The organism is Amycolatopsis sp. NPDC045836, assembly GCF_056431745.1.
The window spans coordinates 56,873-110,567 of sequence record NZ_JBWKKF010000018.1; the positions used below are offsets into that span (position 1 = coordinate 56,873).

General features: G+C 72.2%; 59 protein-coding genes and 1 pseudogene (2 of these 60 cut by a window edge). 26 read left to right on the plus strand and 34 right to left on the minus strand.

The annotated features are described in order from the left end of the window. Positions 1-1,331, minus strand: the 5' portion of a protein-coding gene (locus tag AC07EG_RS30120; protein ID WP_478256597.1) for a SulP family inorganic anion transporter. Its footprint begins 154 nt before the window's first position; the window shows 1,331 of its 1,485 coding nt (coding positions 1-1,331); it begins with the start codon at positions 1,329-1,331; the stop codon falls past the left edge of the window. A gap of 262 nt (positions 1,332-1,593) precedes the next feature. Here AC07EG_RS30120 and AC07EG_RS30125 point away from each other — a divergent pair, with 262 nt between their 5' ends. Together AC07EG_RS30125 and AC07EG_RS30130 are read left to right on the plus strand one after the other, a co-directional pair. Continuing rightward, positions 1,594-4,212 carry an arabinosyltransferase domain-containing protein gene (locus AC07EG_RS30125; RefSeq protein WP_478256598.1) on the plus strand — a complete coding sequence of 873 codons (2,619 nt, stop codon included), beginning with the start codon at positions 1,594-1,596 and terminating at the stop codon, positions 4,210-4,212. Positions 4,213-4,232: 20 nt separating this feature from the next. Beyond that, positions 4,233-5,828, plus strand: coding sequence for a peptide chain release factor 3 (locus AC07EG_RS30130; protein WP_478256599.1), 1,596 nt, complete (start codon positions 4,233-4,235; stop codon positions 5,826-5,828). Here AC07EG_RS30130 and AC07EG_RS30135 read toward each other — a convergent pair. Then, positions 5,786-6,211, minus strand: a complete 426-nt coding sequence (locus tag AC07EG_RS30135) for a MerR family transcriptional regulator (RefSeq protein ID WP_478256600.1) — start codon at positions 6,209-6,211, stop codon at positions 5,786-5,788. The two genes, AC07EG_RS30130 and AC07EG_RS30135, sit on opposite strands and share 43 nt — an antisense overlap. A 99-nt stretch (positions 6,212-6,310) precedes the next feature. Beyond that, positions 6,311-6,910 (minus strand): TetR/AcrR family transcriptional regulator, encoded by a 600-nt coding sequence (locus AC07EG_RS30140; RefSeq protein ID WP_478256601.1) that lies wholly within the window; start codon positions 6,908-6,910, stop codon positions 6,311-6,313. 78 nt (positions 6,911-6,988) lie between these two features. Here AC07EG_RS30140 and AC07EG_RS30145 point away from each other — a divergent pair, with 78 nt between their 5' ends. Then, a complete protein-coding gene (locus tag AC07EG_RS30145; RefSeq protein ID WP_478256602.1) occupies positions 6,989-8,143 on the plus strand; it encodes an FAD-dependent oxidoreductase in 1,155 nt (384 codons plus the stop codon). Here the strand turns inward: AC07EG_RS30145 and AC07EG_RS30150 are convergent. Continuing rightward, entirely contained in the window at positions 8,140-8,733 is a 594-nt protein-coding gene (locus AC07EG_RS30150) for a hypothetical protein (RefSeq protein ID WP_478256603.1), read from the minus strand. The genes AC07EG_RS30145 and AC07EG_RS30150 overlap by 4 nt on opposite strands. A 134-nt stretch (positions 8,734-8,867) precedes the next feature. Between AC07EG_RS30150 and AC07EG_RS30155 the strand changes: the two genes are divergently transcribed. The 4 genes and pseudogenes from AC07EG_RS30155 (at position 8,868) to AC07EG_RS30170 (ending at position 11,718) form a co-directional block, all read left to right on the plus strand. Beyond that, on the plus strand, positions 8,868-9,782 hold the full coding sequence (locus AC07EG_RS30155; RefSeq protein WP_478256604.1) for a nuclear transport factor 2 family protein: 915 nt from the start codon (positions 8,868-8,870) through the stop codon (positions 9,780-9,782). Positions 9,783-9,893: 111 nt separating this feature from the next. Next, positions 9,894-10,636: pseudogene (locus tag AC07EG_RS30160) on the plus strand (ABC transporter ATP-binding protein). Positions 10,637-10,728: 92 nt separating this feature from the next. Next, positions 10,729-10,995 (plus strand): hypothetical protein, encoded by a 267-nt coding sequence (locus tag AC07EG_RS30165; RefSeq protein WP_478256605.1) that lies wholly within the window; start codon positions 10,729-10,731, stop codon positions 10,993-10,995. Positions 10,996-11,565: 570 nt separating this feature from the next. After that, positions 11,566-11,718 carry a hypothetical protein gene (locus AC07EG_RS30170; protein ID WP_478256606.1) on the plus strand — a complete coding sequence of 51 codons (153 nt, stop codon included), beginning with the start codon at positions 11,566-11,568 and terminating at the stop codon, positions 11,716-11,718. A 182-nt stretch (positions 11,719-11,900) separates the two neighbouring features. Here the strand turns inward: AC07EG_RS30170 and AC07EG_RS30175 are convergent, their stop codons facing one another. Continuing rightward, positions 11,901-13,025, minus strand: a complete 1,125-nt coding sequence (locus tag AC07EG_RS30175) for a M20/M25/M40 family metallo-hydrolase (RefSeq protein WP_478256699.1) — start codon at positions 13,023-13,025, stop codon at positions 11,901-11,903. A gap of 101 nt (positions 13,026-13,126) precedes the next feature. Here AC07EG_RS30175 and AC07EG_RS30180 point away from each other — a divergent pair, with 101 nt between their 5' ends. Together AC07EG_RS30180 and AC07EG_RS30185 are read left to right on the plus strand one after the other, a co-directional pair. After that, positions 13,127-13,696: a helix-turn-helix domain-containing protein gene (locus AC07EG_RS30180; protein WP_478256607.1), complete on the plus strand. Its 570-nt coding sequence runs from the start codon at positions 13,127-13,129 to the stop codon at positions 13,694-13,696. Positions 13,697-13,767: 71 nt separating this feature from the next. Continuing rightward, positions 13,768-14,136 (plus strand): hypothetical protein, encoded by a 369-nt coding sequence (locus AC07EG_RS30185; protein ID WP_478256608.1) that lies wholly within the window; start codon positions 13,768-13,770, stop codon positions 14,134-14,136. A gap of 28 nt (positions 14,137-14,164) precedes the next feature. On the opposite strand, the gene AC07EG_RS30190 is transcribed toward AC07EG_RS30185, so the two are convergent. Together AC07EG_RS30190 and AC07EG_RS30195 are read right to left on the minus strand one after the other, a co-directional pair. Continuing rightward, positions 14,165-14,407 (minus strand): acyl carrier protein, encoded by a 243-nt coding sequence (locus tag AC07EG_RS30190; protein ID WP_478256609.1) that lies wholly within the window; start codon positions 14,405-14,407, stop codon positions 14,165-14,167. An 18-nt stretch (positions 14,408-14,425) separates the two neighbouring features. Further along, on the minus strand, positions 14,426-15,295 hold the full coding sequence (locus tag AC07EG_RS30195) for a manganese catalase (RefSeq protein ID WP_478256610.1): 870 nt from the start codon (positions 15,293-15,295) through the stop codon (positions 14,426-14,428). A gap of 75 nt (positions 15,296-15,370) precedes the next feature. Here AC07EG_RS30195 and AC07EG_RS30200 point away from each other — a divergent pair, with 75 nt between their 5' ends. Both AC07EG_RS30200 and AC07EG_RS30205 read left to right on the plus strand, forming a co-directional pair. Next, on the plus strand, positions 15,371-15,745 hold the full coding sequence (locus AC07EG_RS30200; RefSeq protein WP_478256611.1) for a hypothetical protein: 375 nt from the start codon (positions 15,371-15,373) through the stop codon (positions 15,743-15,745). A gap of 55 nt (positions 15,746-15,800) precedes the next feature. Further along, complete coding sequence (locus AC07EG_RS30205; protein ID WP_478256612.1) at positions 15,801-16,427, plus strand: TIGR03085 family metal-binding protein; 627 nt, start codon at positions 15,801-15,803, stop codon at positions 16,425-16,427. Here AC07EG_RS30205 and AC07EG_RS30210 read toward each other — a convergent pair. Next, complete coding sequence (locus tag AC07EG_RS30210; protein WP_478256613.1) at positions 16,424-16,840, minus strand: MarR family winged helix-turn-helix transcriptional regulator; 417 nt, start codon at positions 16,838-16,840, stop codon at positions 16,424-16,426. The two genes, AC07EG_RS30205 and AC07EG_RS30210, sit on opposite strands and share 4 nt — an antisense overlap. Positions 16,841-16,894: 54 nt before the next feature. On the opposite strand from AC07EG_RS30210, the gene AC07EG_RS30215 reads away from it, so the two are divergent. The 3 genes from AC07EG_RS30215 to AC07EG_RS30225 all read left to right on the plus strand — a co-directional run bounded on the left by AC07EG_RS30215 (position 16,895) and on the right by AC07EG_RS30225 (position 18,423). Then, complete coding sequence (locus AC07EG_RS30215; RefSeq protein ID WP_478256614.1) at positions 16,895-17,488, plus strand: TIGR03086 family metal-binding protein; 594 nt, start codon at positions 16,895-16,897, stop codon at positions 17,486-17,488. Positions 17,489-17,638: 150 nt separating this feature from the next. Then, positions 17,639-17,872, plus strand: coding sequence for a hypothetical protein (locus tag AC07EG_RS30220; protein WP_478256615.1), 234 nt, complete (start codon positions 17,639-17,641; stop codon positions 17,870-17,872). A gap of 62 nt (positions 17,873-17,934) precedes the next feature. After that, positions 17,935-18,423, plus strand: coding sequence for a nuclear transport factor 2 family protein (locus AC07EG_RS30225; protein ID WP_478256700.1), 489 nt, complete (start codon positions 17,935-17,937; stop codon positions 18,421-18,423). A gap of 13 nt (positions 18,424-18,436) precedes the next feature. On the opposite strand, the gene AC07EG_RS30230 is transcribed toward AC07EG_RS30225, so the two are convergent. Continuing rightward, on the minus strand, positions 18,437-19,054 hold the full coding sequence (locus AC07EG_RS30230) for a pyridoxamine 5'-phosphate oxidase family protein (protein WP_478256616.1): 618 nt from the start codon (positions 19,052-19,054) through the stop codon (positions 18,437-18,439). A gap of 105 nt (positions 19,055-19,159) precedes the next feature. Between AC07EG_RS30230 and AC07EG_RS30235 the strand changes: the two genes are divergently transcribed. Continuing rightward, entirely contained in the window at positions 19,160-19,807 is a 648-nt protein-coding gene (locus AC07EG_RS30235; RefSeq protein WP_478256617.1) for a TetR/AcrR family transcriptional regulator, read from the plus strand. Here AC07EG_RS30235 and AC07EG_RS30240 read toward each other — a convergent pair. The 12 genes from AC07EG_RS30240 to AC07EG_RS30295 form a co-directional block, all read right to left on the minus strand. Continuing rightward, positions 19,751-20,872, minus strand: a complete 1,122-nt coding sequence (locus AC07EG_RS30240; RefSeq protein ID WP_478256618.1) for a nucleotide disphospho-sugar-binding domain-containing protein — start codon at positions 20,870-20,872, stop codon at positions 19,751-19,753. The genes AC07EG_RS30235 and AC07EG_RS30240 overlap by 57 nt on opposite strands. Before the next feature lie 83 nt (positions 20,873-20,955). Then, positions 20,956-21,234, minus strand: coding sequence for a hypothetical protein (locus tag AC07EG_RS30245; RefSeq protein ID WP_478256619.1), 279 nt, complete (start codon positions 21,232-21,234; stop codon positions 20,956-20,958). A gap of 194 nt (positions 21,235-21,428) precedes the next feature. Continuing rightward, positions 21,429-22,517, minus strand: a complete 1,089-nt coding sequence (locus AC07EG_RS30250) for a S1 family peptidase (protein ID WP_478256620.1) — start codon at positions 22,515-22,517, stop codon at positions 21,429-21,431. Positions 22,518-23,135: 618 nt separating this feature from the next. After that, positions 23,136-26,249 (minus strand): substrate-binding domain-containing protein, encoded by a 3,114-nt coding sequence (locus tag AC07EG_RS30255; protein WP_478256621.1) that lies wholly within the window; start codon positions 26,247-26,249, stop codon positions 23,136-23,138. A gap of 166 nt (positions 26,250-26,415) precedes the next feature. Continuing rightward, positions 26,416-27,360, minus strand: a complete 945-nt coding sequence (locus AC07EG_RS30260; protein WP_478256622.1) for a pectate lyase family protein — start codon at positions 27,358-27,360, stop codon at positions 26,416-26,418. A 97-nt stretch (positions 27,361-27,457) separates the two neighbouring features. Then, positions 27,458-28,771 carry an ABC transporter substrate-binding protein gene (locus AC07EG_RS30265; protein ID WP_478256623.1) on the minus strand — a complete coding sequence of 438 codons (1,314 nt, stop codon included), beginning with the start codon at positions 28,769-28,771 and terminating at the stop codon, positions 27,458-27,460. Positions 28,772-28,778: 7 nt separating this feature from the next. After that, the gene (locus AC07EG_RS30270; RefSeq protein ID WP_478256624.1) at positions 28,779-30,755 is read right to left on the minus strand and encodes a DUF6807 family protein; all 1,977 of its coding nucleotides are present in this window, start codon (positions 30,753-30,755) and stop codon (positions 28,779-28,781) included. Further along, positions 30,752-31,615, minus strand: a complete 864-nt coding sequence (locus tag AC07EG_RS30275) for a carbohydrate ABC transporter permease (RefSeq protein WP_478256625.1) — start codon at positions 31,613-31,615, stop codon at positions 30,752-30,754. Before AC07EG_RS30275 ends, AC07EG_RS30270 begins: the two co-directional genes overlap by 4 nt. Further along, positions 31,612-32,517, minus strand: a complete 906-nt coding sequence (locus AC07EG_RS30280; RefSeq protein ID WP_478256626.1) for a carbohydrate ABC transporter permease — start codon at positions 32,515-32,517, stop codon at positions 31,612-31,614. Before AC07EG_RS30280 ends, AC07EG_RS30275 begins: the two co-directional genes overlap by 4 nt. 91 nt (positions 32,518-32,608) lie before the next feature. Next, entirely contained in the window at positions 32,609-33,817 is a 1,209-nt protein-coding gene (locus AC07EG_RS30285) for an RNA polymerase sigma factor (protein ID WP_478256627.1), read from the minus strand. Beyond that, the gene (locus AC07EG_RS30290) at positions 33,814-34,149 is read right to left on the minus strand and encodes a YciI family protein (protein WP_478256628.1); all 336 of its coding nucleotides are present in this window, start codon (positions 34,147-34,149) and stop codon (positions 33,814-33,816) included. The genes AC07EG_RS30285 and AC07EG_RS30290 overlap by 4 nt, the downstream gene beginning before the upstream one ends. A gap of 10 nt (positions 34,150-34,159) precedes the next feature. Continuing rightward, entirely contained in the window at positions 34,160-34,786 is a 627-nt protein-coding gene (locus tag AC07EG_RS30295; RefSeq protein WP_478256629.1) for a dihydrofolate reductase family protein, read from the minus strand. Between the two features lie 183 nt (positions 34,787-34,969). On the opposite strand from AC07EG_RS30295, the gene AC07EG_RS30300 reads away from it, so the two are divergent. Next, positions 34,970-35,179, plus strand: a complete 210-nt coding sequence (locus tag AC07EG_RS30300; protein ID WP_478256630.1) for a hypothetical protein — start codon at positions 34,970-34,972, stop codon at positions 35,177-35,179. A 3-nt stretch (positions 35,180-35,182) separates the two neighbouring features. On the opposite strand, the gene AC07EG_RS30305 is transcribed toward AC07EG_RS30300, so the two are convergent. Both AC07EG_RS30305 and AC07EG_RS30310 read right to left on the minus strand, forming a co-directional pair. Next, positions 35,183-36,424 (minus strand): SLC13 family permease, encoded by a 1,242-nt coding sequence (locus tag AC07EG_RS30305; protein ID WP_478256631.1) that lies wholly within the window; start codon positions 36,422-36,424, stop codon positions 35,183-35,185. Further along, on the minus strand, positions 36,421-37,275 hold the full coding sequence (locus AC07EG_RS30310) for a LysR family transcriptional regulator (protein ID WP_478256632.1): 855 nt from the start codon (positions 37,273-37,275) through the stop codon (positions 36,421-36,423). Before AC07EG_RS30310 ends, AC07EG_RS30305 begins: the two co-directional genes overlap by 4 nt. 81 nt (positions 37,276-37,356) lie before the next feature. Between AC07EG_RS30310 and AC07EG_RS30315 the strand changes: the two genes are divergently transcribed. Further along, on the plus strand, positions 37,357-37,818 hold the full coding sequence (locus AC07EG_RS30315; protein ID WP_478256633.1) for a cupin domain-containing protein: 462 nt from the start codon (positions 37,357-37,359) through the stop codon (positions 37,816-37,818). Here AC07EG_RS30315 and AC07EG_RS30320 read toward each other — a convergent pair. After that, the gene (locus AC07EG_RS30320; RefSeq protein WP_478256634.1) at positions 37,806-38,345 is read right to left on the minus strand and encodes a DUF6069 family protein; all 540 of its coding nucleotides are present in this window, start codon (positions 38,343-38,345) and stop codon (positions 37,806-37,808) included. The two genes, AC07EG_RS30315 and AC07EG_RS30320, sit on opposite strands and share 13 nt — an antisense overlap. A 164-nt stretch (positions 38,346-38,509) precedes the next feature. On the opposite strand from AC07EG_RS30320, the gene AC07EG_RS30325 reads away from it, so the two are divergent. The 3 genes from AC07EG_RS30325 (at position 38,510) to AC07EG_RS30335 (ending at position 40,633) form a co-directional block, all read left to right on the plus strand. Next, positions 38,510-39,490, plus strand: coding sequence for a helix-turn-helix domain-containing protein (locus tag AC07EG_RS30325; RefSeq protein ID WP_478256635.1), 981 nt, complete (start codon positions 38,510-38,512; stop codon positions 39,488-39,490). Beyond that, positions 39,487-39,969, plus strand: coding sequence for a GNAT family N-acetyltransferase (locus tag AC07EG_RS30330; RefSeq protein WP_478256636.1), 483 nt, complete (start codon positions 39,487-39,489; stop codon positions 39,967-39,969). Before AC07EG_RS30325 ends, AC07EG_RS30330 begins: the two co-directional genes overlap by 4 nt. Before the next feature lie 76 nt (positions 39,970-40,045). Next, positions 40,046-40,633: a ClpP family protease gene (locus tag AC07EG_RS30335; protein ID WP_478256637.1), complete on the plus strand. Its 588-nt coding sequence runs from the start codon at positions 40,046-40,048 to the stop codon at positions 40,631-40,633. Here AC07EG_RS30335 and AC07EG_RS30340 read toward each other — a convergent pair. Next, a complete protein-coding gene (locus AC07EG_RS30340; RefSeq protein WP_478256638.1) occupies positions 40,597-41,085 on the minus strand; it encodes a DoxX family protein in 489 nt (162 codons plus the stop codon). The two genes, AC07EG_RS30335 and AC07EG_RS30340, sit on opposite strands and share 37 nt — an antisense overlap. A gap of 92 nt (positions 41,086-41,177) precedes the next feature. Here AC07EG_RS30340 and AC07EG_RS30345 point away from each other — a divergent pair, with 92 nt between their 5' ends. After that, a complete protein-coding gene (locus AC07EG_RS30345) occupies positions 41,178-41,726 on the plus strand; it encodes a TetR/AcrR family transcriptional regulator (protein ID WP_478256639.1) in 549 nt (182 codons plus the stop codon). Positions 41,727-41,790: 64 nt separating this feature from the next. On the opposite strand, the gene AC07EG_RS30350 is transcribed toward AC07EG_RS30345, so the two are convergent. The 3 genes from AC07EG_RS30350 to AC07EG_RS30360 form a co-directional block, all read right to left on the minus strand. After that, positions 41,791-43,683, minus strand: coding sequence for a putative bifunctional diguanylate cyclase/phosphodiesterase (locus AC07EG_RS30350; RefSeq protein ID WP_478256640.1), 1,893 nt, complete (start codon positions 43,681-43,683; stop codon positions 41,791-41,793). 263 nt (positions 43,684-43,946) lie between these two features. Next, complete coding sequence (locus AC07EG_RS30355) at positions 43,947-45,014, minus strand: alpha/beta hydrolase (RefSeq protein WP_478256641.1); 1,068 nt, start codon at positions 45,012-45,014, stop codon at positions 43,947-43,949. A gap of 70 nt (positions 45,015-45,084) precedes the next feature. Continuing rightward, the gene (locus tag AC07EG_RS30360) at positions 45,085-46,428 is read right to left on the minus strand and encodes a cytochrome P450 (protein WP_478256642.1); all 1,344 of its coding nucleotides are present in this window, start codon (positions 46,426-46,428) and stop codon (positions 45,085-45,087) included. Between the two features lie 143 nt (positions 46,429-46,571). On the opposite strand from AC07EG_RS30360, the gene AC07EG_RS30365 reads away from it, so the two are divergent. Continuing rightward, a complete protein-coding gene (locus tag AC07EG_RS30365; protein ID WP_478256643.1) occupies positions 46,572-47,384 on the plus strand; it encodes an SAM-dependent methyltransferase in 813 nt (270 codons plus the stop codon). A gap of 5 nt (positions 47,385-47,389) precedes the next feature. On the opposite strand, the gene AC07EG_RS30370 is transcribed toward AC07EG_RS30365, so the two are convergent. Then, positions 47,390-47,578, minus strand: coding sequence for a hypothetical protein (locus AC07EG_RS30370; RefSeq protein WP_478256644.1), 189 nt, complete (start codon positions 47,576-47,578; stop codon positions 47,390-47,392). A gap of 89 nt (positions 47,579-47,667) precedes the next feature. Between AC07EG_RS30370 and AC07EG_RS30375 the strand changes: the two genes are divergently transcribed. Next, on the plus strand, positions 47,668-48,243 hold the full coding sequence (locus AC07EG_RS30375; protein WP_478256645.1) for a helix-turn-helix domain-containing protein: 576 nt from the start codon (positions 47,668-47,670) through the stop codon (positions 48,241-48,243). Continuing rightward, a complete protein-coding gene (locus tag AC07EG_RS30380) occupies positions 48,240-48,911 on the plus strand; it encodes an SRPBCC family protein (protein ID WP_478256646.1) in 672 nt (223 codons plus the stop codon). The genes AC07EG_RS30375 and AC07EG_RS30380 overlap by 4 nt, the downstream gene beginning before the upstream one ends. Here AC07EG_RS30380 and AC07EG_RS30385 read toward each other — a convergent pair. Genes AC07EG_RS30385 through AC07EG_RS30400 form a run of 4 tightly spaced genes read right to left on the minus strand, consistent with a single transcriptional unit; the run spans position 48,902 to position 52,312 of the window. Next, entirely contained in the window at positions 48,902-50,071 is a 1,170-nt protein-coding gene (locus tag AC07EG_RS30385) for a 4-hydroxybenzoate 3-monooxygenase (protein WP_478256701.1), read from the minus strand. The genes AC07EG_RS30380 and AC07EG_RS30385 overlap by 10 nt on opposite strands. A gap of 50 nt (positions 50,072-50,121) precedes the next feature. After that, positions 50,122-50,877 carry an IclR family transcriptional regulator gene (locus AC07EG_RS30390; protein WP_478256647.1) on the minus strand — a complete coding sequence of 252 codons (756 nt, stop codon included), beginning with the start codon at positions 50,875-50,877 and terminating at the stop codon, positions 50,122-50,124. A 6-nt stretch (positions 50,878-50,883) separates the two neighbouring features. Next, positions 50,884-51,741 (minus strand): CU044_5270 family protein, encoded by an 858-nt coding sequence (locus AC07EG_RS30395; protein WP_478256648.1) that lies wholly within the window; start codon positions 51,739-51,741, stop codon positions 50,884-50,886. Next, positions 51,734-52,312, minus strand: a complete 579-nt coding sequence (locus tag AC07EG_RS30400; RefSeq protein WP_478256649.1) for an RNA polymerase sigma factor — start codon at positions 52,310-52,312, stop codon at positions 51,734-51,736. Before AC07EG_RS30400 ends, AC07EG_RS30395 begins: the two co-directional genes overlap by 8 nt. A gap of 88 nt (positions 52,313-52,400) precedes the next feature. On the opposite strand from AC07EG_RS30400, the gene AC07EG_RS30405 reads away from it, so the two are divergent. Next, complete coding sequence (locus tag AC07EG_RS30405; protein ID WP_478256650.1) at positions 52,401-52,634, plus strand: DUF6480 family protein; 234 nt, start codon at positions 52,401-52,403, stop codon at positions 52,632-52,634. 9 nt (positions 52,635-52,643) lie between these two features. Continuing rightward, positions 52,644-53,138 (plus strand): MSMEG_6728 family protein, encoded by a 495-nt coding sequence (locus tag AC07EG_RS30410; protein WP_478256651.1) that lies wholly within the window; start codon positions 52,644-52,646, stop codon positions 53,136-53,138. Here AC07EG_RS30410 and AC07EG_RS30415 read toward each other — a convergent pair whose 3' ends face one another. Then, on the minus strand, positions 53,139-53,695 hold the final stretch of the coding sequence (locus AC07EG_RS30415) for a phytoene desaturase family protein (protein WP_478256652.1). Its footprint extends 1,048 nt past the window's final position; only the last 557 of its 1,605 coding nucleotides appear in the window; the start codon falls outside the window, past its right edge; its stop codon occupies positions 53,139-53,141.

Genomic DNA, 53,695 nt, shown 5'->3' on the forward strand with positions numbered 1-53,695 from the left:
GAGAGGTCGATGACCACCGCGCCCGGATCGTTCGCGTAGTCGAACCGGTGCACCAGGTCGTTGCTGGAGGCGAAGAACAGCTCGCCGGTCACCGCGTAGACGACCCGCTCGCCGCCGGGGCCGGTGGTGGCGGTCACCTCGACCAGGTGCGCCACCCGCCGGGCGAAGATGACCATCGCGGTGATCACGCCGGCCACCACCCCGATGGCCAGGTTGCCGGTGGCCACCACCACCGCGACGGTGACCACCATGACGACGATCTCCCCGGCGGGCATCCGCTTCAGCGTGGCCGGGGCGACGCTGTGCCAGTCGAAGGTGCCCACGGCCACCAGCACCATCACCGCGACCAGCACGGCCATCGGGATGTCGGAGACGACCGGGCCGAAGACCAGGCACAGCACCATCAGGAAGGCACCGGCCAGGAAGGTGGACAGCCGGGTCCGCGCCCCGGCCACCCGGACGTTGATCATGGTCTGGCCGATCATCGCGCAGCCGCCCATGCCGCCGAAGAAGCCGGTGACCACGTTGGCCACACCCTGGCCGATCGCCTCGCGGGTCTGGTTCGAGCGGGTGTCGGTGAGGTCGTCGACCAGTTTGGCGGTCATCAGCGACTCCATCAGCCCGACCAGCGCGAACGCCAGCGCGTACGGTGCGATCAGGGTCAGCGTGGCCGGGGTGAACGGCACGTCCGGCACCCCGGGCACCGGCAACGACGACGGCAGCGCGCCCTTGTCCCCCACCGTCGGCACGGCGATGCCCGCGGCCACGGTCAGCGCGGTGAGCACCACGATGGACACCAGCGGCGCCGGAACCGCCTTGGTGAGCCCGGGGAAGAACACCGTGATCGCCAGCCCCGCGGCGAACAGCGGGTAGACCGGCCACGGCACGTCGACCAGTTCGGGCACCTGCGCCAGGAAGATCAGGATCGCCAGCGCGTTGACGAAGCCCACCATCACGCTGCGCGGCACGAACCGCATCAGCCGCGCCACCCCGAGCGAGCCCAGCACGACCTGGAACACCCCGCCCAGCACGACCGTGGCGACGAGGTGGCCGAAACCGTGCTCGCGGGCCAGCGGCGCGACGACCAGCGCGATCGCCCCGGTGGCCGCGGAGATCATCGCCGGGCGCCCGCCGACGACGGAGATCACCACCGCCATGGTGAACGAGGCGAACAACCCCACGCCGGGATCGACGCCCGCGATGATCGAGAACGAGATCGCCTCCGGGATCAACGCCAGCGCCACCACCAGACCGGCCAGCACTTCGGTGCGGACGACCTTCGGCGACCACCGGGACGGGCGCGCGGAAAACGGGGAAGACGGACTCGGCACGGATGACTACCTGACTCACTCGGGCACCGGTGGCGCGATCAACTCTCACGTTACGTTAGATCAACCCCACCCCGATCGGGTCAGCGGCACCGCGGACCGCGGCCCAGATCACGCACGGATATCCGAGGTGGCCCCAAGAACCCCCGGAAGGGTGAGACGGGGGCGCCACGGACATCACCGGAACGGAAACCGTGTCGAACCCTGCCCTAACGTGAATGTTGGTCAGGATGGGAGGGCAGCCGGAAGCGGGGAGGTACGGTCGGTGGGCAGCCCGTCGGTCGCGGTGCCGGAGGCGGACCACGCGGTGGTGGTGCGGCCGGTCCGGCCGGCGCCCGGGCCGTCGCGGTGGTGGCTCGCGCTCCCCCTGGTCACCCTCGTGCTGGCGCTCGCCATTCCGTTCGCGCCGGTCCGCGCCGAGCAGGTCGAGGTGCGGTGGCCGGAGGCGGGCAGGCCCGCCGGGTCGGCGGTGGCGATGTTCCTGCCGTACCGGCCGTTGTCCCTGGACGTGGCGGTGCCGTGTGCGGCGGTCGCCTCGGCCGCGCCCGGCACCACCACGGCCTTCGCCACCTTCCCCGCTGACGCCGCCGAAGCCCGCCGGCTGGGGCTGGCGCTGGAAATCCGGGAGCGGCAACTGGTCGCCGTCACCGCGGACCGCGAGCACCCGCTCGGACCGGTCCCGGCGGGCGACTGCGTGTACCGGGTGCACGCCGAAGGCGGCGAACTGCGCGTCCTTCTCGATGGACGAGAACTGCTGCGCACGGACGCGCTGGTCCCGCACGTCGTCGCGTTCGTCACCGACCTGCCCCCGGGCGCGGCGGTGTCGGCCCGCGCGCAGGCCGACGCCCGGTTCCAGACCCACCCCACCCCGTTGAAAGCCGGGCTGATGGTGGCGTTCGCGGTCGGTGCGCTCGGCTGCGTCGTCGCCGGGTTCCGGCTCTTCGGGCGGGCGCGGGGGAACCCGGCGCCACGCCTGCCCCGGCGGGCGGACGCCGCGTGGACCGCGCTGGTCGGTGCCGGGATCGCCGCCTGGGGCGTGCTCGCACCGCAGACCGTGGACGACGGCTGGTTCCTCGGCATGCACCGGAACCTGGCCGAAGCCGGGTTCGCCGGTGACTACTACATGGCGCTCAACGCCGCCGAAACCCCGGCGGTCCTGCTGCAGTACCTGTTCGCGCCGCTGTTCCAGCTCGGCTGGGCACCGCTGCTCACCCGGGTGCCCGCCCTGCTGGCCGGCTTCGCGGTGTGGTTGCTGCTGCTCGGCGTCACCCGGCTGCTGCGCCGGTGCACCACCGCGCCCCGGGTGCCCACCGCCCTGCTCGCCGCCGCCTTCTTCGCGGTGTGGACGTCCAGCGGCGTCGGCCTGCGCCCCGAGCCGTTCGTCGTGCTGTGCACCGGGATCAGCGCGTACACCGCGGTCCGGGCCCGGCTGACCGGTCAACCCGGGTGGCTGGTCGCCGGCGGGCTCGCGGCCGGTGCCTGCTTCGCGGTGACCTCGACCGGCATGCTGGCGCTGCTCCCGCTGCTGCTCGGCCTGCTGGTCACCGCGGGCCGGTCGCTCGGGGGGCCGCGCACGCTGCTGTTGCTGGGGCTGGTCGCCGCCGCCGTCGCGGTGGCGTCCCCGCTGGTGTTCCTGAACTCCGGCATCGGCGGTTTCGCCGACTCCGCGGGGGCCCGCTACTGGTACGGCGCCGCGCAGAGCTGGTACGGCGAGTTCAACCGCTACCAGATGCTGCTCGGCGGGGTCGGCAACGACTTCGCCTTCGAGCAGCACCCCGCCCGCCGCCTGCCGGTGCTGCTGGGCATCGCGCTGCTGCTGCTCGTGGTGGTGCTCAGCCCGCGGCACCAGCGGCACACCTTCTCCGGGGTGTTCGGCTGGCCGTTCGCCTGGCTCGGCCTCGGCCTGGCCGCCCTGCTGCTGACCCCGACCAAGATCGCCTCGCACTTCTCCGCGCTGGACTTCTTCTCCGCGCTGGTCATCGCCAACGGCCTGGCCGGGCTGCCCCGCGCCTTCGCCCGCGAACGCGCGGGCTGGGTGATCCGGCTGTCCGCGTTGTTCGGCCTCACCGTGGTGCTCAGCCTGGTCTGGTACGGGCCGAACTCGTGGTGGGGTTACCACCGCTTCGGCATGCCGTGGCTGGACCAGCGGCTGGCCGGTGGGGTGCCGGCGAACCCGCTGGTGCTGCTGCTGGCCGGCGGCGCGGTCGCGGCGGTGCTCCTGCTCCGGTTGCGGCGGCGCGGCACCACGATCCCCGACGAGCAGCCGTGGCCCACCCGGCTGGCGGGCTGGGCGGCGCTGGCCATCGCCGGGGGATCGGTGGCGCTGATGCCGGTGGTGGTGCTCGGCCTGCACGGCAAGGCCGCGCTCAACCAGTACCGGGCCGGTTCGTGGTCCACCGCGCAGGCGAACCTCGAATCGCTGACCGGGGACAGCTGCGGGGCCGCCGACGCGGTGCGGCTGGCCGACGGCAGCACGCTGCGCGAGCGGATCGGCCGCACCGAGGGCCCGGTGCTGGCCGACTGGCCGATCTCGGTCTGGTACCCGTGCGCCCGGCTGCCCGCCCTCGCCGACGGCCTGGTCGAACCACCCGGACTGCTGCTGCGCCCACCCGCCCACCTGGCCCACCACGGCGAGCTGACCCGCAGCCTCCGGCCCCACGGCGGCGGCTTCGCCGGGCTGGGCCCGGTGGCGACCTTCCACGAGGTCCCGGCGGCCCTGCCGGGGCACGCCGATCCGGCGGCCTGGGGCGCGTTGTTCGAGGTCCGGTACCGCTACCCCACCGACGGCTTCGGCACGCGGGTCACCACGGTGACCCGGCCGGGCTGGTGGCGCGGGCCCACCTACGCCAGTGAGGACTACACCGGGCAGCACGCGCCCGCCTGAGCACCGCGTTAGGGTGGGCCGTGCTTTCGATCAGTGACCCGGCGGCCGTGGCCGCCGAGGCGGCCCGCCGCCGCACCTTCGCGGTGATCAGCCACCCCGACGCGGGCAAGTCCACCCTGACCGAGGCGCTGGCCCTGCACGCGCGGGTGATCTCCGAGGCGGGTGCGGTGCACGGCAAGGCCGGGCGGCGCGGGGTGACCTCGGACTGGATGGAGATGGAGCGCGCCCGCGGCATCTCGATCACCTCGGCGGCCCTGCAGTTCGCCTACCGGGACGCGGTGATCAACCTGCTGGACACCCCCGGCCACGCCGACTTCTCCGAGGACACCTACCGCGTGCTGTCCGCGGTGGACTCGGCGGTGATGCTGCTGGACGCGGCGAAGGGCCTGGAACCGCAGACGCTGAAGCTGTTCGAGGTCTGCCGCCACCGCGGCATCCCGGTGATCACCTTCATCAACAAGTGGGACCGCCCCGGCCGCCACGCCCTGGACCTCTGCGACGAGCTGACCGACCGGATCGGCCTGCAGCCCATGCCGCTGACCTGGCCGGTCGGCGCCGCCGGGCACCTGCGCGGGGTGCTGGACCTGACCACCGGCGAACTGGTGCGCTACCACCAGGAGAACGACGACGCCGGCTCGGACGACGACCGCCTCGCCCCGGGCGAAGCCGAAGCCGCCGCCGGGAGCGACTGGCGGCAGGCCCGCGAAGAGGCCGAGCTGCTGCAGGCCTCCGGCGGTGGTTTCGACGAGGACCGGTTCCACGCCGCCACGGCGACACCGGTGCTCTTCGGCGCCGCCGTGCGCAACTTCGGCGTCCGGCGCCTGCTCGACCTGCTCGTCGAACTGGCGCCGGAGCCCAGCGCGCGGCCGGACGCCGACGGGGTGCCGCGGCCGCTGGACGATCCGTTCTCCGCGTTCGTGTTCAAGGTGCAGACCGGGATGGACCCCGCGCACCGGGACCAGGTCGCCTTCGCCAGGGTCTGCTCCGGGGTGTTCGAACGGGGCATGGTGGTGACCAACGCCTGCACCGGGAAACCGTTCGCCACCAAGTACGCCCAGCAGGTGTTCGGCCAGCAGCGGACCACTTTGGACACTGCGTACCCCGGCGACGTGATCGGCCTGGTCAACGCGACCGCGTTGCGCGTCGGCGACACGCTGCACGCGGGCAAGCCGGCGGTCCGGTTCCCCGGCCTGCCCAGCTTCGCCCCCGCCCACTTCGCCGTCGCGCGGCCGACCGACCTCAGCCGCGCCAAGCAGTTCCGCCGCGGTGTCGAGCAGCTCGGCGCCGAGGGGGTGGTGCAGGTGCTCACCTCGGACCTGCGCGGGGACGCGGCACCGGTGTTCGCCGCGGTCGGCCCGATGCAGTTCGACGTGGCCTCGCACCGGATGGAGCTGGAGTTCGGTTCGCCGATCCGGCTCGATCACCTGGAGTACCACGCCGTGCGGCGGCTCGGGGACCCCAGCCAGCGGCCCATCGTCGACGCCGGGCGCCGCAGCGAGGTGCTCACCCGCCGGGACGGGGCCGAGCTGGCCGTGTTCGCCGAGGAGTTCGACGTCCGCACGATGCTGCGGGGTCACCCCGAACTGGCGCTGGAACCCCTGCTGGCCGAGGGCTGATCCGCGCGCTTGCGCGCCAGCGCCAGGTGCGAGCGCAGCAACGCGGCGAACTCCTCGGCGATGATCAGCTTGGCCCGCAGGTCCTGGCACGCCTTCTCGGCGGACTCGCTGAACTGGACCAGCCGCGCGTCGTTGTGCTCGGACTGCGGTTCGCCGGGGTCGAGGATGCCGAGCAGTTCACGCATCTCCTCGAGTTGGAAGCCCAGCGGTTTCATCCGCTTGATCAGCTGCAGCCGGTCGATGTCGGGTTCGGTGTAGAGGCGGAACCCGCCCTGGCTGCGGGCGCTGGGCACGACGAGCCCGACTTCCTCGTAGTAGCGGATCGTGCGCAGGGAGAGCCCGGTGCGCACGGCCACCTCGCCGATCTGCATCCGCTCGCCCACACCGACGTCCTTTCCGCTCCCCGCGAAGACCACGGTAGTACACCGGACCACGAGCACCGATCGTCCACAGCGTTCCGGCTCCGCTCACCGGAGCCTTGCTCAGCCGCGTGCCGCCGGGGTGAAACCGCCCGCGAGCGCGGCGATCACCTGCCGCAGGCGGGGGTGGACGTCCGATTCGGACTCGGCGGTGAGCGCGATGCGCTGGAGCACCCCGACCAGGGCGAGCGCCAGCGCCGCGGGATCGGCGCCCGCGGTGACGCGGCCGAGCCGCTGCTCCTCGGCGAGGTAGGTGGTGGCGGCGGCTTCCAGGGCGTCGAGCCCGGCGGCCTGCTCGCCGAGCACTTCGCGGGTGAGCCCGGTCAGCCGCGGCCGGGCCACCAGGAGGCGGGCCAGTGCCAGCACGGTCACCGGCGGCACCGGCAACAGGGCGTCGCCGAGGTTCCCGGCGACGCTGCCGGTGCCCGCCCGCCCCGGCAGGGCGGCGGCTCCGGCGGAGATCAGGAAGCTGCGGTCGACGGCGTAGGCGGCCAGGAAGTCGTCGAAATCCGCGAAGTGCGCGTACAGCAGGCCGTTCGCCACACCGGCTTCCCCGGTGACCGCGCGACCGCTGAGCTTGGCGGCGCCGTCCCGCAGGATCACGCGTTCGACGGCGGCGAACAGGTGCTGCCGGACCTCCGGAATGGCAACCCCTCTTGGCACGCGGGCCAGTCTACCTTGCACCCAGGATGAACATGTGCTCATACTGAGTTTGAACACATGCTCATTCTAGGAGGTCCAGTGCACGGGAACGGACGGGTCGTGGTCGCCGGGGCGGGCATCGCCGGACTGGCGGCCGCACTACGGCTGCGGCGAGCGGGCTGGGAGGTGCTCGTGGTGGAACGCGCCCCGGGCCGCCGCAGCAGCGGTTACCTGGTCAACCTGCTGGGCCTCGGTTACGACGCCGCGGAACGGCTGGGCCTGCTGCCCGCGCTGCGGGAGCGGGACCTCGGGGTGTTCACCTCGATCCTGGTGCGGGCCGACGGCAGCACCAAGTTCACCGTGCCCGCCGAAATCGCGCAGGCTTCGGTCGGCGCTCGGGCGCTCACGGTGTTCCGCGGTGACCTGGAAACCGTGTTGTACGAGGCGGTGCCGCCGGACGTGGTGATCCGCTTCGGCACCACCGTCCGGGAGATCGACCAGGACGCCGACGGCGTGCGGCTCACGTTGAGCGACGGCACGACCGAGCAGGCCGAACTGCTCGTCGGCGCCGACGGACTGCACTCCGGCACCCGGGAACTGGTGTTCGGCAAGGGTGCCGAGGTGGACCTGGAGCACATGGTGGCCGCGTTCCCGCTCGACGGCGTTCCGGCGGGCGTGCCGCCGAACTCGGGCACCACGTTCATCGGCCCCGGACGCACCGCGGCGGTGATGAACCTGGGGCCCGGGCGGTCGTGCGCGTTCTTCACCCACCGCACCGAAGACCCGCAAGCCGAACTGGCACTGGGTCCGGCAGGCGCGCTGGCCGGGGCGTTCGGCGATCTGGGCGGTGCCGTGCCGGACGCGCTGCGCCAGGTGGGCGCCTCGGCCTACTTCGACAGCGTCAGCCAGGTGGTCACCGACCGCTGGAGCCGCGGCCGGGTGGTGCTGCTGGGAGACGCGGCCTGGTGCGTGACGCTGTTCGCGGGTTACGGCGCCGCCCTCGCCCTCGCGGGCGCCGACCACCTCGTCACCACCCTCGACCAGCACGACGACCTCCCCGCGGCACTGGCCGAATGGGAAGCCTCCCTGCGCCCCGAAGTCGGCAAGCGGCAAGCCTTGGCGCGGCGGGGCATCAGCCGGTTCGCACCGGCTGGCCGGGCGCAGGTCTGGGTGCAGGACCTGACCATGCGCGCCATGCGCCTGCCCGGCCTGCGCAACCTGGTGCTGCGCTCCATCGAACGCGCGAACCGCTAGCTCGGGGTGAATTCGGGCAGCGCGGCGAACTCCGGATCGACGGTGATGGTTCCGGCGCTGCGGGCGAACCACGCCCGGACCCGGGACAGCGGGTGCTCGGGGAACTGTTCGTCCCACACCGGGTCGTCACCGCGGTGGTAGGGCAGCCTGCCGCGCAGGGCCGGGTCGTAGGGGTGCGGCAGCAACCAGTCCGGCGGCAGGCCCAGCTGGACGCTGAGCTGGGCCTCGCGCATACCGGTGATGCCGCGTTCCTCGGCGTAGTAGGTCAGCACCGCGTGCGCGCTCGCCTTCGCCAGGTGGAGGCTCGCCGAGAACGCCTGTCCCGTCGGCGCGTTCGAATGCGGGAACTTGGCCAGTTGGTACACCGCGGTCAGGCCGCCGACGGGCACCGGCTTCGCTTCGATCAGGCAGCCCGCCTCGCGGTGGCGGTGCGCCAGGCTGCGGCGCATCGACTCGACGTCCTCCAGCCAGAACGGCTCGGCCGGCGGTCCGCCGTGGTACCGGACGGTGATGCGGTCCCCGTTGTGCGGGTCCTGCCAGGTGTTCTCGTCCACGCGCTGGAATCCGGTCGCGTCGAAGTCGGTGATCACGGACCTCGGACGTGGCGCGCCGGGCAGGCGGTTCCCGGCAGTTCGGCGCGGAACCGATTACCTCGGGCGTAATCGACAGCACGCCCCCTCGGCGGCGAAGGTGATCAAGTCACCGAAGAACGTTGGAGGACTTGATGAAACTGCTGAAGTCGCTGGGTGTGCTGGCCGGGGTCGCGGCGATGCTGGGGGCGGGGGTGACCACCGCGTCGGCCGGGGCAGGGGTTCCGGCGAACGCCCAGGCGTTCATCGACCGGCAGACCCGGTTCGGCGCGATGGCCACCGGTCCCGAGCGGATCGACCTGTACGCGAACGAGATCTTCGACGAGCACGCCACGCTCTGGGAGGCCGCGGGCACGGTGATCCAGGGCCGGGAAGCCATCCGCGCGGCGATCACGGGCACGCTGACGAAGCTGCCGTCGTTCCGGATGTACCCGACGCGGGTCGCGGTGGAGGGGAACGTGGTGCTGTACGGCGCGCACAACGAAGTCGAGATCCACGGCGAGACGGTGACCTACCCGGCGATCTACCGCGTGGTGCTCGGGGACGACGGGAAGGTGATCCAGGGGCGGCGCTACTACGACCGCTACACCTGGTTCAGCGGCCTGGAGCCGTCGCTGGAGAACCTGTTCGAGGGCATCCGGGACGCCGGGCCGGGCCCGGTCACCGGTTCGCTGGACCTCCAGGCCAGACTCGCGGCCTGGAACAACCGCGACGCCGGAGCACTGGTCGGCGCCACCGGCAAGGCCCCGCTCACCGGCACCGGCCTCGGCGGCGGCAGCCTGCGCACCCAGGGCGGCAAACTCGCCTACCTGCGGCGGTTCTTCGAGAAGGCCGAAACCGTGCAGCTGCGCCCCGGCCAGACCGTGCACGCCGACGGCGCCACGCACCAGGAGTGGTACGGCACCATCACCACGCCGGACCGCCCCACCCCGACCTCGTTCGGCATCATCGAACGCTTCGACCGCCGCACCGGCTGGACCCTCACCTTCGACACCCTCCCCCTCATCACCACCCCCGACGAAGCCGCCCGGCTCTACACCCTGCTCTGACCCGGCCCACTCGGGTAGGGCAAACCCCACTCCCCACGGTGGCGCACCCCATGGTCGCCGCACCTGCCCGCTCGTAGCGTCGGGGCAACAAGCGGCAGAGGGGGGTTCGCGATGACCGACCGGGCGGCACTCCGGCTCGACGGGGTGAGCAAAACCCACGGCACCGCGGGAAATCCGGTGCACGCGCTGCGCGAGGTCTCCCTCGCGCTGCGCGCCGGGACGTTCACCGCGGTGATGGGGCCGTCCGGTTCCGGCAAGAGCACGCTGCTGCACTGCGCCGCCGGTCTCGACGCACCGGCCGCCGGCCGGGTGCTGGTCCACGGCGGCGAAACGGCGATGACGAAGTTCCGCCGGTCCCGGATCGGCTTCGTCTTCCAGCAGTTCAACCTGCTGCCCACGCTGACCGTCCGGCAGAACACCACGCTGCCGCTGCGCCTGGCCGGCCGGAAGATCGACCACGAGTACGTGCGCGAGGTGCTGGAGCGCACCGGGCTCGGCGAGCGCACCGGCCACCGGCCCGCCGAACTGTCCGGCGGCCAGCAGCAGCGCGTCGCGATCGCGCGGGCGCCGGTCACCCGGCCGCAGCTGCTCTTCGCCGACGAACCGACCGGCGCACTGGACACGCACAGCGCCCGCGAGGTGCTGGCGCTGCCGGCCGATGCGGTGCGCACGCTGGGCCAGACCGTGGTGGTGACGCACGACCCGGTCGCCGCGGCCACGCCGATGCCGTGGTCTTCCTGGCCGACGGCCGGATCGTGGACCGGCTGGACCGGCCGTCCGCGCGGGTCGTGGCCGAACGGCTGGCGCACCTGGGCGCACGCACCCCCCACCCGGCGGCCGCGGTGGGTGGGTGAGCCGTGTTCGGACTCGCCCTGCGCTCGCTGCGCCACCGCCCCGGCGTTTCGCGGCCGGCTTCGTCGCGTTGTTCCTCGGCGCGTTCATCCTGATGACCTTCGCGTCCATGTTGGACACCGGGCTGGTGCCCGGCGTCGACGAGACCTCGGCGACCACGCTGCGGCTGGTGGCCGCGGTGGTCGGCGGCTGGGTTCTGGTCATCGTCGCCTTCGCCGTCGGTTCCGCGCTGACCCTGCTGGTGCGCCAGCGGAACCGGGAATGGCGCTGCTGCGCAGCCTCCGGGCGACTCCGGCGCAGACGGTGCTGCTGGTGGCCGGCGAGGCGGCGGTGGTCGCGGTCGTCGCCGGGCTGCTGGTGATCGTGCCGTCGGTGTTCGGCGGGGAACTGCTGCTGCGGCTGCTCATCGGCACCGGTCCGCTCACCGCGGGCATCGAGCACCGGTTCGGCGGGCTCGGGCTCGGCATCGGCCTCACGTTCACCGCGGCCGTGCTGGCCGCCGTCGTGGCGGCGCGCCGCACGGCCGTGGTGCCGGCCCGGCAGGCGGCGCTGGCGGTGACCGGCAACCCGCGGATGAGCCGCAAGCGCGTGGTGACCGTGGTGCTGGTGCTGGTGGCCGGGCTGAGCTGCGCCGGGCTGACCGCCACCGTGTTCGACGGCGGTGGCCTCGAGGTGATGGCGATCGCCGGCCAGGCGGTGATCCTGTGCTCGATCGGCCTCGCGATGCTCTCCCCGGCCCTGGCCGGGGCGGTGGTGGCGGTGCTGGGCGGTCCGGTGCGGGCGCTGACCGGCGTCGGCGGTTACCCGACCGTGCTGACCGCCCAGCAGCGCACGCGCCAGTTCGCCGACGGCCTGGTCGCGGTGATCCTGTTCACCGGCATCGCCACCGGCACGCCGGAGCATCGAGACGCTGAACTTCGTGGTGGTCGGCATGATCGCGCTGTTCACCGCGGTGATGCTGGTCAACACCCTGGCCGCGGCGATGAGCCACCGCCGCGCGAGTTCGGCGGGCAGGGCCTGGCCGGGGCGACACCACCGCAGGTGCTCGGCATGGTCGGCGTGGAGGGCGGGCTGCTGGCGGTGACCGGCATCCTGTTCGGCTCGCTGGCCGCGGTGGCCGCGATCGTGCCGTACAGCCTGCTGCGGACCGGATCGGTGGTACCGGACGAGAGCCCGCTGAGCTACGGGGTGACCGTGGCGACCGCGGCGCTGGGCACCTGTCTCGCTGCCACCCGCCGGGCGATCAGCGTCCGGCCATCCAGGCGATCAGCGGCTGAGCACCTCCCCGGCGTACAACGCGTAAACGGCGGCGCACCGGTGCATCGCGGCCTCGTCGACGTACTCGGCGGGGCCGTGGGAGACCTCCAGGCGCCCGGCACCGTAGGCGAAGGCGGGAATGCCGAGCTGGGCGTACCAGCGGATGTCCAGGATCCCGGGGCAACTCTCGAACCGCGCTGGTGTGCCGTCGACCTCGCTGACGCAGCGGGCGAGCGAAGCCGCTGCCGGATGGGCCGGGTCGGTGCCCGCCGACGGCTGCAACTGGGTCACCTCCACCGACACGTCGGCGCCGATCTCCAGCGCGGCGTCGTCGATGAGGCCGGTGAGGCGCTTGAGCTCCGCGTCGAGGTCCTCTTCCGGGAGGTACCGGCTGTCCAGGGTGAAGAAGGCCGAACCGGGCACCACGTTGAAGTTCGAGCCACCGCCGGACAAACCGCCGAGCACGACCATGTTGCCCCGGGCGGCCACCTCCTCGGCGTACTCCTGGAGCGGGCGGGCCACGTGCAGCAGGTGCGTGAACGCGTTCACCCCGGTGTCCGCCTGGCCGACGTGCGCCTCCCGGCCGCGGACGTCGACGCGCAGCGAGATCGCGCCGCGGGCCGAGTGCCAGATCGCGCCACCGCTCGGCTCGGCGGTCACCATGGCCAGCGCCCGCGGGTCGATCAGCTCCGCGGCCCGCAGGTGCCCGGCGCCGGCGACACTGCCGGTTTCCTCGTCGCACACCAGGTGCAGCACGATCCGGCCGCGGTCGAGCAGCCCCAGTTCCTTCGCCGCCGCGGCGCCGTAGAGCATGCTGACCAGGCCGCCCTTCATGTCCGCGGTGCCCCGGCCGATCAGCTTCCCGTCCCGGCGTTCGAGGGTGAACTGCCCGCGGTCCTGCACCGGCACCACGTCGAAGTGGCCGTGGAAGTAGAGCAGCCCGGCGCCGTGCCCGGCGGTGCCGCGCACCACGGCCGGGTCCTGCAGGCCCCCGGCCGGGGCGAGTTCGATGATCTCGGGTTCCAGGCCGAGCCCGGCCATCGCGTCTCGCAGGAGCCAGGCGCAGCGACCCAGGTCGCGGCCCGGTGGGTTCTCCGATTCGACGGCGACCAGCTCGGCCAGCAAGCCGGCCATCTCCTCGGCCCGCGGCGCGAGCCAGGCCCGGATGTCTTCCAGCACGTGTTCCCCCTAGACTGTGGCACATATATGTGACGGTTCGTTCAATCTAGGGAACGATGGTGACCCAGTCAACGGCGGCACGGCACCTGGCGGAGACGGTCCGGCGGCACCGCCAGGCCCGCAACCAGTCGCTCGGTGAACTCAGCAAGCTCACCGGCCTGTCCAAGACGAGCCTGGCCCGGATCGAGGCGGGCGACGGCAATCCGTCGCTGGAAACGCTGTGGACCCTGGGCCACGCCCTCGGCCTGAGCGTCGGGCAGCTGATCGAGCCGGCCGGCGTCGCGCCCGCCAGGGTCCAGCGCGCCGGCGAGGGCAACATCGTGGAGTCCACCGGCGGTATGCGGGGCCGGCTGCTGCAGACCGATCACAGCCACCACCGCACCGAGGTCTTCGAACTGGTGCTGCCGCCCGGTGCGCGGTTCGAGAGCGAGCCGCACGAGCCCGGCACGCGGGAACTCGTGCACTGCACCGGCGGCACGGTGGCCTGCGGACCGGCCGAGCACCTGCTCGAACTGGAGCCGGGCGACACCGCGCACTTCGACGGCCACGTCCGCCACGGCTACGCCGCCGGCGCGGGCGGTGGACGGGCGTTGCTGGTGATGAGCTACCCGCCCGAGCCCCGCTGAGGTTTCACGCGGCCCGGCCGGCGGGTAATCCGGCACCACGACGATTGGGGGCAACGTTGAAAACCTGGGTCATGGTGCTGGCGGGAGTGTTCTTCGCCGCCATCGGCGGACTGCTGCTGTGGGCCGGATCAGCCATTCCCGGCTGGATCAGCCTGCTGTTCGGCCTGATCGGTTTTGTCATGGTCCCGGTGGCCAGGGCGCAGGACCGGGGCGAGCCGCTGGACACCCGCAAACGCCTGCGTCACGTGCTCGCCGGGCTGGGGCTCGGCGCGGTCATCGGCGTGCTGTTCCTGGTGTTCGGCCCCGCGGGCGGCACGGACACCGGGCGTCGCTGGACGCCGGACACCCCGGCCGAAGCGCGCCTCTTCGGTGGCGTGGTGCTGGCGCTCTGCCTCGCCGGGCTGGTCGTCGCCGTGCGCCGGATGACCCGGGCGCGGTGAGCCCGCGACCGGGTCGATCCGGTGGTGATCACGAGACCGCGGGCCCCGATTCCGAGGAACCCGAAAGGTCCTTCAGGAATTCGTGACACTGCTTGGCGCGCGCCGAGTCCTCTTCCATCACCTTGCGGAAGAAGTCGGCGATGTCCTGGCGGCCCGCGTTGTCGGCGTCGCGGACGTACTGCCCGTAGTCGTGCCCCGCCTTCAACGCGTGGTACTGCACGGAGACGAGGTCGTAGCTGACATCGTCGAAACCGGTCTCACCGGTGGCCATGGTTTCTCCTCGCTTTCGTCAGGACAGCTTCTTCTTGGCCTGCTTGGCCTTCCCCTTGGCGGTACCGACCGCGTCCTTGACCGCGGAGTAGGTGCCGTAGAGCGCGGGGTCCGGTGCCGGGGCGGTGCCCGGGCCGCCCTGCGGCTCGGGGTCCATCAGGTACTCGATGGAGTCCTTGCCCTTGCTCCAGCCGCCCTTGGCGCCGTCCGGGCCGTCCGACAGGTGCCAGATGGTGTTGTTGTGCACCTGGTCCTCCTCGTCGAACAACGCGTTCGGCGCGATCGGGGTCTCCTCGATCCCGTCCGCCCGCAACTCCTCGATCGCGGCCAGCCACTGCTTCTGGTGCACCGTGTCACGAGCCAGGTTGAACTTCAGCATCTCCTTCACACCCGGGTCGTCGGTCATGTTGTACAACCGCGCGGTCTGCAACCGCCCCTGCGCCTCGGCCGCCACATTCGCCTGGAAATCCGCCAGCAGGTTCCCACTGGCCACGATGTAGGAACCGATCCACGGCACCCCCTGCGAGTTGTGCGGCAACGCACCCCCGCCACCGATGATCGCCTGCTGCGGATCCATCCCCCCGATCACCGCGGCCATCACCGGATCCTTGACCGCTTCGGCGGTCACCGTCGCCGGCGCCCCCTCGAGCAGGCGGGCCACCATGGTCGCGAGCATCTCCACGTGCCCGATCTCCTCGGTGGCGGTGTCCATGATCAGGTCCTTGTACTTGCCCTCCATGCGGCAGTTCCACCCCTGGAACAGGTACTGCATGGTCACCGTCATCTCACCGTAAGCACCACCGATGAGCTCCTGCAGCTTGCGCGCGTACACCGGATCGGGCTTCTCCGGCTTGGCCTCGAACTGCAGCAATTTCGTATGCCGGAACACCTGTACAACCTCCTGGGATTCGGTGGTGATGTCCCCTCCGGCTTCCCAGCGATTCCGCGTTCATGCACGCGGCGGTTGACCAAAATCCGGACATCCCGCACGGTGCGGGCAGCCAGGGCGGTCACCAGCACGCGAAAGGGGCGGAATGGGCGAATTCTCCCGCGGGCCGGGCGGCCCGCCCGCCCCGATGTCCGCCCGGCCGGACATCGGCGGGAACTCCTCTGCGGCTGGCCGGGCGTCCGCTGCCCGGAGCCCGGGTTCACCCTGGCCGCCAACGCCGAGTGGACCTGGTGCACCACCACCGACTGCGGGCGGTTCTGGCTGGGCAGCCACCGCGACGGCGCCTGCACCGCACCGGCGGCGGTTCACCTTTCCGGTCGCCCGCTCCGCGCCGGGCACGCCTCGCGGGCCACCCACTCGCCGGTCAACCGGCACGACCAGGCCGGTTGACCGTCCACTGTGGATCCTTGTGGCGGGGCGGGCCGAGGTGGGTAGGGTCGGGGGCATGGGTGTGGCAGCCGAGGAACGACGGACCCTGGCCGAGCTGTTCGAGCAGCTGGGGCCGAACGCGCCCACGCTGTGCGAGGGCTGGCAGACCCGCGACTTGGCCGCGCACCTGGTCCTGCGCGAGCACCGCCCCGACGCGGCGGCGGGCATCATGGTGCCCCTCCTGGCCGCGCACACGAACTCGGTGCAGGCCCGGTACGCGGCCCTGCCGTGGGCTGATCTCGTGCGCAAGGTGCGCTCCGGGCCGGCCTGGTTCTGGCCCACCCGCCTCCCCCCGCTGGACGAGCTGGTCAACAGCGCCGAGTTCCTGGTCCACCACGAGGACGTGCGCCGCGCGCAGCCGGACTGGGAACCGCGGCCGGCCGAACCGGGGCGGGACGCGGCGGCCTGGCGGTCGGTCCGCGCCCTCGCCAAGCTGACGCTGCGCAGCTCACCCGTCGGAGTGGTGTTGCGCGCACCCGGCCACGGCGAGGTGGCGGCACGCAGCGGCCCGGACACCGTCACGGTGACCGGCACACCGGTGGAACTCCTGCTGTTCGCCTTCGGCCGCGACGCCGTCCGACTCGACTTCGACGGCGACGCCGCCTCCGTCGACCAGCTGAAGTCACTCAGCCGGGGTCTCTAAGCAGACAGCGTTCGCGCGGCACGCAGGAAGGCCGCCCGATCGGCTTCGGACAGCTGCACGAGCAGTTCCTCTTCGTGCGCCTGGATCTGCCGTTGCGCGGCACGCCTCCGCGCCCGGCCCTCGTCGGTGATCGCCAGCAACCGCACCCGGCGGTCGGCCGGGTCGGGGTCCCGGCTGATCAGCCCGTCTTCCTGGAGTTTGTCCAGGGTGCCGATGATGCGCGTCTTGTCGGCGCCGATCGCACGGGCCAGCGCGGCCTGCGTGCGCACCGGGCCGTCGTCCAGCGTGCTGAGCACGACGTAGCCCCACATGCTCAGCCCGTGCTCGTCGAGCACCGGGGTTTCCAGCGCCATCAGCTTGCGCACGAGGCCGCCGAGCATCGCCGCGAGGTCCGGCCGCTCCTGCTCCGCCATGCGCCAGACCCTACCGAGCTTGACTGATCGTACGCATATGTAGATGATAGGCGTATGCCTATCACTGAGCTGCGCTTCCTGGACGCCATCGCCACCCGCGCCAGCCTCGACCTGGTCACCCGCCTGACCCCCGCCGACCTGACCAAGCCGACCCCCTGCGAGGCGTGGACCCTGCACGGCCTGCTGGCGCACATGACCACGCAGCACCACGGCTTCGCCGCCGCCGCCCACGGCGACGGCGACCCGGCCCACTGGAAACTCCTCCCCCTTGGCGACGACCCGATCGCCACCTACCGCGAATCGGTGAACCGGGTGCTGAACGCCTTCGCCGCCAACGACCTCGCCGACCGCAAGTTCCCGCTGCCGGAGTTCACCACCGAGTTCACCTTCACCGCCGAGCAGGCGCTCAGCTTCCACTTCGTCGATTACGTGGTGCACTCCTGGGACGTCGCCCGGACCCTCGGCCTGCCACTCCGCTTCGACCGCGAAGTGCTCGACGAAGCCCTGCGCATCGCCGAGTCGGTCCCGGACAACCAGATGCGCCTGGAACCGGGCGCCGCCTTCGGCCCAGCCGTCGATCCGGCTGGACTGTCCGGATTGGACCGGATCGTGGCCCTGCTCGGCCGCTCCCCCACCTGGCCGGAATGAGGCCGGGGCGCCCGAAGAGGCGCCAAGCAGACCGAGGGCTCCGTCACGCCCGCCCCCGGCCGGCGGTTTTCAGCCTCACCTGAATCGGCCCGCGCCGCGCCCGGGCGCCCGCTACCTTTCCCGGCGGAGTCGATCACCGAAGGAGATGACATGGGGAAGAAGACGCGGGTCGCGCTGGCCGGGGCGGGCGTGGCCCTGACCGCGGCGGTGGCCATGGCCCAGCCCGCCTCGGCGGGGGTGTGGCCCACCCTGCGCAGCACGCACATGTACCAGTTCAACTGCGTCGACGCGGGCAACAGCGGCATCCTGGCGGGCAAGTGGCGGGACTTCGACTGCTACCGGAACCCGGACAAGGCGTGGTTCGCCTGGGAGCTGTACGCCTGAGCCAGGCACAGAATTAGAACATGTTCTTGCGTACGCCGCGGAGGGGGCGGAAGCTGGAGCGCATGGACCTCGCCGCACTCGAAGAGATCAAGCGACTCAAGTACCGCTACCTCCGCTGCGTCGACACCAAGAACTGGGACGAGCTGGCCGGCGCGCTCACCCCGGACGCGGTGGCCGACTACGGCACCCCCGCCTACGGCAAACCGCTCAGCTTCACCGGCCGCGAGGCCGTGCTCGGCTTCCTGCGCGACACCCTCGGCCCCGGCATCATCACCACGCACTTCGCCTGCCAGCCGGAAATCGACCTCGACGGCGACGCGGCGACGGGGGTCTGGGCGTTCCAGGACCTGGTGATCGCCACCGAGCACCGCGTGGTGATCAGCGGCGCCGCCTTCTACCAGGACACCTACCGCCGCGGCGGCGACGGCCGCTGGCGCATCGCGCGCACCGGTTACCAGCGCACCTTCGAAGCCACGCACTCGCTCGACGACCTGCCCAGCTTCCGCCTCACCGCGAACCGCTGGGCCCCGGCTCCCGCAGCCGCCGAGTAGAACCCGTTCCTGCTCAGTACTGGTTCCGCTTGGCTTCGCTCCGGAGGGCGGCGTCGATCAGGCGTGCCGGGATGCGGGTGCCGTGCTGGCCCCGGGTCAGCTGCCCGGCCGTCGGCACCTCGCTCCGGTCCGGCCAGGACGCCGGGTCCCACAGCTTCGACCGCAGGAACGCCTTGGTGCAGTGCGAGTACAGCTCCTGCACCCGCACCTCGACGGCCAGCACCGGCACCGAGCCCGCCACCGCCATCCGCAGCAGGTAGGGCGCCTCGGTGACCAGTTGCGCGGTGCCGTTGACGCGCAGCGTGTCCCCGATGCCCGGCACCACGAACAGCATGCCGACCTGCGGGCGCTGCAGGATGTTCCGCATGGTGTCCAGCCGCCGGTTGCCCTTGCGGTCGGCGAAGGCGAGCGTGTGCTCGTCGAGCACCAGCACGCTGCCGGGCGGGTCGCCACGCGGGGAGACGTCGCAGCTGCCGTCGGCGGCGGTGGAGGCCAGCAGGAAGAACGGGCTGGCCTCGATGAACCGCCGCGACTCCGGGTCGATGTGGTCGATGTGCTTCTCGGCGACCAGGCGGTTCGGCTCGCGGATCACCGCCCGCAGCTCAGCCTCGTCACGCAGGACTCTGGTCACCGGTCCCCCTTCGATCAACGCCTGTTGCGCGAACACGCTAACCCCGCCACCCCGGTCGGCGCAACGGTTGTTGATCGAACCCGGGTTCCGGCTTACCGTCCTGGCGTGCGCGAGAAGGAGCTGGGCCTGCGTGCCCGTCAGGCCGCCCGGACCAGGGAACGCATCCTCGCCGCGGCGAAGGAGCGGTTCGCCGTGACCGGCTACGAGGCCACCACCGTGCGCTCGATCGCGGCCGCGGCCGGCGTCGACCCGGCCGCGGTCATCCGCTACTTCAACTCCAAGGAGCAGCTGTTCTTCGAGGTGCTCGACCGGGACAGCGGGTGGCCGGTCCTCGGCGACACCCCGGACGACCGGCTCGGCGAACAGGTGGTCCGGGTGTGGCTGGACGACTGGGAAGGGCGCGACCGGGAGCCGCTGCTGGCGTTGCTGCGCGCGGCGTGCGGCGGCGGCGAAATCGCCGAACGGGTCCGCCGCGCCTTCGCCGATTCGGCACTGGCCTACCTCGAAACCCGCGTCCTGGCGGACGAACACCGCGAGGAACGGCTCGCCATGGTCGCCATCGACATCGTCGGCCTGGTGATCAACCGCTACGTGCTGCTGCTGGAACCACTGGCCTCGATGCCCGCCGAACGGGTGGTCGCCCTGCTCGGGCCGCGTCTGCAGGCCCACCTGCGCGGTCCGTTCCCCCGGGGCGGTTCAGGCCACGCGGCGCAGCCGGGAGGACGAGAAGGCGCCGGCGATCTCGGCCGGTGACGGCTGCGCCGCGATTTCCCGCGCCACCGCCTCGGCGGCGGGCCGGTACCGGTCACCGGCCAGGATTTCGGCGCAGCGGCGGGCGATCGCGGCGGGTTCGACCTGCTGCGGCGTCAGCAGTTCCCCGGCGCCGGCCCGCACCACCGCGCCGGCGTTGTCGAACTGGTCGTCGAACACCGGCAGCACCAGTTGCGGCAGGCCGGTTTCCAGCGCGGTCAGCGAAGTCCCCTGCCCGCCGTGGTGGATCGCCACGTCGCAGGCCGGGAACAGCTGGGACAGCGGCACCCGGCCGGCGTGCCGCACCTCGGGCGGCAGGGGCGGCCAGCCCGCGGCGATCCGGTCGTCGATGGCGACCACCACCTCGGCACCCAGCGTGGACAACGCGCGGATGATCTCGACCGCGCCCCCGGCCACCTGGCTGCTCCCGTTGCGCGGCACCACGGTGCCCAGGGTCAGGCAGATCCGCGGCCGGTCACGCGGTCGCAGCACCCAGTCCGGGACCCGGGCTTCACCGTTGTAGGACAACGTCCGGATGCCGCCGTGGGCCGCCGCGTAGGGCCGGCGCAGCGAGGGCGGCCACGGGTTGAGCCGCCAGCCGGGTTCGGGCGGGCCGGGCAGGCCGCGCCGGGCCAGTTCGGCGGCCGCCCCCGAGCGGTACTCGGGCAGTTCGGCCACGCCCCAGTGCAGTTCGACCTGCTGGATGCCGAGCTTCGCCGCGAGCAGCGGACCGGCGAACTCGGCGCGCTCGCTGAGCACCAGTTCCGGTCGCCACGCCTTCGCCAGCCGGACCAGGCCGGGCAGGTTGCGGGCGGCCATCCGGCCGAACACCCGGCCGTGCGCGGTGCGCTGCTCGACCACCCCGGCCGCCGGGTTGTCGTCGGCGGTGACGTCGTCGAACCCCGGCCCGGTGGAGACCACGGGCAGTCCCGAGCCGAGCACCGTCGGCACGAACTGCGCGGCGCAGGCGACCAGCACCTCGTGCCCGGCCGCGCGGGCCGCCCAGGCGAGCGGAACCAGTGGGAAGAAGTGCCCGGGCAACGCCACCGTGGTGACCAGGATCCGCACCGCGCCTTCTCCCTCCGCCGGGTGTGCTGCCACCACGGTGCCAGGGGCCCGCCCACGCCGTCGTCTCCCGCCATGCGCTGGGCTCAGTCGTGGTAGTCCACGCTCCAGCCGCTGGCGACCCGGCCGGCGCAGTAGGCGGTGTTCTGGTACCCGGCCTGCGTCCACGGGCCGAAGTAGGCGTTGCCGTCGCAGATCACCACCGGGCGGAAGGCGCGCTGACCGCAGTAGACCCACGCGGTGTCGCCGGCGTACCAGCCACTGCAGTCCGGCGGGATGCCGATGGGCGGCTCGGCGCCCGCCGAGGGGGACCCACCCAGCAGCAGCGCCGCCGTCGCGAGCACGAACAGGGCGAGACGCTTCATCACGGCCTCCAGGAATCCAGTGGGCGTTGCCGCGGCAGGATTCCAGCGCCGTGTTCCCGGCGGCAAGCGATTCACCCCTCGCTGAACACGCGGCTCTTGAACAGCTCACCGGCGCTCGGCACCAGCCACCCGGTCACGAGCGTGCCCCCGGGGGCGGGAGACCCCGGGGGCACGCCGGTGTTTCACCGGGGAGCTCAGGTCAGCGTGGCACCGTAGGCGTTGAGGGCCTCCACGACCGGCTGGAAGTAGGAGTTGCCGCCGCCCATGCCGGAGGTGATGCCGAGGCCGACGCTGCCGGAGAACAGGCAGCCACCCGAGTCACCGGGGTTGACCGAGGCGCTGGTCTGCACGGTCTGGTAGACCGGGCCCTCGGAGTAGTTGACCGTGACGTTGGTGGCCTCGACCACCCCGCAGGTCAGCCGGGTGGTGCTGCCGCTCTTGCAGATCTGCTGGCCGACGCGGGCGTTCGCGGCGGAGCTGATCCGCTGGGTGGAGCCGTTCCACAGGGTCACCGCGCCGGGACCGCTGCCGGTGGTGTTGCGGATCAGGCCGTAGTCGTTGGTCGGGAAGCTGGCGCCCACCGACGGGCCGACGTTCCACTGCGACACCGCGCGGGTGCAGTGACCGGCGTCGAGGATGTGCAGCTGGCCGCCGCGGTTGACGTTGAAGCCCGCCGAGCAGCGGGTGCCGCCGCCGGTGATGGCCTCGCCGTTGTAGATGGCCTTGCTCATCTGGCCGGTGGTGCGCTCGACGCGCACCGCGTCCCCGAGGGTGGCGGCCTTGGCGACCAGCTTCTCGGCGCCGACGGCCGCGTCGGACACGGTCAGCACGACCTGGTTGGCCTTCTCGTCGGTGCCGATCGTGGTGTGCGACACCGCGGGCAGGGCTTCCAGGGCGGCGCGGGCCGAGTCCAGCTGCGCCAGGGAGAAGCGGACGACGTTGGCGGTCGCGCCGGCGCGCTGCGCCTCGGCGGCACCGGCCGCGTCGAGCACGTTGACCACCGGCAGGCCGGCGGCGTCGAGGAAACCACCGGCGTGCCGCCCGGCCAGCTTCGACTCGACCGCGTCCAGGGTGCGGGCGCTGGCGTCCTGCACGCGCAGCACCTGCTGCGCCGCGGCGGCGCTGACACCCTGGCTGGCGGTGATCGAGGCGACCGCGGCGTCCTGCACCTCGGCCGAATAACCTTCGACGGCGGCCGAAGCCGGGGCGCCGCTGAACAGGGCGGTGGCGCCCGCCAGCACGGCGATGGCGGCGGGGGTGCGCCGCAGGGTCTTCTTGGACATGACCGGCAACTCACTTTCGGCAGGGAAGTGGGTTCGGGGGAGACACCGGTGACAACCGGCCTACGAAGAGTGACCCAGGACACCCCGTCTCGTTACCTACTTTCGTTTGTTCAGTACAAAATTAGGTATTGGTTGGACAATCACTGAGTAATGCGCGCTGGTAAGCCCGGACCAGCGGACCCCTGGCGAAGGCAGGCTCGGACCGGCGGCCTGAACACGCGACTCGGGTGGCCGGGTGGCGACTCGGCTGCCTGAACGCCAGGTCAGCTGTACAGACGTGCAAGTCGGGTGCGCTCGGACCCGCGACCCGATCACGCGCGTGTGGACCCAGCCACGCGAACACCGGACCCGCGAGCCCGCGACGAGGCCACACGAATCCGGAAGTCAGCCCGGCGAGCACGCGACCCGGGGGTGACCAAGGGCGCAACTCAGCTGCCTGAACACCAAGCCAACTGTCCGGCCGCGCAACTCGGGTGCGCTCGGACCCGCGACCCGATCACGCGCGTGTGGACCCAGCCACACGAACACCGGACCCGCGAGCCCGCGACTCGGCCACACGAATCCGGAAGTCAGCTCTTCGGGTGGTGCCACGCGGAGCCGGGTGGCCACCCCGGCGGGTCACCGCCGCGGTGGGTGGCGGTAGTCCTGCGGCGGCACGCCGGTGTGCTTGCGGAAGATGCGGCTGAAGTAGGCCCGGTCGTGGAAGCCGACCTGGCGGGCGATGGCCTGGATGCTGTCGTCGCTTTCCTGCAGGCGCTCCTTCGCCCTGGCGATCCGCAGCCGGGTCAGGTACTCCCACGGGGAGACGCACAGTTCCCGGTGGAACCGCCTGCTGAGGTAGTCCTCGCTCATCTCCGCCGCCTTCGCCACCTGCCGCCGGGTGATCTGGTGCTGGTAGTTCTGGTGCAGGTAGACCACCGCCCGCTGCACCTCCTGCCGGGTCGGCGCCCGGCGCCCGGGGTCGAGCAGCCGCCGCAGCAGGGTGAGGGTCTCGGCGTCGGACAGGATTCCCTTGCCCAGCAGCACGGTCCGCGCGTGCGGGGCGGCGCGCCGGACGTCGTCGTAGGTCAGTTCGTCGTTGCTGAGCACCAGGGCGGGCACATCGCTGAGCCGCGCGTCGCCGTGCAGCCGTTCCAGCACGTCGAAGGCGTCCATGTCCCGCAGCTGGCGGGACAGGATCAGCAGGTTCGGCACGTCGTGCCCGATCAGCGACAACGCGGTGGCCCCGTCCGGCGCGGTCAGCGCCAGGTGCCCGGGGCGCAGCTGCGCGATCAGCTGCTGGGTGCCCGCCTGCGCCCGCGGATCGGGATCGGCGATCACCGCCAGCCCCGCCAGTTCCACCGGCCGCACCGCGGTGATCACCTCACGCAGGTCCCGGCCGTGCCCGGCGGCGTAGGCCAGGAACGGCGTGCTCCGCAGCTTCGGGTGGTCGTGCAGCTGCCGCAGCACCGCCCAGTGCTCCGGCCGCAGCGCCGCGGTGTCCCAGGCGACCGCGGCCGGCCGGTTCTCCTCGACCACCGCGGCCACGTCGTCACCGGTGCCGAGCTTCAGCACGGACAACCCCGCCAGCCCGGCCGCCGCAACGGCTTCCTCGGCGGCCGGGCCGTCGGCCACGCACAGCAGCGAGTCGGCCGCCTCGTCCGGCACCGCCCGCCCCTGCGGTCCCGGCAACGGCAGGAACAGGTGGAAGGTGCCCCCGGCCGAACCGGTCTCGAACCGCAGGGAACCGTTGTGCAGGGCGATGAGCCGCCGCGCGATGGACAGCCCGAGCCCGCCCCTCGGTGAACCGGCGCCCCGGTAGCTGATCCGGATGCGCAGGTGCGGCGGCAGCACGTCGGCCTCGACGGTGCGCCGGGCGCGGCGGCCGACGCTGCGGCTGAGCGTGAGCAGCACCTGCCGCAGCCGCTGCCCGTCCGCCTCGATCAGCGGCAACCGGCCGAGCCCGTCCGCGCCGAACACCTCGGCGAGCAGTTCACGCGGGTCGATCAGCCCGCAGCGCAGCTTGAGCGAATCGAGTTCGGCGTCGGCCAGTTCGAGCAGGTCGCCGAGCACGCCGAGCTGGTATTCGGCCCCGGCGGTGATCCGGTTCAGCGCGCCACGCAGTTCCGGTGGCGGACCGGCCGACAACGCGGCCGCCGATTCCTTCAGGATCGCCTCGACCGGGGCCCGCAGTTCCTCGGTCACCTTGCCGAACAGGCTGGTTTTCACGCTGTCCGCCTCTTCGGCGGCTTCGACCTCGCGGAAGAGGCGGATGTCCTGCACCGCCGAGCTGATCTGCTCGCCGAGCGCGCGGTAGAACCCGCCGTCGGGCGGTCCCGCTTCGAACAGGCCGATGCCCAGCGGTTCGTCGCGCACCTGCAACGGCACCGCGATCCAGGTGCTGCGGCGCTCGTGGTGCAGCACATCGGACCGGGTGAGCGCGGTGGCCGGGCCGATGGACAGCTTCCAGTCCCCGACCCCGAGCAACGGCAACTGGCGGGCGAGCACGGTGGTCAGATCGCGTTCGTCCACCACCGACGACAGCGCCACCCCGGTTTCCCGCAGCCGCTGCGCCACCTGCTCGGCCTGCCAGCGCTCGTATTCGAGCAGCCGCCGGGCATCGCGGGCGACCGCGGCGCGGGCCTGGGAAACCAGTTTCTCCGCGAGATCCCCGTCCTGGCGCAGCGCGACGATGATCTCGTCCCACGCCTCGGCATTGCCGCCGACCGCCATTTCCGCCGCCAGCCCGGGGAAATCGGCCGTCGGGTCACCGGAAAGCGCGGCGTGGAACTCGCTCCGCAGCAGCCGCCCGTTTTCCGCCGGAATCCCGTGCTTGCGCAGGGTGGCGGGCAACCCGGCGTTCGGCGGCACCGCCTCCCCGGCGCACCCGCACGACTGGCGCACCACCAGTTCGGCCACCGGTGCCGACCGCCCGCGTGCCGGATCCCCGCCGAGCCGGGCCAGCAGGGTTTCCACCGCCTGCCCGCCGAGTTCGGCGAACGGCATGGACACCGAGGTCAGCGGCGGCGAGCAGAACCGGGCCTCCGGCGAATCGTTGAACCCGATCACCGCCACGTCCCCGGGCACCCGCACCCCGCGTTCGGTGAGCACGCCGATCGCCTCGGCGGCCAGGAAGTCGCTGCACGCCACCAGTGCGGTGAAGTCGCGGCCGGGTACCAGGCGCCGCGCGTCCAGCAGCACGCGCATCGCCGCGGCACCGGCGTCGCGCCGGAAGTCCACCGGCGGTGAGACCAGGGCGCGATCGGGCCGGATCTTGTAGCGGTCGAGGGTGTCGTGGTAGGCGCGCAGCCGGTCGGCGGTCACCGGATTGCGCACCGGTCCCTGCAGGAAGGCCAGGTCACGGCGGCCGTGCACGCCGATGAGGTGGTCGATGGCCTTGCACATGCCCTGGTAGCTGTCCAGGGTCAACGGCCGGTGGGCGCCGATCGCGCCGTTGAGGCAGACCATCGGCACGCGGCCGAACCGGCGGCCGAACTTCTCCGCGCGCGGGTGGCGTTCCGGCAGGCCGAGCGCGGAGGCCCAGCAGATCAGCCCGTCCACCAGCCCCGGCGTGACCAGGTGGTAGACCGCGTTGGCCGGTTGCTCGGCGGCGCCGATCTCCCCGCCGGGGAAGCAGATCAGGTCCACGTCGTGCTGCCTGGCCGCGGCCAGCACGCCCGCCCACACCGCGGGCGCCACGCCCAGATCGATGTTGGCCGTGACCAGGCCGATGGCCCGGCGGTGTCCGGTCATGGTCGCCTCGCTCGTCTGCGCTGACAAAGCTGTGGTGGCGGCGGAACTGCCTGCAACCTAGCGGCGGCGGACCGGGAGCGGATAGGGCGAATTGGGTGTTATCGGTAACAAAAGAGCGATTACGGAAACGGACCCCGGGGTCACCGGGGTCCTCCGCTGAACCGGTTCAGCCGACCTTTCCGGTACCGGCGCCGCTCTGCACGGTGGATTTCACCGAGGACGCCTGGTCCAGGCTGTAGGAGTACGGGATCGCGTTGACCGAACCACCCTGGTCACCGGAACCGGAATTGACGAAGTGGTTGTTCCTGGCGACCAGCGAACCGCCGGGCGAGCTGCCCTCACCGCGGTGGAACGGGTCGTCGGTGTTCTCGAAGTAGTTGCCCTCGACCAGCACCCCGGCTTCGACGGTGGACGCGACGCCGTAGTCGGTCACGCCGCCGTAGTAGTTGTTGTAGACGTGCACCGGGTTGCCGAAGCGCACCCGCGGGTGGCGCTGGCCGGTGCCGTCGAACCAGTTGTGGTGGTAGCTGACCCGCAGGTGGCCGCGGTCCTGGCTGCCGTTGCCGTCGCTGTGCCCGAGCAGCATGGTCTTGTCGTGCGAGGTGAACTTGTTCCACGACACGGTCACGTAGTCCGAGGCGCGCTTGATGTCGACGGCACCGTCGTAGCCGTCGGAGAAGGTGTTGTGGTCGATCCAGATCTTCGTCGAAGCGTCGGTGACGTTGATCGCGTCGTCGGCCCAGCCGCGGAAGTTGAGGTTCTGGATGATCACGTTGGTGGCGCTGTCCACGTCCAGCCCGCCGCCGGTGATGGTGGCGCCGGAGCCGACGCCGATCAGCGTCTTGTTCGACTTGACGTCCTGCATCCCGCTGATCGAGATGGTGCCGCTGACCCGGATCACCGCCGGGCTGCTCGACTGCATCGCGCTGATCAGCGCCGACGCGCTGGTCACGGTGACCGGCGTGGCGTTGCCGCCGCCGGTGGTGCCCGCGGCGAAGCCGGTCGGCGTGCCTGCGGCCGAGGCCGGCCCGGCGGTGGCCACCGTGAGCGCGGCGGCCGCCGCCACGGTCAGCAGGCCGGGCAGGCTTCGCCTGGCGAACGAACTGCGCATGGCTGAACTCCAATTCCGGTTGTCCGTTTTTGCTGTTGTCCTCACGGTAGGCAGGCCGATGTGGAGAATCACGGACAACGGGTGGAACATGCGGGGTTCAACCGGTGCGCTGCTGGTATTCCGCCTGCGCCTTGCCCAGTTTCCCGGCCAGCTCGTCCAGGAAGTCCTTTGCGGACAGTGCGCCGAGCAGTACCTTCTGGAAGCCCGGCTCGGCTTCGGTTTTGGTGATGGAGTTGAACTCCGGCAGGTGGTAGGGCAGCTGGACGACCGTGGTGGACGGTTCGGCGAGCACCTTCGCCAGCGTCACCCCGGGTTGCGGGTTCGCCGGGTCGCTCGGGGAAACCGCGCTGTTCACCGGCAGCACGCCGGTCTGCTCGGCCCAGTAGGTGTTCATCGGCGGGCTCGCGGCGAATTCGGCGAAGCGGAACGCCGCCTCGGTGTGCTCCCCGCCGGCGAACACCCCCAGCCCGGTGGTCGGGTGCGAGAGCACCGCCCTGGTCCCGTCCGCCGCCTTCGGCACCGGCAGCGCCACCACCCTGTCCGCGCCCAGCGCCTTCACCTGGTCCTGATAGGACCCGACGTTGTGCTGCATGACACCGATGTTGCCACCGCCGAACTGGGCCACCATCTTCGCGTAGTCGTTGGTCAGATCGGCTTCCGGGGTGAACCGCTTGTACAGCCCGGCCAGCCGTTCCAGCGCGGCCACGTTGCGCGGGTCGTTGACCGTGGACCGGCCGTCGGCTTCGAACATCTTCGTGATGCCCGACTGCCCGTAGACCACTTCGAGCATCTGCGCGATCGACCCGGACCCGCCGCGCAGGGTGAACCCGTACCGGTTCTGCGCCGGTGCGGTGAACCGCTCGATCGCGGTGAACAGCTGGTCCCAGGTCTCGGGGGCGGGCAGCCCGGCTTCGGCCAGCCAGTCCTTGCGGGCCCAGAACACCCCGGTGTTGGTGGAGATCGGCACCAGGTACAGCTTGCCGTCCGGCACGGTCGAGCGCACCGAGTCGACGATGCGCCCGTTCAGCTGACCGGCGATGGGGCTGGCGGCGAACAGTTCGTCCACCGGCTCCAGCGCGCGCTGCGGCACCAGGTTCGCCAGCATCGCCGTGGTCACCCCGCCCACGTCGGGCAGGCCGCCCCCGGCCACCGCGGTGTCGTACTTCTGCTGCGCCTGGGCGATCGGGATGCCCACGTACTCCACTTCGATGGTGGGGTTGGCCTTTTCGAACTCGGCGATGATGTGCTGCCAGACCGGGGTGCGGGCCGGGCCGCCGTTGTCGTCCCAGAAGGTGATCCTGGTGACCCCGCCCGCCGCGTCGGAACCGCACGCGGTGAGCGTGGTGACCGCGGTGGCCAGGGCCAGCAGCAGGGCCGCGGCCAGTCGCCGCGGGCGTCGGGGCTTGCCCATGGAGAACCTACCTTTCGCTTGTCCGGCGGATCAGCGCCGCCGCGGTCCGGCGGTCCAGCCGCCCGTCGGCCACCACGGTGCGGATCCGCCTGGTCACCGAGCCGGTGCTCAGCGGCCGTTCCCAGGCCAGTCCCGGCCCGATGCCGGGGTACTCGCGTTCCCTGGCGAACCAGCGGTCGCGGTCGGGGCCGCACTGGGTGAAGATCAGCGTCCAGGCCCGGCCCGATGGCGAAGTGCCCGACAGCGCGACCCAGTCGGCGGCGGCACCGTTGATCGCGTCCTCCCCGTCGCCCTCGGCGGAGAACACCCGGCGCCGGATCGAGGAAGCCGGGGCGCGCCAGAAGAAGCCGCCGTACCCGGCGCCCGCGCGGCCCTTGGTGTGGGAGCTGCGGATGGTCAGCGGCACGCGGCGCGCGTCCAGCCGGAAGGTGAAGTCCAGTTCCCAGCAGCCGGGCAGCCGGGAGGACGGGTGGCGGCGGGCGATCACCGTGCGCCGCTCGCGGGCGACCGGGTTGCCGTGGGGGTCGAGCCAGTCGAGCAGTTCGGTGAAACCGCAGGACTCGCGGCGGGTGAAGCGAAGGTGCCGCTGGCAGCCGTGGTCGTCGAGCCAGCGCGGGCCCTGCCCGCGGACGTAGGTGCGCCCGCCCCAGAAGTTGGTACCGTCCACATCGGACACCGCGAGCCCGACGCCGAGGTGGTGCGGGTGGTCCACCGGCGCGGTCTCGCTGACCTCCACGCCGCCGAGCGTGCGCACGGCGTGCAGGTAGGGCCGCGGGGACACGGTTTCCGGCAGCGCGGGATCGGTGCGCCAGCGGTAGGCCGCCACCTCCCGCTCCCCCGCCCGCAGCACCTGCTCGGCCGGGGCCCACGGCACCTCCAGCTCGGAGAACAGCGCCAGGTTCTCGGCGCTGCGGCGGGTCAACTGCTCGATGCCGGCCAGCACGCGCCCGCCGCCGTTGCGCCCGGCCAGGTGGACCGGCGCGATCGGCCGGGGCTCGGCGGCGCGCCGGACCGCGTCCACCACGCGCATGAACGCGCCGGTCCGCCGCAGCGGCACCAGCAGTTCCGCCCCGGTGCGGATGTGCGCGACCAGGTTCTCCAGCAGATCGGTGCGGGCGTGCCGGGTGACCTGCTCCGGGGTGCCGTGGCGCCGCAGGCACACCTCGTCGGTGGTGTAGGCCAGCTCGGCCCGCCCGTGCTCCCCGTGCACCACCACCGCGGGTTCGTGGCGGCGGTCGGCGCACATCGACACGGCGACGGTGATCACCACCCCGCTGTGCACGCGCAGCCGGACGCACGAGGTGTCGTCGGCCTCGATCGGGTTCGCCCGGTACAGCTCGACGTCGATCTCGCGCAGCGACTCCGGTTCCTCGGCACCGGCCAGCCACAGCGCGCTCGCGATGGCGTGGGCGAACGGGTTGGTCAGCGCGCCGTCGGTCACCGCGATGCCGTTGAGCCGCCGCTTGCCCGCCCACGGCGCGCGTTCGAAGTAGGCGGCCGGGCGGGCCCAGGCACCGGCCACCCCGATGCCGCGCACCCGGCCGAGGCCGTTGTCCGCCAGCAGGGCACGCAGGTACGGCAGGGCGGCCGAACCGAGGCTCTGGAACCCCACCTGGCAGGCGAGCCCGGTCGAGGAGACCGCTTCGGACAGTCGCGTGTAGTCGGCGAAGCTGCCCGCGGGCGGTTTCTCCAGCAGCAGGTGCGCCCCGGCGCGCAGCGCCTCGGTGCCCAGTTCGGCGTGCGTGTGGATGGGCGTGGCCAGGATGACCAGTTCGGCGCCGGTGCGCCGGATCAGCGGGCCGAGCCGGGTGGCCTGCTCGGGGCGGCCGAACCCGGCCAGCTGCGCGGCGTCGACCGGTTTGGTGTCGCACACCCCGGCCAGCCGCACGGTGCCCCGGTCGGCCAGCCGGCGCAGGTTGTCCAGGTGCCACCGGCCGTGCCCGTGCACCCCCGCCAGCACCACCCGCACCGGTTCCACGCTCATCCCTTCACCGCACCCGCCGACAGGCCCTGCACCAGGTAGCGCTGCACCACCGCGAACACCAGCACCACCGGCAGCGCGGCCACCACGCCCCCGGCGGCCAGCGCGCCGAAGTCCACGCTGAACTCGCCGAGGGTGAAGGCCAGCCCGACCGGCACGGTGAACTTGTCCTGGTCGCTGACGAACATCAGCGCGAACAGGAAGTTGTTCCAGCTGTGGATGAAGGCGAACGAGCCGACCGCGACCAGTCCCGGGCGCAGCAGCGGCAGCACCACCAGCAGGAACGCCCGCAGCCGGGTGCAGCCGTCGGCCTGCGCGGCCTCCTCCAGCTCCACCGGGATGCTCGCGATGAACCCGCTGATCAGCACCAGCGACAGCGGCAGCTGGAACACCGTCTCGGCGATCACCAGGCTGCTCAGGCTGTTCACCAGGCCGAGCGCGCGGAAGATCTCGAACAGCGGGATCAGCATCATCGCGCCGGGGATGAACTGGCTGCACAGCAGCGAGACCAGGAACACCCGCCTGCCGCGGAAGCGGAACCGGGCCAGCGCGTACCCGCCGGGCAGCGCGATCGCCGTGGTGGCCACCAGCGACGCCACCCCGACCAGGAAGCTGTTGCCGAAGAACACCCCGAACCCCATGCCGTGCCAGACGGTCTCGAAGTTCTCCAGCGAAACCGGCCACGGCACCAGCGAGGACGACCCGCGCGGGCGCACCGCGAAGACCACCATCCAGTAGAACGGCACCAGGGTGAACAGCAGGTACAGCCCCAGCGGGAGGTAGATCTCCCAGCGCCGCTTCCGCTTCCTCGGCACCGGCGGGGCTTCCGGTGGCGTGGCGGCCGGGGCGAATCCGGTGCTCATCGCTGCGCTCCGTACCGGCCGAGCCTGAGGTAGAGGATGGAGAAGAAGGTGAGCACGACGAACCCGGCCATGGTCAGCGCCGAGCCGTAGCCGAAGTCGTGGGACTGCGCCGCGGTGGCCGCCACGTACAGCGGCAGCGTGGTGGTCTGGTGCGCCGGCCCGCCGCCGGTCAGCGTGTAGAGCAGGTCGACGTTGTTGAACTCCCAGACCGCGCGCAGCAGGGTGGCCAGGACGATGGTGTCCCGCAGGTGCGGCAGGGTGATGTGGGCGAACCGCCGGACCCGGCCCGCGCCGTCCACCGACGCCGCCTCGTACAGGTCCTTCGGCACGCCCTGCAGGTCGGCGAGCAGCAGGATGGCGAAGAACGGCACCCCGCGCCACAGTTCGGCGAGCACGGCCGCCGGGAACACCGTCGCCGGGTCCGCCAGCGGGGCCGCGCCGTAGCCCATCAGGCCGAGGTCGGCCAGGTAGCGGGAAAGCCCGGTGGTCGGGTTGTAGAGCAGCACCCAGATCCCGGTGGTGAGCACCCCGGACACCGCCCACGGCGAGAACACCAGCGCCCTGGCCACCGCGCGGCCGACGAAGGTCTCGTTCACGATCAGCGCCAGCGCCAGCCCGAGCACGAACTGCAGCGACACCTCGACCGAAACCCACTTCGCGGTGAACGCCAGGCTCTGCCAGAACAGCGGGTCCTCGGTGAGCATCCGGGTGAAGTTGTCCAGCCCGGCGAAGCCGCCGAGCCACGGTTTGCTCAGCTGCCGGTGCTGCAGGCTGTAGTAGACGACGCTGGCCACCGGGTAGACCAGGAAGGCCAGCATCGCCAGCACCGCGGGCGCGATGAGCAGGTACGGCGTGCGGGAGTCACGACGGCGGCGGCGCCTCCGCTCCCCCAGTGCCACCATCCGCTGCTCCGTTCCACCGCCGGACGAAGCTCGAGATTACGGAAGCGGCGTTGGACAATTGCGGATTGTGTGTGGACTTTGACGCCCTGTTTCACCGGCGCAGCCGCCCGGCCAGGAACGCGCGTTCGGCGTCGTTCCCGGCCAGGGCGAGCGCCTGTGCGCCGGCCGCCGCGGCTTCCTCCGCGCGGCCCAGCCGGCGCAGCAGGTCGGCCTTCACCGCGGGCAGGTAGTGGTACCCGGCCAGCCGCTGATCGCCTTCGAGGCGTTCGACCTCGGCCAGTGCGGCGGCGGGGCCGTCCGCCATCGACAGCGCCACCGCCCGGTTCAGCTCGACCACCGGCGACGGCCACACCCGCACCAGTTCCCCGTACAGCACCAGGAGCTGGCTCCAGTCGGTGTCCTCGTACGCCGGGGCGGTGGCGTGCAGCAGCGCGATCGCGGCCTGCAGGGCGAACCGGCCCGGCCGGCCACCCCGCAGCGCGCCGACCACCAGCCGGTCGGCTTCGGCGATGGCCGCGGTGTCCCACACCGAACGGTCCTGTTCGGACAGTGGCCGCAGTTCGCCGCCCGGCCCGGTGCGGGCGGCGCGGCGGGCGTGGTTGGCCAGCAGCAGGGCGAGCAGGCCGCGCACCTCCCGTTCCGACGGCAGCTGCTCGTGCAGCAGGCGCGCGAGGTCCACCGCGCGCCCGGCGAGGTCGTCGTCGGTCAGCGACGGGCCTGCCGGTGCCGTGTGCCCGGCGGTGAAGGCCAGGTGCAGCACGGTCAGCACGGCGTCCAGCCGGTCCGGCAGCTCGTCCGGCCGGGGCATCCGGAACGGGATGCCCGCCGCGGCGATCTTCTTCTTCGCCCTGGTCAGCCGCGCGGCCATGGTGGTCTCGGCGACCAGGAACGCGTTCGCGACGCCCGCCGTGCTCACCCCGCAGACCAGCCGCAGGGTGAGCGCGACCTGCGCTTCGACCGCCAGCGCCGGGTGGCAGCACAGGAACACCAGGCGCAGCCGGTCGTCACTGGCCGGTTCGGCCGCTTCGGCCGGTTCCACCAGCAGGTGCAGTTTCGACCGCAGCGTCTTCGCCCGGCGCAGCGCGTCGAGGGCGTTGTGCCGGGCGGCGGTGGTCAGCCAGGCCCCGGGCCTGGCCGGGACACCGGTGCGGGCCCAGTCGGTCAGCGCCGCGGTGTAGGCGTCCTGCACGCATTCCTCGGCCAGGCCGAGGTCGCGGGTGACGCGCACCGTCGCGGCGAGCACCGCGGCCCATTCGCGGCGGTGCGCGTCCGCCACGGCGGCGGCGGCGGCGGTGCTCACCCCTCGAACAACGGCCGCACCTCGACCGCGCCGTCCATGATCGGCAGCAGTTTCCCGATGGCGACCGCGGTGTCCAGGTCCTTCGCCTCCACCACGAAGAACCCGGCGATCACCTCCTTGGTCTCCAGGAACGGCCCGTCGGTGACCAGGCCGCCCTTGTGGATGGTCCGGCCTTCGGCGACCGGCCGCAGGCCCTGCTCGTGCACCACCCGCGCGCCCATCGCGGTGATCTTGTCGCCGACGCCGAGATTGGCCTCCATCACCTCGGGCGGGATGTCGTCGACCCCGCCGGGCAGTTCCTTCTCGTAGATCAAGATCGCGTACTGCGGCACGGCCTTCCCCTCACCAGTTCCCGGTTTCCGGACCCATCGCACCGTAGGCCAGCTCGCCCTCCCGCGCGTACCTGGCTACCAGCACCCCGCTGCTCAGCGTGGTCGAGCCGAGCAACCGCAGCCCGGCCGGGCCGGTGCCCTCGCCGAACAGCCGCTTGCCCCGGCCGAGCAGCAACGGGAACAGCAGCACGTGGAACTCGTCGACCAGGTCGTGCCGCAGCAGCTCCTGGATCAGCCCGGCGCTGCCGTGCACCTGGATCTCCCCCGGCTCCCGCGCCTTCAGTTCCCGCACCGCCTTGGCCGTCTCCCCGGTGAGCAGGGTGGAGTTCGTCCAGGTCGGTTCCGCCAGCGTGCGCGACACGACGTACTTCGGCATCGAGTTCAGCTTCGCCCCGATCGGGTCGTCCGGCTCGGCCAGCGGCCAGGTCGCGGCGAAGCCCTCGTAGGTCCGGCGGCCCAGCAGCAACGCCGCCGCCCGGCTGGTCAGCGCGGTCATCAGCTCGATGGCGTGGTCGTCCATCGACGGCACGGCCCACCCGCCGTGGGCGAAGCCGCCGTCGCCGTCCTCCTCCGGCCCGCCCGGTGCCTGCATGACCCCGTCCAGCGAGGTGAACGCGGTGACCACCAGTTTGCCCATGTCTTGCCTCCACTCGTGTGCTTGCTTCCACCCACCCGGCGCACGAGGAACGGCGGATTCGACAGTCCGGAGAGCCTTTTTTCCGACGACGAACGTCACTCGTCCGAACGCTTGACGCGACTAGCCCGTTCGGACACAGTGAACAGCTGTCCACTCAAAATGCCTGCTCGAGTCCGGGGCGTCATGACCTTTCCCGCACACCGAGGCACCCTCCAGCCCGACGCGGCGCTGTTCCCGATCGGCACCCCGGGCGCGTTCCCCCGCCGCAACCGCACGCACGCCCGGCTGAGCGGGCTGCGGGTCAAGGTCGCCTGGCCCACCCAGGCCGATCTCGACTGGTTCGAGCACACCGACCTCCGCAAGCGCATCCTCGACCGCCTCTGGCAGCTCTGAGCACTACACCTGGAGCCCCGCCCACAGCGCCAGCACCGCCAGCACCAGGCAGGCGGGCACGGTCAGCACCCCGAGCCGGGTGAACTCCCGCAGGTTGACCTCGGTGCCGTGGTCGTGCAGCACCCGCCGCCAGAGCAGCGTCGCCAGCGACCCGGCGTAGGTGAGGTTCGGCCCGACGTTCACCCCGATCAACACGGCCAGCACGGCTCCGGTGCCGGCCGGCACGGTCAGCGGCAGCAGCACCAGCACCGCGGGCAGGTTGTTGATCAGGTTGGCCAGCACCGCGGCCACCACGGCGATGCCGAGCAGCGCGAGCAGGCCGCTGCCGCCGGGCACCAGCCGCCGCAGGCCGTCCGCGAGGCCGTTGTCCACAACGGACCGGACGATCACGCCGAGCGCCAGCACGAAGGCCAGGAACGGCAGCGAAGCCGCACGCACCAGGGCACCGGCGGTGGTGCGGCGCCGCAGCAGGGCGCGCACGGCGAGCACCAGCGCCCCGGCGGCCGCCGCCAAGGCCGGGTCGACGCCGATCGCGGAGGCGACGGCGAAACCCGCCAGCGTCAGCGCGACGGTGACCAGCGCGAACTTCGGCACGGCAACCGGTTCCGGCGCGTCCGCCTCGCCGCGCACCCGCAGTTCGGCGGCGAAGAACCTCCGGAACACCAGGTACTCCACCGCGAGCACCACCAGCCACGGCAACGCCATCAAACCGGCGAACCGCAGGAAGCCCACCCCGCTGGCGCTGAACGCCAGCAGGTTGGTCAGGTTCGACACCGGCAGCAGCAGCGACGCCGAATTGGACAGGTGCGCGCAGGCGTGCACGTGCGGTTTCGGCGGCACGCCCAGCCGCCGTGCCGTGGCGAAGACCACCGGGGTGAGCAGCACGACGGTGGCGTCCAGGCTGAGCACCGCGGTGACCACCGACGCGATGCCGAACACCCCGCCCAGCAGGCGCTGCGGCCCGCCCGCCGCGGCACGGGCGAGCCAGGCCCCGCAGGCGTGGAACAGCCCTTCGTCCGCGCACAACCGCGCCAGCACCAGCACCGCCACCAGGAACCCGGCCACCGGCGCCAGCCGCAGCACCTCCTCGGTGGCGTGTTCGAGCGGAAGCGCGCCGATCGCGATCAGCAGCACCGCGGCGGGTACCGCCACCACCGCCTCCGGCAACCCGCGCGGGCGCACCACCGCGGCCGCCAGCACCAGTGCCAGCAACGCGACGGCGAAGATCTCGGCGACCAGGTTCACGCGGCCCGGCCGAACGCGGTGCGCAGGTGGCGTGCCGCGGTCGGCGGGCCGGGCGGCAGGACGAGCGAGGTGACCAGTTCCGGCCCGATCAGCGGGCGGATGGCCACCCCGGGGAACGACGGCTGCCCGGACACCTCGTAGAAGACGGTCCAGGACGGGGAAGCGGCGATCTCGGCCAGCGTCTCGGCGAGCCCGGTGAACGGCGGCCCGTCCGGTGGCTCGATCCCGGCGCACGCCTCGCGGATGAAGTCGTGGAACGGCGGGTTCTCCGCACGGGGCGCCAGCCGCAGCGGCAGGTCCGCGAGTTCTTCCAGGCGCAGCGCGGACTTGCCGGCGAGCGGGTGGGCGGCGGGCAGGGCCACGTGCAGCGGGTCCCGCCAGACCGGCAGCAACTCCAGGTGCCGGGCGGCGGGCAGGGCCCGGACCAGCGCGGCGTCCAGTTCGCCGGACCGCACCGCCGCGAGCCGGTCGGCCGGTGCCAGCCGCCTGAGCCGGACCCGCAGTTGCGGGGCGAGGGCGGCGAGTTCACCGAGCGCGCGGTACACGCGGTCGCCGGGGCCGTGCACGGTGCCCAGCCGCACCAGCCCGCGCTCGGCCACCGCGGCGGCCACCGCCCTGGTCCGCTCGGCCGCCGCCAGCACCGCCCGCGCTTCGGGCAACAGCCGTTCACCGCCGGGGGTCAGCCGCACCCGCCTGCCCGCCCGGTCGAACAACCGCACCCCCAGTTCGCGTTCCAGCCGGGCGACCTGCTGGCTCACCGCGGACTGCACGATGTGCAGCCGGTCGGCGGCCCGGCCGAACCCGCCCGCTTCGGCGACGGTCACGAAGTACCGCAGCTGCCGCAACTCCATCGCCGCTCCATCTCGATCGGTGATCCCGGTGATCGGCAACTGCCGCTGGTACCCGCATTGTTCCCGTAGTCGACTGGAGCCATGACCCCACGTGCACTGATCAGCCGCGGTGACACCGCGGAACTCGTCGCCCTGCCCGGCGGCGCCTTCCACCTGCTCGCCGACGCCGGCCACACCGGTGGCGCGCTCGGCGCCAACCGGCTGCGCCTCGGCGAGGGCGCGACCGGTGCGAAGCCGCACCACCACGCGAAATCCACGGAGCTGTTCTACGTGCTCGACGGCAGGGTGGAGTTCGACCTCGGCGGCACCGCGGAGACGGTGTCACGCGGTGATCTGGTGGTGGTCCCGCCCGGTCTGCGGCACGCCTTCGGCGCCGCCCCCGGCCACCCCGCCGACCTGCTCGTGGTGCTCACGCCGGGGGTGGAGCGGTTCGGTTACTTCCGGCAGCTGGGCCGCATCCAGCGCGGGGAAGCCGGCTTCGGCAGCCTGCATGCCGAGCAGGACCGGTACGACGTGTACTTCGTGCCGGATCAGCGGTCGTAGTAGGTGGTCGGCGGCGGCTGCTGCTGGTTCCACTGCCGGGTCGGCGCCTCCGGATCGGTGGTGCGCTTGCGCCGGTGCAGGGTGCGCGCGTTCACCGCCATGTTGTGCACGATCACGCCGATCACCAGCCCCAGCACCAGGTTGATCAGCCCGGTGGCGATCTTCGCGCCGAGGTCGACGGTCAGCGTCAGCGGCAGCACCACCGCGATCAGCGTGACCAGCGCCATGATCCAGCCGAAGAACTGCCCCGGCGCGGGCGTGGCCACGCTGAGCAGGTGCATCAGCCCGGTGGCCAGGATCGCCACCACCGCCGCGGTGACCGCGTAGGCGGGGGTGCTGGCGTTGCCCCAGATACCGGCGCCCTCCGGGGCGAGCACCTCCACCGCGAACAGGCCGCGGGCGATCAGCAGGCCGACGATCGCGAGCAGCGCGGCCACCACCGCGGTGGCGATGCCGCCGGCCCACAACCGTCCCGCATCGACCCCGGGCCGGTCGCCGCGCGCGTACGGTGCGTTGTAGTCGGACATCGGGAGTCTCCTCCGTAGTGGGTCACCGGCCGTACCCGATTCTCGCGCGAATCCGCTCCCCCCGCCGCCCGGAGCGCAGGGGGCTCACCCCCGGTGGCGGGATCTTGGTGGTGGCTGGCGTGCACGCCACTGGCCGTCCGTCGTTCGGTGGTTACGCTGAAGCCATGGCGAAAGCACTGGGTCCCAGCGTCGCGGTACTGGCCTACCAGGGCATGTCCGCCTTCGAGACCGGCATCGTGACCGAGGTGTTCGGGCTGGAGTGGCTGGACCTCGGCGTGCCCTGGTACCGGCTGAAGATCTGCGCCGAGAAGCCCGGTCCGGTGCGGATGCTCGGCGGCGCCACCCTGGACACGCCGTACGGCCTCGACGACTTCGCCGACGCCGACACGCTGGTGGTGCCCAGCGTGTCCGATCCCACCGCCGACCCGTCCCCCGAACTGGTCACCGCGCTGCGGCGGGCCCACCACCGCGGCACCCGGATCGTGTCGATCTGCTCCGGTGCCTTCGCCCTGGCCGGGGCGGGCCTGCTGGACGGCCGCCGCGCCACCACGCACTGGCGTCACGCCGGACTGCTCGGCAGCCGGTTCCCCCAGGTCGAGGTGGACCCGAACCCGCTGTACGTCCAGGACGGCGGGGTGTTCACCAGCGCGGGCTGCGCGGCCGGGCTGGACCTGTGCCTGCACCTGGTGCGGGCCGACTACGGCGCCGCGGTGGCCAACTCGGTGGCCAGGCACCTGGTGGTCCCGCCGCACCGCGACGGCGGGCAGGCGCAGTTCATCGAGGCCCCGGTGGCCCCCGACCCCGGCGACGACCACGTGGCGCGCAGCATGGCCTGGGCGCTGGAGCACCTGGCCGAGACCATCACCGTGCAGCGGCTGGCCGAGGTGGCGGCGATGTCCCCCCGCACCTACCTCCGCCACTTCCTGCGCGCCACCGGCACCAGCCCGATCCGCTGGCTGATCGCCCAGCGCGTGCAGGCCAGCCTGCCGCTGCTGGAGACCACCACCACGCCGATCGAGCGGATCGCCACCGCCGTCGGTTTCGACACCGCGGTCACCTTCCGGCACCATTTCACCTCGGCGATGCGGGTGGCGCCGTCGGCCTACCGGCGCACCTTCGGCGTCCGGGAGGAGATGAGCGCGTGACGATCAGGATCGAGCCGGTGGACGAGGCGGGCCTCGGCGTGCTGGAACCGCTGTGGAAGGCGCTCACCGACCACCACCGGTCGCTGGTCGGCGACCGGCTGCCGGTGCACGGCAACGACGCCTCGTGGGCCGTCCGCCACGAGCAGTACCGCACCTGGCTGCGGAACGAAGCCGCGCTGGTCTTCGCCGCTTACCAAGCGGAGGCGGCGGTGGGGTACCTGTGCTGCCGGTTGCTGCCGTCGGGGGCGACCTTCGACTTCGGCGAGCAGCGGGGTGAGGTCGACTCGCTGGTGGTCGATCCCGGGGCGCGGGCCGGCGGGATCGGCACGGCGTTGCTGGAGCACTGCCGCGCCGAACTCAAGCGGCGTGACATCGGGTACTGGTCGATCGGGGTGCTGGCGGCGAACACCGGCGCGGCGGAGCTGTACCGGCGCCTGGGTTTCGAGCCGTGGCTGCAGGACCTGATCGGCCGGACTTGATCGCTTGCCGCGAACTCGCCTCGCTGTGAGCGAACTCGGCCCCAGCGCGGGGTTTCCCGGCTCTACGGTCGCGCTCATGACACTCGAGCTGCTCCCCGAGCTGAACACCGCGTCGAGCGGGCTGCCCCTCAACGACTCCGTCTACGAGCAACTGCTGCGCGACCGGATCGTCTTCCTCGGTTCGGAGGTCACCGACGAGGTGGCGAACCGGATCACCGCGCAGTTGCTGCTGCTGGCCGCCGACGACCCGGACCGCGACATCACCTTCTACATCAACTCGCCGGGCGGCTCGGTGACCGCGGGCATGGCCATCTACGACACCATGCAGCTGGTCAAACCGGACGTGTCCACCTGGGGCCTCGGTTTCGTCGCCTCGATGGGGCAGTTCCTGCTGTCCTCGGGCACCCCCGGCAAGCGCTTCCTGCTGCCGAACACGCGGATCGTGATGCACCAGCCGTCGGCGGGCATCGGCGGGTCGGCGGCGGACGTGGCCATCCAGGCGGAGGTGTTCGGCCGGATGAAGCGCCGGATCGCCGAGATCACCGCCGGCCAGACCGGCCAGACCGTGGAGCGGATCACCGCCGACGCCGACCGCGACCGCTGGTTCGACGCCGAAGAGGCGCTGGACTACGGGTTCGTCGACAGGATCGTCGGCGCTTCCTGAGCCCGCCTCGCCCGCACGTGGTGCACGACCACGCTGAGCGTCGCGGCCAGGAAGACCACCTGCAGGATCGTCCGCGGCACCAGCTGGTCGTCCCACGGCAGGCCGGGTTCGGTGACGGCCTTGTGCGCGTTCGCCGGGAACATCGCCAGCAGCATCAGCGTCAGCCCGCCCGCCGCCCACGGCGCGGTCACCGGCCACAGCAGGGCGGCCGCACCCGCCAGTTCCAGCACCCCGGTCAGGGTGACCAGGAACTCCGGCGCGGGCAGTGACGGCGGCACCATCGCCACCAGTTCCGCGCGCAGGCCGACGAAGTGCGCCACGCCGGTCGCCACGAACATCGCGGCCAGCCCGAGGCGCACGGCCACCGGCCACGGCCTCAGCCGCCGCACACCGGCCGCGCCCAGGCCCAGGGCCACCAGCGTGACCACCACCAGAATGATCAACGGCGCCATTTCCGCCCCCACCTTCCCTCGAACTTGTCAGCGGCAAGATTGCCCCGGCCGGTCGCATCTTGTCAATGACCAGATTCGGCTACGCTGGGCGCATGCCCTACCACCACGGTGATCTCCGCCGGACCGTGCTCAACGCGGCGGTCGCCGCGATCACCGAGTCCGGGCCCGCGTCGATCAGCCTGCGCGACCTCGCCCGCCGGGCCGGGGTGTCGAACGCGGCGCCTGCGCACCACTTCGGCGACAAGGCCGGGTTGCTCACCGCGCTGGCCGCCGAGGGCTACGGCCTGCTGGCCGACGCGCTCACCGAGGTCAACGAATCCGGTGGCGGCATGATCGACCTGGGCGTGGCCTACGTCCGCTTCGCCACCGAGCACCGGGCGCACTTCGACGTCATGTTCCGCCCGGACTTCTACCGCCCCGACGACGAACACCTGGTGGCCGCGCGCACCCGGGCAGGCGACGCCCTCGCCGACGGCATCGCCGCCGACCCCCGCACCGGCCCCGACCCGGCGATGGCCAGGGTGGCCGCCTGGTCACTGATGCACGGCTACGCCACCCTGGTGCTCACCGGCTCGCTGTCCCACGAGGACCCGCTGGCCACCGCCCGGACCGTCGCCCACTACCTCTTCCCGGACGGTTGAGCGGGCCGGTTCCGGGAGCAGCGCCACCCCGCCAGGACTCCGGAGCCGGGCGGACCGTGCCCGATCACCCGAAGTACGGCCCGAGCCCCGCGTCCGCGCCCGTCTGCCGCCACCAGCCCGCCTGGTCCCCGGTGTGGATGCCGTCCACCAGCACGGTGGCTCCGGCCAGGTGCGCCAGTTCGATCAGGTTCGCCACCGAACGCGTCAGCAGCAGCCGCGGGTCTTCCCGCAGCCGGTCGACCAGCCGCCGCGCCAGGCGGACGGTGCGGATCGGCAGTTCTCCCAGGCACTCCACGTCGCCCGCGGCGCCGAAGTCCAGCAGTTCGCTGTACACCCCGATCTCCGCGAGCACCCGCAGGTTGTCGGCGGCCTCGCCGCGGTCGGCGAGCAGGGCCCGCACCGGGAAGCCGAGGCGCAGCCGCGCCGGGTCCAGGCCGGTTCCGCCCAGTGTCCGCCGGATCGTGCCGACCAGGTCCGGGTCGGCCGCCTGGTCCGCGGTCAGCCCGACCACCAGCGTCCTGTCCTCGCGCACCTCCGCACACGCCTTCCGCAGCACCCACTCCCCGAGCGGCAGCAGCAATCCCGTGCGCCCGGCCAGTTCCACGCAGGTCTGGTGCCCCAGCACGCCTTCGCGCCCGTGGTTCCAGCGCAGCACCGCTTCCACCCCCGTGGTGCACCGGTCTTCCAGCCGGACCACCGGGCGGTAGGCCACTTCGACGTCGCCGAGTTCCCACGCCCCGGCCATCGACGCGGCCAGGCTGAACTCACGCCGTTCCCGTTCATCCAGCGCCGGGTCGAACAGCTGCCACTGCCGGTGGCCGTTGCGCTGCGCCCGCCGCAGGCTCATGTCGGTGGCACGCAGCAGTTCGCTCGGCGGCAGGTCCGGCGGTGGCCGGTGCGCCACGCCGATGCTCGCCGACGCGGCCACGCCGGTGTTCTCGTCGAGGTACACCGGCTCGGCCAGTTCCTGGTTGATCCGCCGGATGGTGGTCCCCACGTCCGGGGTGGTCTCGGTGTTCTCGATCAGGATGCCGAATTCGTCACCGCCGAGCCGGGCGACGAGCGCGTTCTCCCCGGCCACCACCGATTCCAGTGTCGCGGCGACGCTGCGGAGCAGCCGATCACCGCTTTCCGGCCCGAGCCCGTCGGTGACCACCGAGAACCCGTCGAGGTCGAGGTGGAACACGGTGATGCCGGTGGCCGGATCGGCCAGCCGCAACGCCTTTTCCAGCCGGGAGCCGAAGAACTGCCGGTTCGGCAGGCCGGTGAGCGCGTCGTGCAGCGCCTGGTGGCTCATCCTCCGTTGCAGCAGCGAAACATCGGTGTCGTCGTCGATGATGGTGACGAACTGCTCCGCCGCCCCCGCCGCGTCGCGGATCACCCCGCCGGTCAGCGTCACCCACATCGTTTCGCCGCTCCCGGCGACCAGCCTGCGGCCGATCCGCAACCGGCTGATCCGCCCGTCGCGCAGTTCGCGGTAACCCTGCCGCAGCCCTTCGGCGTCCTCCGGGTGGATCAGGTCGAACAGGCTGACCCCGGTGATCTCCCCCGGTGCGCGCTCGAGCGTCTTGCCGAGCGCGGCGTTGATCCGCACCAGCGTGCCGTCCAGCTCGGTCACCGCGATGCCGCTGGCCGAACCGGCGAAGATCTCTTCGAACCGCGCCTGCGTCATCAGCTGCTGGCGGCGGGACTCCCGTTCCACGTCGAGCAGCGTGCGGTTGAGTTCCTTCTGCTGCTTCTGGAACAGCTGGCGCTGGGCCTCGCTGTAACCGGTGGTGAGCGCACCGAGCGCGAGCACCACCCGATCGGCGGGCTGGTCGCGGGACAGCGCCTTGCCGAGCACCTCCAGCGTGCGCCGCAGGCTGTCCGGGCCGACGCAGCGGAGTTCGACCAGCCGGGCACCCGCCCGGCCCGCGCCCGCCGGATCGAACGGCTCACTGCGGACCGCGTCGATCACCTGGTCCACCAATTCCCGAAGCCGTGCTTCGAGTTCTTTGTGGGTGTACGGCAGATACGCCGTCGCGCCGATCAGATACGCCCATTTACGCGCCAGTGTCGCGCGCCGGCGAGCCGATGGCGGCCCACCGGGCGTCGAAGACGCGTCTTCGTGCGGATTCGGGACGGTCACTGCTGCGGGTCTCCGTGGTCTCGGCGATCGGGCACTGCCGTGGAACCGAATTGATCCTTCCGGATTCTTCACCCCGGTTCCGCGGCGAAGGGTCAGCCAATCGGGTGGTAACCCTCCGGCGCCAGGCCCAGTTTGCCGGTCAGCCACGCACGGGTGGCTTCCCGGTACGCCGCGGCATTGCGGTGCAGGGCCAGCGAATGGCCCGCGTCCGGCAGCACGTGGGTGGACAGGTCCGCCGCCGGGCCGTAGTACGGCGCTTCCTGGGCCCGGAGCCCTTCCGCGGTGGAACAGTCCCGGAGCGCGAGCACACCACAGAAAAGCACGTCCTTTTGCCCGACCGGTTGAAAGACGGGCACATCGATGCCTTTTGTGATCGGCAACACGATGCCGAAGACGGCCACGGTTCCCATGCCGGGCACGGAAACCTGATCCTTCGTCGCTTCGTCGGCCGCGATGACCCCGGGATCCGCGTTTTCCGAATGGTAGAAAAGCCACGAGCGCGAACCGGGCCGGGTGGTGAAATACAGCAGGTCACTGCTGAGGAACCGCGGTTCCGCAAAAGCCGGTTGCAGGCCGAACAACACCCCGAGCGCGAGCACCGGCACCGCGGGCAGGTGGGTCGTGCCGCTGAGGACCACACCGTCCACGTCGCGGTAGGTGGCCGCTTCCGCCGCCACCACCCCGGACCCCACCGAATGCCCGACCAGCACCACCTTGCCGAAGGCCAGGCCGCCGACGCGCCCGGCGCGCAGGTGCCCGACCACGTCGTGCACCGCCTTCGCCGCGGCGGGCAGCAGCAGCCGCGGGCTGGCGGGCTTGCCGCTGCGCCCGGCACCCAGCTGGTCCATGGCGAAGGTGGCGTAACCGTGTGCGGCCATGTCGCGCTGGTAGGAATACCGTTCCGGCTGGTACGGGAGGTCCCAGTACGCGCTGTTGTAGGTGCCGCCGTGCACCAGCAGCTGGACCGCGTCCGGGGTGGTGCCCGCGGGCAGGCAGAACCGGCCGTGCACCCTGGTCGGGCCGTCCGGGCCGGTGACCGGGAGAGCGGTGTCCGAGCACTCGACCGCGGGCCCGGCCGAGGCCGGGGCGGCGGCGATCGTGCTGCCGAGCAGGGCACCGGAGGCGAGCAGGGCGGCGGTCAGTTTGGTCGGCGTTCTCACGGGGGCTTACCTCCGGCAGGTCCGACAGGTGACTGAGGAGCTACAGAGGGTACACCCGGTAGTCGATCGCTCACCCGGTGGTGCGACGCCGGGGGGTCACGCGCATCGGCAGGCGGTTGGGCTGCATGGTCGCCTTGATCTTGGCGTGCACCGGTTTCCCCGGTACCGGCACCAGCCGCCAGCGCGCGCCGATGGTCACCGCGGCGATGGCGATCTCGGCCGGGGCGAGCAGGTGCCCCGGGCACAGCCGGGCACCGGCGCCGAACGGGAGGTACGCGCCCCGCGGCAGCGAAGAAAGCAGTTCCGGCGTCCAGCGGCCGGGGTCGAACCGGCCGGGATCGGGGAAACAACGCGGATCCTGGTGCAGGGTGTGCTGGCTGACCGCCACCTCGGCACCGGCCGGGATGCGCACGCCGCCGAGTTCGGTGTGCTCACGGGCCCGGCGCATCAGGATCAGCGGTGGTGTCCGGCGCAGGACCTCGTTGATGATGCGCTGGGTGTATTCGAGCGCGGGCAGGTCTTCGAAGCGCACCGGCCGCCCGCCGAGCACCCGGTCGACCTCCTCGTGGAACCGGCGTTCCACCGCCGGGTGCTGCCCGAGTTCGTGGAAGAACCAGGCCAGCGCCACCGCGGTGGTTTCCGCGCCGGTGGTGAGGATGGTGATCACCTCGTCGCGCACCTGCTGGTCGCTCATGCCTTCGCCGGTCTCCTCGTCACGGGCGAGCAGCAGCATCGAAAGCAGGTCACCGTGGTAGTCACCGGAGGACCGCGCGGTCACCACGGCTTCGGTGATCACCCGGCGCAGGCGCGCCGCCGCGGCGTCGAACCGCCGGTTCGCCGGGATCGGCAGCCTTTCCACCAGTTTCGGGGAAAACGCGCGGAGCAGCACATACCTGAGCATGATCGGGATCGACCGCTGGATCTCGGCGAGCACGTCGTCACCGAGTTCGGCGGAGAACAGCGTGCGGCCGGAGACGGTCAGCGCGAGGTCCTGCACCTGCTCGTCGAAGGCGATGGTTTCGCCCGGCAGCCAGGAATCGGCCAGTCCGGCAGCCAGTCCGGTGATGGTCTGTTCGGCGTAACCGGCGATGCGCTCGCGCGAAAAGGCGGGCTGCACCAGTCGGCGCTGGCGCCGGTTCTGGTCACCGTTGGAGGTGGCGAGCCCGTCGCCGAACAGCGGGCGCATCTTGTCGAAGACGATGCCCTTGTCGAACTTGGCGGCGTCGGTGACGAGCAGCTGCCACGCCAGTTCCGGCGTGGTGACCAGGTAGACCGGCAGCGGGCCGAGGAAGAGCCGCACCACTTCGCCGTGCTCGCGCACGGCGGAGAACAACGCGAGCGGGTCGCGCAGCAGCGGCACGGTGTGGCCGAGCAGTGGCCAGCGGCCGGGCGCGGTCTCCGGGGGTCGTGGCACGGCGGACACAGTAGGCCGGGTGCACACCGGCCGAGAACGGTGCGCACACGAATGGCGGAGCGCGTTGCTCCCCGGCGCCGGGCCGCGGCGCCGGGCTACACTGCCGCGCCGAACGGGTTTTCGCGCAACCGACGGGAGTCGCGGTGATTCCGGAACTGAGCTGGGTGCCCCCCGAGGTCGACGTCACCGTGCCGAACCCGGCCCGCGTGTACGACTACTGGCTGGACGGGGACCACCACTTCCCCGCCGACCGCGAACTCGGCGAGCAGATCTTGCAGATCATGCCCGGCGTGCGGGACGCGGCCCGGCTCAACCGCGCGTTCCTGCGGCGGGCGGCCACCTTCATGGTCGAGTCCGGCGTGCGGCAGTTCCTCGACATCGGTTCCGGCATTCCCACCGCGGGCAACCTGCACGAGATCGTCCAGCAGCTCGACCCCGGTTGCCGCGTGGTCTACGTCGACCGGGAGCCGGTCGCGGTGGCGCACAGCCAGTTGCTGCTCGAAGGCAACGACCGCTGCACGGCGCTGCAGGCGGATCTGCGGGACTTCGAGCAGATCCTGACCTCGCCGAAAACCACCGCCCTGCTCGATTTCGACCAGCCGGTGGGCCTGTTCATGTTGCTGCTGCTGCACTTCGTGCCGGATTCGTGGGATCCGGCCGGACTGGTGGCGCGTTACCGCGACCGGCTGGCGCCCGGTAGCTACCTGGCGGTGTCCCACGTCGCGGCCGATGCCGGCTCGGCCGGGCTGGACGAGGCGATCGAGGCGTACCAGAGCACGCGCAACCAGCCGTTCCCGCGCACGCACGACCAGGTCATGCGCTTCTTCGACGGCTTCGAGATGGTCGAGCCCGGCCTGGTCGGCTGCGCCATGTGGAATCCGCAGGGCGTCGGGGACGTGTCCGAAGACCCCTCGATCAACCTGCTGCCCTACGCCGGCGTCGGCCGCTTGCCGTAGCGGGCTCAGTCGCGGACGACCGCGAACACCGCCCCGAGCAGCAACAGGAAACCGGCACCCCAGAACAGCACCCAGGTGCCGACGCCGAACTGCGCGGCCAGCGCCTCTTCCGGCACCACGAACCCGGCGGCCAGGCTCGCCAGCCCGGTCCCGATCGCGCACCCCGCGATGATCCGGTCGACGTTGAACTCCATCGGAACCCCCCTGCGTCCGCGTGCGCACGTCCAGCACCAGCCTACCGGTCTTATTGACAAATGAAACTGTCCAATGAACCATGGGCGGCATGGTCATCAACTACCTGGACGATCCCGACCGGGTGCTCACCGCGTTGTCCCCGCTGCGGCGCCAACTGCTCGCGCTGCTGCGCGAACCCGCGTCGGCCACCCAGCTGGCGGCGCGGCTCGGCCTGCCGCGCCAGCGCGTGAACTACCACCTGCGTGCGCTCGAAGCGGCCGGGCTGGTCGAGGTGGCCGAACTGCGGCAGCGCCGGGGTGCGGTCGAGCGGATCCTGCGGGTGAAGCCGGGGGCGCTGGTGGTCGATCCCGCGGTGCTCGGAGAACCCGCTGCGGCGCCCGAGCACGACCAGTACGCCGCCGAGCACCTGGTCGAGGTGGCCGCCGCCACCGTCCGCGACGTCGCGCGGATGCGGGAAAAGGCCGCCGGGAGCGGCAAGAAGCTGCTGACCTTCACCATCGAAGCCGAGGTGCGCTTCGCCCGCCCCGCCGCGGCGCGGGAGTTCACCGACGAGCTGACCGAAGCCATCGCCCAGCTGGCCGCGCGGTACGAGAGCACCACCGGGCGGCCGTACCGGATCGTCGTGGGCGGACACCCCCAGCCAGTGGAAGGAAAAACCTCGTGAACGAACAGCCCGGCCTGGAAATCCACCTCCCGGTCACCGTCGAAACCGCCTGGCGCGCCCTGCGCGACAAGGAAGCCGTGCTCCAGTGGCACGGCTGGCAGGCGGACGACCTGGACCGCGAAGTGGACGAGATCTTCTTCGGCGACGTGGTCGAAGACGCCGAAAACCACGTCCTGACCGCGAACGGCGGTGACCGGTTCAGCGTCACCGCGGACGGCGACGGCGCCCGGATCCGGCTGACGCGGGCGCCGCTGAGCGGGAACGCCGAGTGGGACGCCTACTACGACGACATCACCGAAGGCTGGATCTCCTTCCTCCAGCAGCTCCGGTTCGTGCTCACCCGCGAAAAGGCCACCCCCCGCCGCACGCACTTCTTCAGCGGCAAGGGGAACGCGGCACGACTGCTCCCGGCACTCCCGCAGGAAGGCCCGTACGAAGCCGAAATCGCGGGCCAGTCGCTGCACGGCCAGGTCTGGTTCCGGTCAGCCAACCAGGTCGGGCTGACCGTCGACGAATGGGGCGACGGCCTGCTCGTCGTCGGCAGCGGCCGCGGCACCGCCATGGCCATCCTGAACACCTACGACCTCCCGGACGCCGAGTTCGACGCGCTCGGCGCCCGCTGGGCGGAACGCTGGCCGGTGGTCTCGGAAGCGCCCGCCTACCGGTAGCCGATCGGCAGTCCGGCGTAGTTCTCGGCGAGTTCGGTGGCCGCCGGTTCGGCGGTCACCGTGCGCCGCAGTTGCGACAACTGCAGTTGCGCGTCGAAGTCGTCGCCGTGGCGGTGCAGCATGGTGGTCATCCACCAGGAGAAGTGCGTGCAGCGCCAGACCCGCCGCAGCGCGGTGTCCGAATAGGACTCGGCCGGCTCCGCCGAGCCGCCGGACAGCCACGCGGTCAGCGCCCGCGCCAGCAACGCCACGTCGGCGACCGCGAGGTTGAGGCCCTTCGCGCCGGTCGGCGGCACGATGTGGGCGGCGTCCCCGGCCAGGAAGAGCTTGCCGTGCCGCATCGGCGTGGTGACGAAGCTGCGCATCGGCAGCACGCTCTTCTCGGTGATCGGCCCGGTTCCCAGCCGCCAGTCCCGCTGGCCGGCCGCCAGCCGGGTGGTCAGCGCGGTCCAGATCCGGTCGTCGCTCCACTGGTCGATGTCCTCGTCCGGCCGCACCTGGAGGTAGAACCGGCTCACCCGCGGAGAACGCATGCTGTGCATGGCGAACCCGTCGGGGTGCCAGGCGTAGATCAGTTCGTCGGTGGACGGCGCGACCTCCGCCAGCACCCCGAGCCAGGCGAACGGGTATTCGCGGTGCCAGGTCCGCGCCGCCGGGATGGCGCCGCGGCTGGGGCCGTGGAACCCGTCGCACCCGGCGATCACCTCCGCCTCCAGCCGCTGCGGCCGTCCCTCACCGTCCACGAAGGTCACACACGGCCGGTCGGTCACGTCGTGCAGCGCGACGTCCGAAGCCTGGTAGAAAGCCTGACCACCGGCCTTCTCCCTGGCCTGCATCAGGTCCTTGGTGACCTCGGTCTGCCCGTACACCGACACCGAGCGCCCGGCCAGCCGCACGAAGTCGAGGTGGTGGCGCTCCCCCGGCCACTGGAGGTAGATGCCGCGGTGCTCCATCGACTCGGCGGCCAGCCGCTCGCCGACACCGGCCTGCTTGAGCAGGTCGACCGTGGACGCCTCCAGGATGCCCGCCCGGATGCGGGCCGCCACGTACTCCGCGCTCTGCCGCTCGACGAGCACCGAGTCGATGCCTTCCAGGTGCAGCAGGTGGGACAGCAGCAGCCCGGCCGGACCGGCTCCGATGATCGCTACCCGGGTTCGCATCGCCATGGGCGAAGAATGGGCGGACGCGCCCGCCGCCGACTACGGCATTCTCATCCAGCGAGAGACCGGGACACCCCGCGTGCCGCCGCCCGCAACGCCGGGACCTGCATCCTGGCGTTGCGGTCGTTCGGCACGATCACCGACAGGGCCGCCACCACCTGCTCACCCGGCCCCCGCAGCGGCACCGCGATGCCCGCGGTCTCCGCGTCGATGAACCCGGGGCACAGCACGTACCCGTCCCGCCGGACCGCCGCCAGCAACCGCCGCAGCCGCACCGGATCGGTGACCGTGACCGGGGTGTTCCCGGTCCGGGGCCGCAACGGCCCGGCCAGCACCTCCTCCTGGACCTCGGCGGGTGCGTGGGCGAGCAGCACCAGCCCGGAGGAGGACACGTGCAGCGGCAGCCGCCCGGCCACCCTGGTGATGTTGATGACCGCGCCCGGCGCCGAAAGCCGTTCCACGAACAGCACCTCGTGCCCCTGCCGCACGCCGAGCTGGGTGTGGTGGCCGACCACGGCGTGCAGGTCCTCCATGAACGGCATCGCGGCCTCACGCAGCCCGAGCGTCGGCGAAGCCCGCGACGCCAGCTCCCACAGCCGGACGCCGATGCGGACCCGCCGGTCCTCGTCGCGTTCGAGCCAGCCGTGCCTGCTCAGCTCCTCGATCAGCCGGGAGGCGGTGGCCACGTGCAGTCCGGCGCGGCGGGCGACGTCGGACACCCGCAGCGCGGGCGTCTCCGACCCGAAGGTCTCGACGATCCGCACCACCCGGGAAACCACGGACTCACCTTGCCCCACCCCCGGCATTCTGCCCTACTCCGGCAGCTGCCCCACCCGGTCGACGATGCCCCGATCGAGCACCGCTTCCCCGTTGCTGCCGAGCAGCACGTGCGTCTTCTCGTCGAAGACGAAGGTGGTGGCCGCCCCGGCCCAGGTGATGCCGATGCCGGACCGGCCGGCGGCGTCCTCGGCGCCGGGCACCGCTTTCAGCCCCGGAACACCGGAGATCGCTTCGAGCAGCGCCGCGCGGGCGGCCGGCCGGGTGTAGACCTCCCCCAGCAGGTACACCGCGTCCTTGGCGAGCGCGTTCGTGTTGTCCTTCGCGTCCCCGGCGTTGCGGCGGAGCCACTCGAGCGCGGCTTCCGCCGTTTCCGGCAGGTCGGGGCGGAACGCCGGGTCCGGCACGCAGTCCTCGGTGCGGCCGGGCAGGACCTCGGCGCCCTTCACCACGGCGCGCTCGCCGTTCCGGCACCCGGGAGACGGCCAGGCCGGGCCGCCGGGGTTCCGGATCGAGCCGTCGTGGGTGCCGTCGATGGACAGCCACACCTCGCGGACCCCGTCCGGGCGCTGGGTCCGGGTGTAGGCGAACTGGTCCGGCCGGGGGTCCGCCGCCGGTTCGCTCCGCATCGCCGCGGCGGCTTCCCGCAGCACGAGCACCGGGTCGGCGTGGGCGGCGGGCGGGGCGACGACCTCACCGGGGGCGAGCGCGAGCACGCCGGTGGTGGCGGCGGCCAGGCCGACGGCGGTCGCCCCGGCCCACACCAGGCGGCGGGGGCGGCGGGGGCGGGTCTCGAAGGCGGCGGTCAGGCGGTCGCGGCCCGGCGCCAGTTCTCCGGCTGAAGCGAGTGTGGCCGGTCCGGCGAAGTCACGGACCGACTGCAGCTCATCCATGGTTGCTGATCCCCTCGAAGGTGCGGAGTTCCGGTTCGAGTGCGCCCCGGACCTTGCGGCGGGCGCGGTTGAGTCGTGAGCGGACGGTGCCGACCGGGATGGCCAGGGCCACGCCGACCTCCTCGTAGGTCAGCCCCTCCCACGCGATGAGCAGCAGCACGTCCCGGTCGCCGTCGGACAGGCCGGTCAGCGCGGTGGCCACGGCCGCCGACCTCGCCTGGGCGGTGACCTTGGCGGCGACGCGGTCGGCGGGCCCGTCCACCGGTTCGGCCGGGACGAGCGAGGCCCGCAGCCGGTACTCGCGCACCTCGTCACGGCGGTGCTGCCCGACCACCCTGGTGGCGATGCCGTAGAGCCACGGCCGCGCGTCGGGGCGTTCGCGGTCGTACCGGTGCCGCCTGCCGAAGGCGGCCAGGAACGTCTCGTTGAGCGCGTCCTCGGCGGCCTGGGCACCGATGCGGCGGGCCAGGTACCGCAGGATGTGCGCGGCGTGGCGGTCGTAGATCTCGGCGAAGCGGGCCGGTTCGGCCCACGAGCGCTCGATCACGACCACGTCGTCTTCTGAGCTCATGCCGGTTGTCCGCAGCACCGGCGAAAAGGGTTCACGCCCCACCGCTAGCACACGGTTAGGCGGGTCCGGGGACGGGTAGCCGGGCCAGATGAGCACCAAACCGCCCGATCCCGAACCGGACGCCACCGCCGACCTCGACGACCGCGGCGCGGTGCCGCAGGGCGGGACCCCGCCCGAATCCGGGCAGGTCTCCGGCCTGTCCCACCCGCAGCCGATGCCGTCGAAGGCGGTGCCGGTGGTCGCGCTGGTGTGCGTGGGCATCCTCACGCTGCTGGTCGCCGCCCTGCTGGTCGCGCTGGCGACCGGCTGGCTGAGCCTCTGACCCGGGCGCATGCAGACGTTCCTGCCGGTGCCGGGGTTCGCCGGATCCGCGCTCGTCCTGGACCGCAAACGGCTGGGCAAGCAGCGCGTGGAGACGCTGCAGGTGCTGCGGGCGCTGACCGTGCCGAACTACGGCTGGCGCCACCACCCCGCCGTGGCCATGTGGGCGGGGTACGAGGAGGCGCTGGTGCGGTACGGCCTCGACGTGTGCGCGGCCTGGTCCGCCACCGGGGGCGCCGACACCTGCGCGGTGAAACTGGTCACCGAGGCGGGGGTGCCCCGGGTGCGCACGCAAGCCGAACTCGAAGCCGCGCACGAACTGCCGCCGTGGCTGGGGGAGCCGGAGTTCCACCGCAGCCACCAGTCCGCGCTGGTGCGCAAGGACCCCGAGCACTACGGTCCGCTGTTCCCCGGTGTACCGGACGACCTGCCCTACGTCTGGCCCTCCTCGGACCGCCCGCGACGCCAGTTCAGCGGTGTCGCGGGCAGCGCGGACAAGCCTTGATCAGCGGTACAGCAAGCGGTGCAAACCACCGATGAGCCCCCGATAGGCACTCCCGCCGACACCGTGGTTCCTCGCCAACGCCGCCCGCGCCGCGTTCGCCCCCGGACCACCGTGCACCGCCCCACCCGGATGCGCCGACGCACCCGCCAGGTAGAGCCGGTCCACCGGCGTGTCCGCTCGCCCCAGCCCCGGCACCGGGCGCAGGAACAACTGCTGGTGCACCGCGGCCGTACCGGCGTTCGTCGAGCCCTCCACCAGGCTCGGGTTCTCGCGCTGCAGTTCGTCCGGCCCCTGGGTGTACCGGCCGCGGATCGCCGAGCGGAAGCCCGGGGCGTGCCGCTCCACCACCGACTCCACCCGGTCCGCGAAGCGGCGCAGCTCGTCCGCGGTCCACCGGCGGCCACGCGGCACGTGGGTGTACGCCCAGGCCGTCTCGGTGCCCGCGGGTGAGCGCGTCGGATCGGTGGTGGTCATCTGGCCGAGCAGCAGGAACGGGTGCTCCGGCACCCGCCCGGCGGCCAGGTCGCCGCTGTAGTCGGCCAGGCCGGTCATGTCGG

Excerpts from the sequence above, each read along its gene's own strand:
- AC07EG_RS30395 (WP_478256648.1), bottom strand. The coding sequence starts at position 51,741 with ATGGATGAGCTGCAGTCGGTCCGTGACTTCGCCGGACCGGCCACACTC.
- AC07EG_RS30345 (WP_478256639.1), top strand. The coding sequence starts at position 41,178 with ATGCCCTACCACCACGGTGATCTCCGCCGGACCGTGCTCAACGCGGCG.
- AC07EG_RS30155 (WP_478256604.1), top strand. The coding sequence starts at position 8,868 with ATGAAACTGCTGAAGTCGCTGGGTGTGCTGGCCGGGGTCGCGGCGATG.
- AC07EG_RS30190 (WP_478256609.1), bottom strand. The coding sequence starts at position 14,407 with ATGGCCACCGGTGAGACCGGTTTCGACGATGTCAGCTACGACCTCGTC.
- AC07EG_RS30180 (WP_478256607.1), top strand. The coding sequence starts at position 13,127 with ATGGTGACCCAGTCAACGGCGGCACGGCACCTGGCGGAGACGGTCCGG.
- AC07EG_RS30310 (WP_478256632.1), bottom strand. The coding sequence starts at position 37,275 with ATGGAGTTGCGGCAGCTGCGGTACTTCGTGACCGTCGCCGAAGCGGGC.
- AC07EG_RS30390 (WP_478256647.1), bottom strand. The coding sequence starts at position 50,877 with ATGCCGGGGGTGGGGCAAGGTGAGTCCGTGGTTTCCCGGGTGGTGCGG.
- AC07EG_RS30315 (WP_478256633.1), top strand. The coding sequence starts at position 37,357 with ATGACCCCACGTGCACTGATCAGCCGCGGTGACACCGCGGAACTCGTC.
- AC07EG_RS30275 (WP_478256625.1), bottom strand. The coding sequence starts at position 31,615 with ATGAGCACCGGATTCGCCCCGGCCGCCACGCCACCGGAAGCCCCGCCG.
- AC07EG_RS30170 (WP_478256606.1), top strand. The coding sequence starts at position 11,566 with ATGATCGCGCTGTTCACCGCGGTGATGCTGGTCAACACCCTGGCCGCG.
- AC07EG_RS30220 (WP_478256615.1), top strand. The coding sequence starts at position 17,639 with ATGGGGAAGAAGACGCGGGTCGCGCTGGCCGGGGCGGGCGTGGCCCTG.
- AC07EG_RS30340 (WP_478256638.1), bottom strand. The coding sequence starts at position 41,085 with ATGGCGCCGTTGATCATTCTGGTGGTGGTCACGCTGGTGGCCCTGGGC.
- AC07EG_RS30175 (WP_478256699.1), bottom strand. The coding sequence starts at position 13,025 with ATGGCCGGCTTGCTGGCCGAGCTGGTCGCCGTCGAATCGGAGAACCCA.
- AC07EG_RS30270 (WP_478256624.1), bottom strand. The coding sequence starts at position 30,755 with ATGAGCGTGGAACCGGTGCGGGTGGTGCTGGCGGGGGTGCACGGGCAC.
- AC07EG_RS30375 (WP_478256645.1), top strand. The coding sequence starts at position 47,668 with ATGGTCATCAACTACCTGGACGATCCCGACCGGGTGCTCACCGCGTTG.
- AC07EG_RS30225 (WP_478256700.1), top strand. The coding sequence starts at position 17,935 with ATGGACCTCGCCGCACTCGAAGAGATCAAGCGACTCAAGTACCGCTAC.
- AC07EG_RS30320 (WP_478256634.1), bottom strand. The coding sequence starts at position 38,345 with ATGTCCGACTACAACGCACCGTACGCGCGCGGCGACCGGCCCGGGGTC.
- AC07EG_RS30265 (WP_478256623.1), bottom strand. The coding sequence starts at position 28,771 with ATGGGCAAGCCCCGACGCCCGCGGCGACTGGCCGCGGCCCTGCTGCTG.
- AC07EG_RS30335 (WP_478256637.1), top strand. The coding sequence starts at position 40,046 with ATGACACTCGAGCTGCTCCCCGAGCTGAACACCGCGTCGAGCGGGCTG.
- AC07EG_RS30215 (WP_478256614.1), top strand. The coding sequence starts at position 16,895 with ATGCCTATCACTGAGCTGCGCTTCCTGGACGCCATCGCCACCCGCGCC.
- AC07EG_RS30405 (WP_478256650.1), top strand. The coding sequence starts at position 52,401 with ATGAGCACCAAACCGCCCGATCCCGAACCGGACGCCACCGCCGACCTC.
- AC07EG_RS30255 (WP_478256621.1), bottom strand. The coding sequence starts at position 26,249 with ATGACCGGACACCGCCGGGCCATCGGCCTGGTCACGGCCAACATCGAT.
- AC07EG_RS30250 (WP_478256620.1), bottom strand. The coding sequence starts at position 22,517 with ATGTCCAAGAAGACCCTGCGGCGCACCCCCGCCGCCATCGCCGTGCTG.
- AC07EG_RS30410 (WP_478256651.1), top strand. The coding sequence starts at position 52,644 with ATGCAGACGTTCCTGCCGGTGCCGGGGTTCGCCGGATCCGCGCTCGTC.
- AC07EG_RS30295 (WP_478256629.1), bottom strand. The coding sequence starts at position 34,786 with ATGGGCAAACTGGTGGTCACCGCGTTCACCTCGCTGGACGGGGTCATG.
- AC07EG_RS30260 (WP_478256622.1), bottom strand. The coding sequence starts at position 27,360 with ATGCGCAGTTCGTTCGCCAGGCGAAGCCTGCCCGGCCTGCTGACCGTG.
- AC07EG_RS30300 (WP_478256630.1), top strand. The coding sequence starts at position 34,970 with ATGACCTTTCCCGCACACCGAGGCACCCTCCAGCCCGACGCGGCGCTG.
- AC07EG_RS30370 (WP_478256644.1), bottom strand. The coding sequence starts at position 47,578 with ATGGAGTTCAACGTCGACCGGATCATCGCGGGGTGCGCGATCGGGACC.
- AC07EG_RS30245 (WP_478256619.1), bottom strand. The coding sequence starts at position 21,234 with ATGAAGCGTCTCGCCCTGTTCGTGCTCGCGACGGCGGCGCTGCTGCTG.
- AC07EG_RS30385 (WP_478256701.1), bottom strand. The coding sequence starts at position 50,071 with ATGCGAACCCGGGTAGCGATCATCGGAGCCGGTCCGGCCGGGCTGCTG.
- AC07EG_RS30210 (WP_478256613.1), bottom strand. The coding sequence starts at position 16,840 with ATGGCGGAGCAGGAGCGGCCGGACCTCGCGGCGATGCTCGGCGGCCTC.
- AC07EG_RS30165 (WP_478256605.1), top strand. The coding sequence starts at position 10,729 with ATGACCTTCGCGTCCATGTTGGACACCGGGCTGGTGCCCGGCGTCGAC.
- AC07EG_RS30280 (WP_478256626.1), bottom strand. The coding sequence starts at position 32,517 with ATGGTGGCACTGGGGGAGCGGAGGCGCCGCCGCCGTCGTGACTCCCGC.
- AC07EG_RS30185 (WP_478256608.1), top strand. The coding sequence starts at position 13,768 with ATGGTGCTGGCGGGAGTGTTCTTCGCCGCCATCGGCGGACTGCTGCTG.
- AC07EG_RS30205 (WP_478256612.1), top strand. The coding sequence starts at position 15,801 with ATGGGTGTGGCAGCCGAGGAACGACGGACCCTGGCCGAGCTGTTCGAG.
- AC07EG_RS30325 (WP_478256635.1), top strand. The coding sequence starts at position 38,510 with ATGGCGAAAGCACTGGGTCCCAGCGTCGCGGTACTGGCCTACCAGGGC.
- AC07EG_RS30400 (WP_478256649.1), bottom strand. The coding sequence starts at position 52,312 with ATGAGCTCAGAAGACGACGTGGTCGTGATCGAGCGCTCGTGGGCCGAA.